At 60.7% G+C, this 54025-nt stretch carries 65 protein-coding genes and 1 tRNA gene (2 of these 66 cut by a window edge); 21 read left to right on the forward strand and 45 right to left on the reverse strand.

From position 1 onward, the window contains the following. From NCS67_RS16740 to NCS67_RS16775, 8 genes are all read right to left on the reverse strand, one after another. Positions 1-61 carry the 5' portion of an N-acetylmuramidase domain-containing protein gene (locus NCS67_RS16740; protein ID WP_250435787.1) on the reverse strand. 746 nt of this gene lie to the left of the window's left edge, so the window shows 61 of its 807 coding nt (coding positions 1-61); it begins with the start codon at positions 59-61; its stop codon lies beyond the left edge, outside the window. Further along, positions 58-330, reverse strand: coding sequence for a phage holin family protein (locus NCS67_RS16745; protein WP_250435788.1), 273 nt, complete (start codon positions 328-330; stop codon positions 58-60). Before NCS67_RS16745 ends, NCS67_RS16740 begins: the two co-directional genes overlap by 4 nt. Before the next feature lies 1 nt (position 331). Further along, on the reverse strand, positions 332-676 hold the full coding sequence (locus NCS67_RS16750) for a putative holin (protein ID WP_250435789.1): 345 nt from the start codon (positions 674-676) through the stop codon (positions 332-334). Between the two features lie 17 nt (positions 677-693). Next, positions 694-900: a tail protein X gene (locus NCS67_RS16755; protein WP_250435790.1), complete on the reverse strand. Its 207-nt coding sequence runs from the start codon at positions 898-900 to the stop codon at positions 694-696. After that, entirely contained in the window at positions 900-1376 is a 477-nt protein-coding gene (locus tag NCS67_RS16760) for a head completion/stabilization protein (protein WP_250435791.1), read from the reverse strand. Before NCS67_RS16760 ends, NCS67_RS16755 begins: the two co-directional genes overlap by 1 nt. Positions 1377-1478: 102 nt before the next feature. Next, positions 1479-2162, reverse strand: a complete 684-nt coding sequence (gene gpM, locus NCS67_RS16765; protein ID WP_250435978.1) for a phage terminase small subunit — start codon at positions 2160-2162, stop codon at positions 1479-1481. After that, positions 2159-3175 (reverse strand): phage major capsid protein, P2 family, encoded by a 1017-nt coding sequence (locus NCS67_RS16770; protein WP_250435792.1) that lies wholly within the window; start codon positions 3173-3175, stop codon positions 2159-2161. The genes gpM and NCS67_RS16770 overlap by 4 nt, the downstream gene beginning before the upstream one ends. A gap of 48 nt (positions 3176-3223) precedes the next feature. Further along, positions 3224-4306: a GPO family capsid scaffolding protein gene (locus tag NCS67_RS16775; protein WP_250435794.1), complete on the reverse strand. Its 1083-nt coding sequence runs from the start codon at positions 4304-4306 to the stop codon at positions 3224-3226. 160 nt (positions 4307-4466) lie between these two features. On the opposite strand from NCS67_RS16775, the gene NCS67_RS16780 reads away from it, so the two are divergent. The 5 genes from NCS67_RS16780 (at position 4467) to NCS67_RS16800 (ending at position 8595) form a co-directional block, all read left to right on the forward strand. Continuing rightward, on the forward strand, positions 4467-6230 hold the full coding sequence (locus NCS67_RS16780) for a terminase ATPase subunit family protein (protein WP_250435796.1): 1764 nt from the start codon (positions 4467-4469) through the stop codon (positions 6228-6230). Then, positions 6230-7282 (forward strand): phage portal protein, encoded by a 1053-nt coding sequence (locus NCS67_RS16785; protein ID WP_250435798.1) that lies wholly within the window; start codon positions 6230-6232, stop codon positions 7280-7282. The genes NCS67_RS16780 and NCS67_RS16785 overlap by 1 nt, the downstream gene beginning before the upstream one ends. 60 nt (positions 7283-7342) lie before the next feature. After that, on the forward strand, positions 7343-7555 hold the full coding sequence (locus NCS67_RS16790) for a hypothetical protein (protein ID WP_250435799.1): 213 nt from the start codon (positions 7343-7345) through the stop codon (positions 7553-7555). Between the two features lie 432 nt (positions 7556-7987). Beyond that, positions 7988-8239 (forward strand): type II toxin-antitoxin system HicA family toxin, encoded by a 252-nt coding sequence (locus NCS67_RS16795; protein WP_250435800.1) that lies wholly within the window; start codon positions 7988-7990, stop codon positions 8237-8239. Further along, positions 8236-8595 carry a type II toxin-antitoxin system HicB family antitoxin gene (locus tag NCS67_RS16800; RefSeq protein ID WP_250435801.1) on the forward strand — a complete coding sequence of 120 codons (360 nt, stop codon included), beginning with the start codon at positions 8236-8238 and terminating at the stop codon, positions 8593-8595. Before NCS67_RS16795 ends, NCS67_RS16800 begins: the two co-directional genes overlap by 4 nt. Before the next feature lie 79 nt (positions 8596-8674). On the opposite strand, the gene NCS67_RS16805 is transcribed toward NCS67_RS16800, so the two are convergent. The 12 genes from NCS67_RS16805 to NCS67_RS16855 form a co-directional block, all read right to left on the reverse strand. Continuing rightward, positions 8675-8920 carry a hypothetical protein gene (locus tag NCS67_RS16805; protein ID WP_250435802.1) on the reverse strand — a complete coding sequence of 82 codons (246 nt, stop codon included), beginning with the start codon at positions 8918-8920 and terminating at the stop codon, positions 8675-8677. Positions 8921-8985: 65 nt separating this feature from the next. After that, a complete protein-coding gene (locus NCS67_RS16810; protein WP_250435803.1) occupies positions 8986-9627 on the reverse strand; it encodes an AAA family ATPase in 642 nt (213 codons plus the stop codon). Between the two features lie 331 nt (positions 9628-9958). Beyond that, positions 9959-10687, reverse strand: a complete 729-nt coding sequence (locus tag NCS67_RS16815; protein ID WP_250435804.1) for a hypothetical protein — start codon at positions 10685-10687, stop codon at positions 9959-9961. 73 nt (positions 10688-10760) lie between these two features. Then, on the reverse strand, positions 10761-10976 hold the full coding sequence (locus NCS67_RS16820; protein ID WP_250435805.1) for a hypothetical protein: 216 nt from the start codon (positions 10974-10976) through the stop codon (positions 10761-10763). Positions 10977-10999: 23 nt separating this feature from the next. Next, entirely contained in the window at positions 11000-11206 is a 207-nt protein-coding gene (locus tag NCS67_RS16825; RefSeq protein ID WP_250497270.1) for an ogr/Delta-like zinc finger family protein, read from the reverse strand. Continuing rightward, positions 11203-11457, reverse strand: coding sequence for an ogr/Delta-like zinc finger family protein (locus NCS67_RS16830; protein WP_250435808.1), 255 nt, complete (start codon positions 11455-11457; stop codon positions 11203-11205). Before NCS67_RS16830 ends, NCS67_RS16825 begins: the two co-directional genes overlap by 4 nt. A gap of 5 nt (positions 11458-11462) precedes the next feature. Further along, positions 11463-13262: a replication endonuclease gene (locus NCS67_RS16835; protein WP_350029137.1), complete on the reverse strand. Its 1800-nt coding sequence runs from the start codon at positions 13260-13262 to the stop codon at positions 11463-11465. A 15-nt stretch (positions 13263-13277) separates the two neighbouring features. After that, entirely contained in the window at positions 13278-13442 is a 165-nt protein-coding gene (locus NCS67_RS16840; RefSeq protein ID WP_250435812.1) for a hypothetical protein, read from the reverse strand. Between the two features lie 32 nt (positions 13443-13474). After that, a complete protein-coding gene (locus NCS67_RS16845) occupies positions 13475-13774 on the reverse strand; it encodes a hypothetical protein (protein WP_250435814.1) in 300 nt (99 codons plus the stop codon). Next, on the reverse strand, positions 13771-13896 hold the full coding sequence (locus tag NCS67_RS31900) for a hypothetical protein (protein ID WP_284504104.1): 126 nt from the start codon (positions 13894-13896) through the stop codon (positions 13771-13773). Before NCS67_RS31900 ends, NCS67_RS16845 begins: the two co-directional genes overlap by 4 nt. Further along, entirely contained in the window at positions 13893-14066 is a 174-nt protein-coding gene (locus tag NCS67_RS16850; protein WP_250435817.1) for a hypothetical protein, read from the reverse strand. Before NCS67_RS16850 ends, NCS67_RS31900 begins: the two co-directional genes overlap by 4 nt. An 82-nt stretch (positions 14067-14148) precedes the next feature. After that, complete coding sequence (locus NCS67_RS16855; RefSeq protein ID WP_250435819.1) at positions 14149-14895, reverse strand: hypothetical protein; 747 nt, start codon at positions 14893-14895, stop codon at positions 14149-14151. A gap of 215 nt (positions 14896-15110) precedes the next feature. Here NCS67_RS16855 and NCS67_RS16860 point away from each other — a divergent pair, with 215 nt between their 5' ends. After that, positions 15111-15500, forward strand: coding sequence for a hypothetical protein (locus NCS67_RS16860; RefSeq protein ID WP_250435821.1), 390 nt, complete (start codon positions 15111-15113; stop codon positions 15498-15500). 111 nt (positions 15501-15611) lie between these two features. Next, positions 15612-15688 (forward strand) — tRNA-Val (locus tag NCS67_RS16865). Between the two features lie 60 nt (positions 15689-15748). On the opposite strand, the gene NCS67_RS16870 is transcribed toward NCS67_RS16865, so the two are convergent. From NCS67_RS16870 to NCS67_RS16920, 11 genes are all read right to left on the reverse strand, one after another. Further along, on the reverse strand, positions 15749-15967 hold the full coding sequence (locus NCS67_RS16870; RefSeq protein WP_033536141.1) for a hypothetical protein: 219 nt from the start codon (positions 15965-15967) through the stop codon (positions 15749-15751). A gap of 101 nt (positions 15968-16068) precedes the next feature. Continuing rightward, positions 16069-16809, reverse strand: coding sequence for a DUF429 domain-containing protein (locus tag NCS67_RS16875; protein ID WP_250435822.1), 741 nt, complete (start codon positions 16807-16809; stop codon positions 16069-16071). Positions 16810-16916: 107 nt separating this feature from the next. Then, positions 16917-18131 (reverse strand): porin, encoded by a 1215-nt coding sequence (locus tag NCS67_RS16880; RefSeq protein ID WP_250435824.1) that lies wholly within the window; start codon positions 18129-18131, stop codon positions 16917-16919. A 10-nt stretch (positions 18132-18141) separates the two neighbouring features. Then, positions 18142-19647 carry an aldehyde dehydrogenase family protein gene (locus NCS67_RS16885; protein WP_250435826.1) on the reverse strand — a complete coding sequence of 502 codons (1506 nt, stop codon included), beginning with the start codon at positions 19645-19647 and terminating at the stop codon, positions 18142-18144. Between the two features lie 11 nt (positions 19648-19658). Then, entirely contained in the window at positions 19659-20117 is a 459-nt protein-coding gene (locus NCS67_RS16890) for a c-type cytochrome (protein WP_008353340.1), read from the reverse strand. Further along, positions 20114-20599 (reverse strand): c-type cytochrome, encoded by a 486-nt coding sequence (locus tag NCS67_RS16895; RefSeq protein WP_250435828.1) that lies wholly within the window; start codon positions 20597-20599, stop codon positions 20114-20116. The genes NCS67_RS16890 and NCS67_RS16895 overlap by 4 nt, the downstream gene beginning before the upstream one ends. Continuing rightward, entirely contained in the window at positions 20596-21117 is a 522-nt protein-coding gene (locus NCS67_RS16900) for a methylamine dehydrogenase light chain (RefSeq protein ID WP_250435831.1), read from the reverse strand. Before NCS67_RS16900 ends, NCS67_RS16895 begins: the two co-directional genes overlap by 4 nt. Before the next feature lie 39 nt (positions 21118-21156). Further along, the gene (gene mauD / locus NCS67_RS16905; RefSeq protein ID WP_250435832.1) at positions 21157-21810 is read right to left on the reverse strand and encodes a methylamine dehydrogenase accessory protein MauD; all 654 of its coding nucleotides are present in this window, start codon (positions 21808-21810) and stop codon (positions 21157-21159) included. Further along, on the reverse strand, positions 21807-22364 hold the full coding sequence (locus NCS67_RS16910; RefSeq protein ID WP_008353336.1) for a MauE/DoxX family redox-associated membrane protein: 558 nt from the start codon (positions 22362-22364) through the stop codon (positions 21807-21809). The genes mauD and NCS67_RS16910 overlap by 4 nt, the downstream gene beginning before the upstream one ends. 9 nt (positions 22365-22373) lie before the next feature. Continuing rightward, positions 22374-23504: an amine dehydrogenase large subunit gene (locus tag NCS67_RS16915; protein WP_250435833.1), complete on the reverse strand. Its 1131-nt coding sequence runs from the start codon at positions 23502-23504 to the stop codon at positions 22374-22376. 241 nt (positions 23505-23745) lie between these two features. Continuing rightward, complete coding sequence (locus NCS67_RS16920) at positions 23746-24687, reverse strand: helix-turn-helix domain-containing protein (RefSeq protein ID WP_008353332.1); 942 nt, start codon at positions 24685-24687, stop codon at positions 23746-23748. A 421-nt stretch (positions 24688-25108) separates the two neighbouring features. Between NCS67_RS16920 and NCS67_RS16925 the strand changes: the two genes are divergently transcribed. Next, complete coding sequence (locus NCS67_RS16925; protein WP_250435834.1) at positions 25109-26518, forward strand: spinster family MFS transporter; 1410 nt, start codon at positions 25109-25111, stop codon at positions 26516-26518. A 32-nt stretch (positions 26519-26550) separates the two neighbouring features. Here the strand turns inward: NCS67_RS16925 and NCS67_RS16930 are convergent, their stop codons facing one another. Beyond that, the gene (locus NCS67_RS16930; protein WP_250435835.1) at positions 26551-28020 is read right to left on the reverse strand and encodes a sensor histidine kinase; all 1470 of its coding nucleotides are present in this window, start codon (positions 28018-28020) and stop codon (positions 26551-26553) included. Between the two features lie 224 nt (positions 28021-28244). On the opposite strand from NCS67_RS16930, the gene NCS67_RS16935 reads away from it, so the two are divergent. The 3 genes from NCS67_RS16935 to NCS67_RS16945 all read left to right on the forward strand — a co-directional run bounded on the left by NCS67_RS16935 (position 28245) and on the right by NCS67_RS16945 (position 30631). Beyond that, positions 28245-29420: an acyl-CoA dehydrogenase family protein gene (locus NCS67_RS16935; protein ID WP_250435836.1), complete on the forward strand. Its 1176-nt coding sequence runs from the start codon at positions 28245-28247 to the stop codon at positions 29418-29420. Positions 29421-29463: 43 nt separating this feature from the next. Continuing rightward, positions 29464-29820: a hypothetical protein gene (locus tag NCS67_RS16940; RefSeq protein ID WP_175979352.1), complete on the forward strand. Its 357-nt coding sequence runs from the start codon at positions 29464-29466 to the stop codon at positions 29818-29820. A 67-nt stretch (positions 29821-29887) separates the two neighbouring features. Then, positions 29888-30631, forward strand: a complete 744-nt coding sequence (locus NCS67_RS16945) for an SDR family NAD(P)-dependent oxidoreductase (RefSeq protein ID WP_250435837.1) — start codon at positions 29888-29890, stop codon at positions 30629-30631. A 10-nt stretch (positions 30632-30641) separates the two neighbouring features. Here NCS67_RS16945 and NCS67_RS16950 read toward each other — a convergent pair whose 3' ends face one another. Continuing rightward, positions 30642-31274, reverse strand: a complete 633-nt coding sequence (locus tag NCS67_RS16950; protein WP_175979354.1) for a response regulator transcription factor — start codon at positions 31272-31274, stop codon at positions 30642-30644. A gap of 289 nt (positions 31275-31563) precedes the next feature. Between NCS67_RS16950 and hpaC the strand changes: the two genes are divergently transcribed. Beyond that, complete coding sequence (hpaC, locus tag NCS67_RS16955; protein ID WP_008353320.1) at positions 31564-32100, forward strand: 4-hydroxyphenylacetate 3-monooxygenase, reductase component; 537 nt, start codon at positions 31564-31566, stop codon at positions 32098-32100. A gap of 43 nt (positions 32101-32143) precedes the next feature. Here hpaC and uraD read toward each other — a convergent pair whose 3' ends face one another. Continuing rightward, positions 32144-32668, reverse strand: a complete 525-nt coding sequence (uraD, locus tag NCS67_RS16960; RefSeq protein ID WP_008353319.1) for a 2-oxo-4-hydroxy-4-carboxy-5-ureidoimidazoline decarboxylase — start codon at positions 32666-32668, stop codon at positions 32144-32146. 110 nt (positions 32669-32778) lie between these two features. Beyond that, positions 32779-33726 carry a LysR family transcriptional regulator gene (locus NCS67_RS16965; protein ID WP_008353318.1) on the reverse strand — a complete coding sequence of 316 codons (948 nt, stop codon included), beginning with the start codon at positions 33724-33726 and terminating at the stop codon, positions 32779-32781. Between the two features lie 288 nt (positions 33727-34014). On the opposite strand from NCS67_RS16965, the gene NCS67_RS16970 reads away from it, so the two are divergent. From NCS67_RS16970 to NCS67_RS16985, 4 genes are all read left to right on the forward strand, one after another. Then, a complete protein-coding gene (locus tag NCS67_RS16970; protein WP_250435839.1) occupies positions 34015-35355 on the forward strand; it encodes an MFS transporter in 1341 nt (446 codons plus the stop codon). Position 35356: 1 nt separating this feature from the next. After that, positions 35357-35875 carry a hydroxyisourate hydrolase gene (locus tag NCS67_RS16975; RefSeq protein WP_175979356.1) on the forward strand — a complete coding sequence of 173 codons (519 nt, stop codon included), beginning with the start codon at positions 35357-35359 and terminating at the stop codon, positions 35873-35875. A gap of 39 nt (positions 35876-35914) precedes the next feature. Continuing rightward, positions 35915-36253 (forward strand): hydroxyisourate hydrolase, encoded by a 339-nt coding sequence (uraH, locus tag NCS67_RS16980; RefSeq protein WP_250435842.1) that lies wholly within the window; start codon positions 35915-35917, stop codon positions 36251-36253. 256 nt (positions 36254-36509) lie between these two features. Then, on the forward strand, positions 36510-37007 hold the full coding sequence (locus NCS67_RS16985) for an H-NS family nucleoid-associated regulatory protein (RefSeq protein WP_008353314.1): 498 nt from the start codon (positions 36510-36512) through the stop codon (positions 37005-37007). Between the two features lie 70 nt (positions 37008-37077). On the opposite strand, the gene NCS67_RS16990 is transcribed toward NCS67_RS16985, so the two are convergent. The 5 genes from NCS67_RS16990 to NCS67_RS17010 form a co-directional block, all read right to left on the reverse strand. Next, complete coding sequence (locus tag NCS67_RS16990; RefSeq protein ID WP_033536174.1) at positions 37078-37479, reverse strand: VOC family protein; 402 nt, start codon at positions 37477-37479, stop codon at positions 37078-37080. Between the two features lie 58 nt (positions 37480-37537). Continuing rightward, entirely contained in the window at positions 37538-37963 is a 426-nt protein-coding gene (locus NCS67_RS16995; protein ID WP_250435844.1) for an organic hydroperoxide resistance protein, read from the reverse strand. 183 nt (positions 37964-38146) lie between these two features. Next, the gene (locus NCS67_RS17000) at positions 38147-39952 is read right to left on the reverse strand and encodes an alpha/beta fold hydrolase (RefSeq protein WP_250435846.1); all 1806 of its coding nucleotides are present in this window, start codon (positions 39950-39952) and stop codon (positions 38147-38149) included. A gap of 312 nt (positions 39953-40264) precedes the next feature. Beyond that, positions 40265-41263 (reverse strand): PDR/VanB family oxidoreductase, encoded by a 999-nt coding sequence (locus tag NCS67_RS17005; RefSeq protein WP_250435848.1) that lies wholly within the window; start codon positions 41261-41263, stop codon positions 40265-40267. A 66-nt stretch (positions 41264-41329) separates the two neighbouring features. After that, the gene (locus NCS67_RS17010) at positions 41330-42874 is read right to left on the reverse strand and encodes a Rieske 2Fe-2S domain-containing protein (protein ID WP_250435849.1); all 1545 of its coding nucleotides are present in this window, start codon (positions 42872-42874) and stop codon (positions 41330-41332) included. A 221-nt stretch (positions 42875-43095) separates the two neighbouring features. Here NCS67_RS17010 and NCS67_RS17015 point away from each other — a divergent pair, with 221 nt between their 5' ends. Next, positions 43096-43788 (forward strand): GntR family transcriptional regulator, encoded by a 693-nt coding sequence (locus NCS67_RS17015; RefSeq protein ID WP_008353303.1) that lies wholly within the window; start codon positions 43096-43098, stop codon positions 43786-43788. A gap of 77 nt (positions 43789-43865) precedes the next feature. On the opposite strand, the gene NCS67_RS17020 is transcribed toward NCS67_RS17015, so the two are convergent. Beyond that, positions 43866-45179, reverse strand: coding sequence for an MFS transporter (locus tag NCS67_RS17020; protein WP_250435851.1), 1314 nt, complete (start codon positions 45177-45179; stop codon positions 43866-43868). 120 nt (positions 45180-45299) lie between these two features. Here NCS67_RS17020 and NCS67_RS17025 point away from each other — a divergent pair, with 120 nt between their 5' ends. Continuing rightward, the gene (locus NCS67_RS17025) at positions 45300-46211 is read left to right on the forward strand and encodes a LysR substrate-binding domain-containing protein (protein ID WP_008353300.1); all 912 of its coding nucleotides are present in this window, start codon (positions 45300-45302) and stop codon (positions 46209-46211) included. A 7-nt stretch (positions 46212-46218) separates the two neighbouring features. Here the strand turns inward: NCS67_RS17025 and NCS67_RS17030 are convergent, their stop codons facing one another. The 3 genes from NCS67_RS17030 to NCS67_RS17040 all read right to left on the reverse strand — a co-directional run bounded on the left by NCS67_RS17030 (position 46219) and on the right by NCS67_RS17040 (position 49845). Then, positions 46219-46614 carry a hypothetical protein gene (locus tag NCS67_RS17030; RefSeq protein ID WP_033536146.1) on the reverse strand — a complete coding sequence of 132 codons (396 nt, stop codon included), beginning with the start codon at positions 46612-46614 and terminating at the stop codon, positions 46219-46221. A 973-nt stretch (positions 46615-47587) separates the two neighbouring features. Next, complete coding sequence (locus NCS67_RS17035) at positions 47588-49117, reverse strand: sensor histidine kinase (RefSeq protein ID WP_250435852.1); 1530 nt, start codon at positions 49115-49117, stop codon at positions 47588-47590. Beyond that, positions 49114-49845 carry a response regulator transcription factor gene (locus tag NCS67_RS17040; protein ID WP_175979363.1) on the reverse strand — a complete coding sequence of 244 codons (732 nt, stop codon included), beginning with the start codon at positions 49843-49845 and terminating at the stop codon, positions 49114-49116. Before NCS67_RS17040 ends, NCS67_RS17035 begins: the two co-directional genes overlap by 4 nt. A gap of 183 nt (positions 49846-50028) precedes the next feature. On the opposite strand from NCS67_RS17040, the gene msrB reads away from it, so the two are divergent. The 3 genes from msrB to msrA are packed head-to-tail and all read left to right on the forward strand — an operon-like array spanning position 50029 to position 53133. Then, positions 50029-50532, forward strand: a complete 504-nt coding sequence (gene msrB, locus NCS67_RS17045; protein WP_250435853.1) for a peptide-methionine (R)-S-oxide reductase MsrB — start codon at positions 50029-50031, stop codon at positions 50530-50532. Positions 50533-50575: 43 nt separating this feature from the next. Further along, positions 50576-52396, forward strand: a complete 1821-nt coding sequence (locus NCS67_RS17050; RefSeq protein ID WP_250435854.1) for a cytochrome c biogenesis protein DipZ — start codon at positions 50576-50578, stop codon at positions 52394-52396. Between the two features lie 41 nt (positions 52397-52437). After that, entirely contained in the window at positions 52438-53133 is a 696-nt protein-coding gene (msrA, locus tag NCS67_RS17055; RefSeq protein ID WP_008353293.1) for a peptide-methionine (S)-S-oxide reductase MsrA, read from the forward strand. Here msrA and NCS67_RS17060 read toward each other — a convergent pair. Then, on the reverse strand, positions 53097-54025 hold the 3' portion of the coding sequence (locus NCS67_RS17060; RefSeq protein WP_250435855.1) for an aminotransferase class I/II-fold pyridoxal phosphate-dependent enzyme. It continues 199 nt past the right edge of the window; the window shows 929 of its 1128 coding nt (coding positions 200-1128); the start codon falls outside the window, past its right edge; the stop codon is at positions 53097-53099. The genes msrA and NCS67_RS17060 overlap by 37 nt on opposite strands.

Consider the following 54025-nt stretch of genomic DNA (forward strand, 5'->3'; position numbering starts at 1 on the left):
TGAGCCGACGCTGCAGCAGGCCGACATCGTCGCCGAAGTCGCCGAGTCGATGCGTTTTCATTGTTCGTTGCTCCACAAGAGCCGCGCGATGTTGCCGCGCGCGGCGTACACGAAGAGCGCCAGTAGGACAGCCGTCGCCGCTTCGAAAAATCCGACGTGCTTCGCGTGCAGTGCGAGCTCGATCGCCGATCCGCCCGACACCGCAACGACCGCCCATGCGACCCACGAAACATGATGGCGGTGTCTGGCGCCGTTGCGCCGATAGAACAGGACACGCAGCATGGCCGCGACGTGAGCCGCGAGCGCGATCACCGCAAACGAGATGTGCATATCAGCCGCCTCGCTTCAGGAATGCCAGTAGATCGATGTTTTTCACGCGCTCGATCAGTTGCAACGTGACAGTTATCACGAGCGCGGCCGCAAAGAAGCCGGCGACGCCCGTCGATCGGATCGGCGTCGCGTTGACGATTTCGGGCGCGGCGAGATAGCCCATCACAAGCGAAATCAGCATGTACGCGATGCGCTGCAAAATGCCGATGTCTTTCGAGGTCACGACGACAAGCGCCGCGCCGGTGAAAGCGCCGATCAGCGCATTGCCGTCGATTCCGGGCGCAAGGCCGGCGAGTCCGATCGCTGCCGACAGCGCTGCGGCGGTTGTGGTGTTCGGTTCGGCCATGTCGCCAGCTCCAAAGATCAGTCAAACAATTGCAATAGCGGCGTCGTGCTCTCGACGGTCGAGAGCGCAGGCATATCGACGACAGTTCCGAGCGGCAGCACGAGGCCCAAATCGGCGAGGCCCGCGTTAGCTTCGAGCACCGCCTCAACGGTGCCATCGGTGCGACCGTAGATGCGCCAGCACAGCGCGTCTACTGTGTCGCCTTGTTGCGTCGTGACCTTCATCAGATCAACTCGACGGTCGATCGCGCGATGCCGCGCAAGTCGTTGAGCGCCCACCTGACGTTACGGCGCGCGCTGCAGATCGTCGCTTCGAGGTCTTCGGCCTTCTGCCCGCCCGACTTTGTCGTGTCCCAATCGCGATAGCGTTCGGTGAGGTCGGCGTGCGTCATGTTGAACACGGCGCGGCGGTATCGCGCGAGCTGCACGCTCTCGCCAGCGACGCGCGGCGCAGGCACATCGGCGAGCGTCGCGAATCCGGCCGCGAGCTTCTCGACGCGCCATGTGTAGAGCTCGGCGTTCACGCTCGCGACCGCGTCGATGGTCGCCTCGCGCAAACGCTCATGTGTCACGGTGCCATCGAGGCGCGTCGATGCGCGCAGCTCGTCGAGCGAGATATCGGGAAAGAAGCCGTCGTTTTCGATCGTCGCCGCGTCGGGCGTCGGCGGATTCGGTTCGGCGGTCGCGATAAAACTGCTCATAGCACGTGACTCGGAATAAGTGGACGGTGAACCGGCGTCGGTATCGCGTAGCGCTCAGCCGTTGCGATCGTCAGCCGGTGCCGTCGATGCCGGGGGGGCTCGTTACGTGCGGCCGGCCGCTTTGGCCGTCGCACTCCTCAACTCGTTTTCGAGTCGAGTGATGTCTTTTTTCACGCCGATCCGATCGTGCAAGTCGACGGCTCGGCGAAACATTTCAAGCGCTCGAACCGGGTCGGACTTCTCCAACGCGTAGCCGAGTGCCTTCTGCAGCTTTGCTCTGATCTGATCGTGCATGTCATACGATCGCGTCAGCTCGTCGACTTCCTGCAGGAAGCCGACCGGGAAAATTTCGCCGGTGCTGAAGGCGCGCAATGCAGCCTCCGCGAATTCTTCTGCGACCGCCGCCGGCAGCGCTCGCTCATAGTGCTCAGGCAATGTCATGGCGTGCCGCAGCGCATAGCGCGCGATATCTAGCGCGCCGGCATAGTCGCCCGCGTCGATACGCCAGATCATGACCGTTGCAATTACATCGTCTTGAGCGCCCCGCCCACCATCAAGCACGCCGGCGACGTAGTCGACGTATTCCGGCAGCACTTCGCGCTTCACATCGATCTTTCGTGCGACCGACTGAATCGACTTCAGTCGACGCTTATCGACCGCGAGCTTTGCGAGCATGAGCTCGTATTGCCGCGTGCCGGCGAGCGTCTTACCGGGCGCGACCGATGCGGCCGCTTGTGCTGCGCGAATGCGCGCTTGGTGTCGGCGAGCAGGGCTAGACATCGTTATGCCGCCTCAATCTCGATGTTTTCCACGACCGCGCCACAGCCGTAGTCTTCGACGACATACGCCTCGTTGCTCGATTCGTAGTTCTCGATCTGATCTCGCTTCGGGTTGTCCACCACCGTGCGACGGCGGCCGCCGTTCTGGTAATAGATCGACAGATTGTCGAGACGCGTGATCGCGAGCGTGTTCGCCGGGAAGAACGGCGCGCTCACGGCCTGTTTGCCGCCGATGCGCTTGCCGCTGATGACCATATCGAGCGCGGCCTGCTCGGTCGCAACGTTCGCCGAGCTCACGAGCGGGAAATACTTGTCATGCAGCAGCGCGCTACCGACCACGACCACCACGGCCGGATCATCGCGATACCACTCGTCGAGCAGTTGCAGCGCGTCGAGCACGAGCGCGTCGAGATTCTTGTAATCGGAGCCGGCGGCCGTGCCGACCTTGACCTTGTTCGAGCCTGCGACGGCTTCGTGCATCACGCGATCGGCGGCGTTTTCGCGCCACTTTTGCAGCCAGCCCTTATTCACGTCCTGCAGCAGCGGATTCGCTGCGCGGTCCGACGATGCGGCGCGCGACGTGCCATTGAAGCCGATGCAAATCCGGTCGAGTGCCGTGCGCTGCACGATCGCGTCGCGAATCAGCGTCTGGAATTCGGGCTTTTGCGCCCACGCATCGAGGCGCGAGTACTTCAGCGCCGTGTCGAAATTGGTCTGCGTGCAGAAGTAGCCGTTGTCGTCGAGCGTCGTCGGATCGACGGGCGTGCGATCTTTCGCGCTCGTGTCGGTCGTGCTGGCGATCGGTGCGCCGATGCCGAGGCCGATTTTCGAACCGGCCTGCTCTTCGACACCAATCATGTTGATGCGCTTCAGGAATTCGCTCGACGCCTGAATTCGGCCTTCGAGTGTTTGCTGCACGGACGGGTCGACCGTGAATTTCACCGACGCATCGGGCACGCCGTTGAGCTGTGCGATCGCGCCGAGATAGGCATTGAACAGCGCGCGGGTATTGTTGCGCATGAACTTCTCCAAACGTTGAGGGGTAAGCCGGGTCAGGTAGCGGAACGATCAGCAGTCGGTCGTTTGCACGCCGCTCGATCCGGTCGCCGGCGCGCGCGGTGCGCTGCTCGGCTGCGTCGACAGCTTTGCGGTGAGCTCTTCGAGTTGCTTCGCGGTCGATGCGTGTGCGCCCTTCTCTGCGTCGAGCTCGGTTCGCAAGGTGTCGAGCTGCGTCGACAGCTCTTCGACACGCGTCGCTTGTTCGTTACTGTGCGTTGCGAGTGCTTCGATTGCCTGCGCCGCATCGGCAAAGCGCTTTTCGTCCGATGCGCCCTTGGTGCGCACGAGGCCGATGATTTCGGCGACACGAGCGAAGAGGCCCGGTGATGTGATGCTCGGCGCGGTCTGCGTCGGCTCGATGCCTTCGAATTCGATCGCGGTTTCTTCCGCGACTGAAAAGACGTTGTCGGGGCTCTGCTTGCGGTGTGCCAGCGGATTCTTTGCGCCGAGGCCGGCCGCGAACTGCAGGATTTCCGTTCCGAGACTCGCCGGGCTATCCGTCACCGCGAGGCCCATGAGATAAGCCTGCTTCGTGTCAGCGAACGAATAGCTGATTTCGATCGACGTATAGATTTTCTGACCGGCATTCACGAGCGCCACGAGCGCCGGCGTCGGCTTGATCTGCGCATACAAAGCGAACTTACCTTTGAGCGGACCATCGGCGAGCGCTTCGGCCTTCAGTGCGATCACGTCGCCGTACGCGCCGAAGGGATTCGTTTCCGACAAGGGGGCATAGCCGCGAATGTGCTCGCAGTTCACGCGTGCGCCGTACTTCTCCGGGTCATACGACGCGGCCATCTGTTCGATCCATTCGCGTTGAATGTTCCGGCCATCGGTTGTCGCACCTTCGACCGCGACTCGAAACCATTTCGAAGTCGTGTCGGCATGTGCGCCTACGCCAGTGATCTGACCGATGCCGAGTGCCGCGAGACTTGCCGCGCCGAACATCGGCGCATGTCCGGTGAGTGCGCCGATCACGTCGACGTGGTTCATAAGCGCGGGCACTACGGCAGCGTGCGCGTACGCCGGCACCATCATGCAGACCACGGCGTAAATCCCGGCCGCGACGGCCAGCATCGTTTTACGTTTCATCGAAAAGCCTCTCAGGTTCAATTTGGGCGTTACCACATGTGACATGTGTAAGTGAATGTTGCACTTGCCGAGTCCGACAAACAACGAAGCGCATCAGTAATTCGTCGGAGTACAAACGACTCTTATGCGCGCGCGCGCGAGTGACCGTTACGCTTTCGGCATGCTAGAAAATGCCCCGACACTCTCGCCCGATATCGATCCGCAACGCGTTGCGCGCGACCTCTACTGGAAGGGGTATCGCGTCAGCGCCATTGCGGATCAGCTCGGCTTGCCACGCTCAACAGTTGAGTCGTGGAAGCAACGCGATAAGTGGGATAAGGCAAGCATTGCTGAGAAGGTTGAGGCTGCACTAGAAACGCGCCTGATCGTGCTCATTTCAAAGGAAGTAAAAGAGCCCGTCGACTTCAAAGAGATTGACTTGCTCACGCGCCAGATCGAACGCATGGCATGCGTGCGCAAGTACGACGACACTGGCAAGGCGTCTGACCTGAATCCGAATCTGAAGGCGCGCAACGAAGGCCCGAAAAAGCGAGCGCCGCGAAACAACATCACGCCCGAGCAGCAGGCCAAGCTACACGATGCTTTCCTCGAATCGGCGTTTCCGTATCAGCGCATCTGGTACGAGGCCGGCAGCAACCGCACGCGAAACCTGCTCAAGTCTCGACAGATCGGCGCGACGTTTTATTTTGCTCGTGAAGCGCTTGACGACGCGCTCGAAACCGGCCGGAATCAAATTTTCCTTTCCGCCAGCAAGGCACAGGTGCATGTGTTCCGGCAGTACATCTGCGCGTTCGCTCGCGAGGTCGCGCAAGTTGAGCTCACCGGCGAAACGATCCTTCTACCGAACGGTGCCGAGCTTTTCTTTCTCAGCACGAACGCGAAAACTGCGCAGAGCTATCACGGCAATTTCTATTTCGACGAATATTTTTGGGTTCATGGTTTCAAGACGCTGAACAAGGTCGCGCAAGCCATGGCGAGCCATAAGCACTGGCGAAAGACCTACTTCTCAACGCCATCGAGCATTGCGCACGAGGCTTATCCGTTCTGGACCGGCGATCACTACAATCGCGGCCGCGCGAAAGCCGATCACGTTCATCTTGACGTTTCGCATAGCGCGCTCGCGAACGGCCTTCTGTGCGACGACCGGCAATGGCGTCAGATTGTCACGGTTGAGGACGCCGCAGCGCGCGGCTGTGATCTGTTCGACCTCGAAGAGCTGCGCCTCGAAAACAGCGCCGAGGAATTCGCGAACCTGTACATGTGTCAGTTCATCGACGACTCGGCGTCGATCTTTCCGCTCGCGGACCTTCAACGCTGCATGGTCGACACATGGGAAGTTTGGGAAGACGTCGAATTTCTCTCCGCTCGACCCTATGGCTATCGTCCGGTTTGGATTGGCTACGACCCTGCGCATACCGGCGATTCCGCTGGCTGTGTCGTCGTTGCGCCCCCAAGTGTTCCAGGCGGAAAGTTTCGCGTGCTCGAAAAATTGCAATGGCGCGGCATGGATTTCGAGGGGCAGGCCGAGAGCATCAAGCAGCTCACCCAACGATACACCGTCACGTACATGGCGATCGACACAACCGGCATCGGCCAAGGTGTCTATCAACTTGTGCGCCAGTTCTTTCCGGCCGCCGTCGCGCTCAACTATTCGCCTGAAGTCAAAAGCCGTCTCGTTCTGAAAGGACTTTCCGTCGTTGGCAAAGCACGACTCGAATTTGATTCCGGCTGGACCGATCTCGCTCAATCGTTCATGCAGATTCGCAAGACGATGACCGCGAGCGGCCGGCAAGTCACGTATCACGCGAGCCGTAGCGAGGAAACCGGACATGCCGACTTGGCGTGGGCGTGCCTGCATGCACTCGGCAATGAGCCGCTCGAAGGCTCGACGACGAATAACCGCAGCTTTATGGAGATTTCCTAATGAAAAAGAATCGCGGCCAATCCGGCGCGAGCGCCGCAGCAGTGCCGGCGATCGCACCCACGGCTGAAGCAAGCGCATTCACGTTCGGCGATCCGATGCCGGTCATGTCGCGCGCCGAGATTCTCGATTACGTCGAGATTTATTCGAATGGCGAGTACTACGAGCCGCCCGTCAGCTTCGGCGGCCTCGCGAAATCGCTGCGCGCCGGCACACACCACGCGTCCGCGCTTTTCTTCAAGCGCAACGTGCTCGCGTCGACGTTCATTCCGCACGCGAAGTTTTCGCGCGAGTCGTTTCGACGCGTTGCGCTCGATTTCCTGACGTTCGGCAATGGCTATATCGAGCGGCAGCTCAACCGGCTCGGCGGTGTCTTGCGCTATGAGTCTGCGCCGGGCAAATACATGCGCCGCAAGCCCGATATGCAAACGTACGTCATGACCGATGGTTTTCGCGTCAAGCACGAATTCGATCCGGGCTCGATCTTTCACTTGCTCGAACCTGACATCAATCAGGAGGTCTACGGCCTGCCCGAATATCTCGGCGCGCTTCACGCCGCATGGCTTAATGAGTCGTCGACGCTCTTCCGCCGCCGCTACTACGAGAACGGCAGTCACGCCGGATTCATCCTGTACATGACCGACGCCGCGCAGCAGCAAGGCGACGTCGATGCGATTCGCGACGCGTTGAAGTCGTCGAAAGGTCCGGGTAATTTCCGCAATCTCTTCGTGTATTCTCCGAACGGCCACAAAGACGGAATCCAACTGATCCCCGTTTCCGAGGTCGCCGCGAAAGATGAATTCTTCAACATCAAGAATGTCACGCGCGACGACCTTCTCGCTGCTCACCGCGTCCCGCCTCAACTACTCGGCATCGTGCCGAGCAACACCGGCGGTTTCGGCGCGGCTGACACCGCCGCTCGCGTCTTCGCCCGCAATGAGATCGCGCCGCTACAGGCGCAATTCCTCGCCTTCAACGATTGGGCGGGCGAGGAAATCATTCGGTTCGACCCGTACGTGATCCCTGCGGCAGACAAGGCCGGGCCGGCGGCCTGATTTTTGCCTGATGAAACCCGCGCCGGCTCTGACCGCCGGCGCGTGACCGATGGATTTAGCATGTCGCCCGACTTCAAGCGCCGCATTCGAACATTGATCACCTTCCCCGCCGAGCGCGCCCTGCTCTCGGACGCCGGCCGCGCGCTGCGCACGCTCGTCGACTGCATCGGCGCGCTCTTGCTCTGGATCATCGCGCTCGCCCTCTTCCCGCTCACCGCCGGCGTCATTTTCGCCACCGATCGCGCCTCACGGCGGCCGAAATCCCGCCGATAACGGGCCGAATTTCGGCCGCCCCGCGCGGCCGGCCTATTTTCAATGTAAACGGTGCATCACGCCCCGCGTTTTCCGCGTCAAATTGCGTCATTTTTACAACCGCGTTTACGGCTCGAACCCGCCAGCCGGCGCGGCTCGACGGTCTACGCGCCCTTGCGTCAAAAGTAGGGAGACAAGAAGCGGGCAGGCGGGGAGGGGGGACCGCGTTTCAGCAGTGCGTTCGTTCGTACGCACGAGGCAACCTGCCGCCCTTCGTCGCCCCGCCGGCCCGGTTTCCCGGCCCGCTGACGGGCTCCCGGACCCTCGTCGCCCCTGCGCGCACCCCGCGAGCAACGGCCGCTTCTGCGCCCTCCTATCGCTCTCCCTTTACGGGCATCCGGTGATATCACTTTTTGATTGCACTCTGATATCATTTTCTGCTATCATTTCAGCATGAAATCCAAACACGCCCGCACCCTTGCCGCGATCAACACGAAGCCGACTTCGGGCAGCATCGTGTTTTCGGATATTGAATCGCTCGTCGTCGCTCTCGGCGGCAGCATCCACGAAGGCGCAGGCTCGCGCATCGCCTTCGAGCTGAACGGCTCGCGCCGCTATCACCATCGCCCGCACCCGGGCAAAGAGGCGAAGCGCTATCAGGTGGAAGACTTGCGCGACTGGTTCAAGGAGCTTGGAATCAAATGAGCAACGCAATGACCTACAAGGGATATATCGCCCGAATCGACTTCGACGGGCGCGATAGCATCTTCGTCGGGCACGTGCTCGGCGTGGACGACAAGATCAGCTTTCACGGTGCGACCGTCGACGAGCTGAAGAGCGATTTTCATGCGGCCGTCGATCATTACCTGACAGACTGCGAGCAGAGCGGCCGCAAACCGCAGAAGCCAGCATCGGGGAAACTGATGCTCCGCATCGATCCGGAAGTGCACGCGCGCGTAAGCATCGCGGCGGCCGTCGCCGGCGAGAGCGTCAATCAATGGTCGGAAGAGGCTCTTGCTCGCGCCGCTAGCGAAGTGTTGGAGCGCACCGCTACCGCCTGACTGCGCCCATCAAACAACAAAGGCCGCCTCGCGCTACAGCGCCGGCGGCCTTTCCTTTTGCGCCCGCAGTCCTGGCGCCCTACTTCTCACCGTCGACGTACTTCGCAAGCGCGATCGCGATCGCGGCCGCACGGCTAACGCCGAGCTCGACGGCCCGCGCGTCGATGCGCGCCAGTAGCACCGGATCGATGCCGACACTGATCGTCTCTTTCTTGCGCCGCGCGACGCGCGCCGGCTCGTCGCCGCTCGCCGCGTCAGGCGCACGGCTGATGAATTCTCGAACGGCGGCCGCGCTTGGCGTTGCCGGCCTCTTCGTGATGCTCATGTGCTGACCCCTTCGATATTGAAACGATATCGCTTTGATATCGGTTTGATGTTTTTTCTATATCGTTATGCCGTGAATACCGCGTGCGCAAGCCGGTCTACTTCTGCACATGCGACTGCATCACGCCGCGTCATTTCTTCGACGTGCAGTCCGGCACCGCTCGCGTTAGAGAACGCCTTGCGCCGGTTAAGCCGGCAGTCGAGCAGCTCGATCGCGGGAAACTCGCGCATCGCTTCGGCCGCGTCTCGATTGTCCGCGCCTTGCGGATCGGCAAGATTCAGGAACGCCAGCGCGCGCAGCTCGTGCACGCTGCGCGCTTCGTCGACGAGCTCGGCGATGTCTTCCATCGCCCATACGTCAAACGAGCGCGGCAGGAACGGTATGAGCGCCGTGTCGGCGACAGTGAGCGCCGCACGCAACGCGCTCGAATCGCGGCCGCCGGCGTCGATGATCACGTGATCGTACGCGCCGGCCTGCGCCGTGACTTGTGCGCGCAGCGTCGGGCCGTGCGCGTAGGCTGACGCGGCTATGATCGAGCGGCCGCTCTCTGCGCGCACGGTCAGCGCGCTAATGCCAGTCTCTTGCCGATCACCGTCGACAAACCAGACGCGTGCGCCGGCGAGCGAGAGCCCGAGCGCGAGCTGCAGAGCGGTCGTCGACTTGCCGACGCCGCCTTTTGTATTGACGACTGCCACAACGTTTTTCATGTGCTCCCCCGAGCGTTGAAACTACATTGAACCGATATCTTTTCGGTATCGGTTCGACATCGATCTGATATCGCAACGCGCCGCGCCATCACCACGGCTTTTTTCGTAACTCAAGCTGCTCGCGCTTCCGAGTCTCTCTGATGAATTGCTGCTCGATATCGCGAGTGCGCGCCAAACGCGCCCGGTACGCGCGCTGCCGCTCGGCGTTCGAGTAGTGCTTTCGGATTCGGCCCATTTTCGTAACGTGAAGTACTCCGCGATCGCGGCGTGATCTGGGTCCGCGAGCTCCGCTGTTTTTCGTAACGCTAGAGCCCGCGATCGCACTCTGCCTCTACTGGCGTACGGCGCTAAGGTCGCCGGGTAGCGGCGGCCCGTCTTGCGGCTCGCGGACATACATCTCGCGGCCGTTGAGGCTCTCATGTCGATACGTCTTGAACTTGCTTCCGTCTGGCTCCCATACACCGGCCTCGCGGAACACGGCGTGCACTTCGTCACGCTGATTGATCAGGTCGCACACGATCTCGACGGGCGAATCGTTCCAGCAATAGCCCGGCATCGCGGTCGCAATCTGATCGAGCAATGCTTTGCCGATGTTCGCCATGTCAGCGATCGCGTACTGCTCGGACGGCTCGAAATCGAGCGCTTCGAGCAGCGCGGCCGCTTCCCGCTGGCTGAACACAAGCGACGTTTCCGCGACCGACGCGCGAGCTCGCTGGCTTGCCTCTTCGTTTTCCAGCTCGCGGATGCGGGCGCGCGCCGCGCTCAGTTCCGCGCATGCCTGCGCGAGCAATCGCTCAGTCTCGTCGCTCGAAGCATCGCTAACAATGCGCGGCGCATCGCCGAACTCGTCAATCGTCCAGCCTTGCGGATGCGGCAGGATATCCATTGCTTTCGTTCGTTGGTTCATGTGCTCCCCCGAGCAGTTGAAACTACGTTGCATCAATTTCGGTTTGATATCGCTTCGGTTTCGATCCGCTATTGCTTCGGCATCCAACGGATCGGGACAAGCCGGCACTTCGGATGGCCGGCGACATAAATCCATTCCGGCAAGTATGCGCAATTGCGAAAGCCGCGACGGTGCATGCGCTCATGTCCCGGCTTTTCGTGAGCGTGTTTGCACGTGCGGCAATTGCTCATGCTGCTGCAGCTCGCGCGATTGCAGCGCGCGCGTAGTCGATGCCCTGCAACTTCTCGACTTGCTGCTGCAGCACATACCGCTCGATAAGCATTGCGGCCGCGTCACGTGGCAGAGACGACCATACCGATACACGCGTGTTCGGATGAGTGACTTCCCACATCAACGCGCGGCCGCCGGGAAGGTATCGAGCGCGTGCTTTCTTCGTCTGCATTTTTTCTCTCGGTTGGTGACTGATCAGAATTCGAGCTCTTGCGTGTCGCGGCGCGGCCGCTTCGGGATAGGCAGTTCCGGCGGAAACATTTCGAGCCGCGTGCGGTACGTGTGGCCACATGTCACGTCATCGCACTGAAAATCGATCTGATATTCGGTGTCAGTGACTTTCTCCATCGCGCGCGCGATTCCGCGGGCACCGCAATGCGGGCATGCGATCGTGAATCTCACGGCCGGGCCTCGCGCATCTGCGTTGTCCTGGCGTTCACTGCACCGCGCAACATCGTCGACGGCCGCACTTCAAGCTCGACGCCAGCACGCGGCCGCGACGATGCGGACAGCGAGTAGAGGATTTCGAAGCCCGCCGGCGTGCGATATCCGCAGTCTTCGCATACGAAGTACATGCGCCGCAGCGTGGTCGACAAACCTTCCGTGTGCCGCGCGTCGATTTCGCCACCGCAGCACGGACATTCAATCTTCATCCCCGTCATTCCGGCCTCCATTCACTCTCGAAGTAGCCGCCCCCGGCCCATTCATCGTTATTGGCGAGCGGCGCACAGTCCGCTCGCGTGCTGGTTTCTCGTGTTTCGGCGTCATCTGCACGCTCGCGCGTACAGTTATTCACACGAGTCCGAGTGCTCGCGGCTGCGCCGCTGCGCTGAACCACCGTCCAAACATGGCGCGTCGCGGGAACGAAAATCTGCGTGTTGACGTGGTATGCGCAGATACCGTCTTGAATGAACGCCGTGCCGTATGCCTCGACGCCGTGCGGCACTTTCACCGGCGCGATGCCGTATCGGCCCTCGCGGTGCTCGGTCGTGTACTTCACGTGAATCAGACGCTTCTCGCCGGCGACACCGCCCATCGCGCGCGCGTATTCAGCCCAGTTCGCGCGGTGCGTCTCCGTCTTCTGTGCGGCCTTCCATGCCGCAATGATTTCCGGCGACTCGTCTGCGTTCGGCAAGTCTTCTTCCTTGATGCGGCGCAGCTCGCGCCACACGCCGACCGGTGCGCCGCCGAATTGCTGAAATTGTCGAATGCCCCATTGAGCCGCCCACGCTTCAATGCGCTGTGAAGGCGTGATTTCGTCATCGCCGATCATGTCGGCTTGCACGACATAGCCCTCTTTCGTCTTGTGTTCGCCGACCGCGTGGCCGTCGATGTTCTTGCTGACGTACTTTGCGATGTAGCCCACCGCCGAGCCCTTCGCATCGTCGATCTGCGTCGTATGAACGCGATGCTCTGCCGCGCCTTTCTCGTCGCCTGAGTCGCGCAGCGCGTGCTTGCGCATGATTGCTTCGAAGCGCTCGATGTCGTTCGAGAAAACAAGGCCATGCCAATGGGGCGTGCCATCATGATTCGGCTCGGCAACGCGCATTCCGAAGTAGGTCACGCCCTCGCGCTTGAGTTGCGCACGAATGCGAGCCCACACCTTGCGCAGATAGACCTGCGCATCACGCGGCGAGGATTGGTCATATTTAGAATTCGGCCGAAACTTTGCGACGCCCGCTTGTTTAACGGCGTGAAACCGGCTCGGACAGGTCAGCGAGAACATGACGCCGCGAAATTTTGCGTCGACAGCCAAGTCTTCGCAGCCGCGCAGGCGCGTCATTAATTCGCCGCGACGCAATGCCTTGTTCGCGACACCGAACGCCGAGAGCTCGGCGAGCGTGAAACGCTGACCGAGCTCGTTCTCCATCGTCACCGATTCGAGCGTCTTCTCATTGCGGCGGTTTTGCGCGATTCGCCGGCGCACTGCGTCGTCGCTCGCATAGGGCTCCGAGCGGTAATGGACATAGTGCAGGCGAATGTTCGAGTGCTCCAACGCGCGGATATGCAGCCGCCGCAAGCGACGACGCCACCACAATTCACACTTCAGGCGGGCCATGATATCGGCGGCTTTGTCGAACTCTGGCAATTCGACGCCATATTCCGCGCACTTCGAGCTCGCGACAACGAGCGCATCGTCGCTCGACAGCCCGAGCGCGCGCAGCGTGACGTCATCGGCGATGCTGCGCGCCTTCATGCAGATTTCGAAGTCTGAGGCGTCCGGACGCACCGGCAGCGTGTCGGGTGCGTGCTCTTCAACGAATGTGCTAATCGACGCTTCGGCGGCGGCCATATCGAACATATGACTCGCACCGACCTGCACCGCGCTCTTTCTTCCGGCCTGCTTCGCTTGCCATAGAGCGCGAGATAGCCATTTCATCGGCAGACGCTTGCGTGCGCGCTGTGCAGCCTGAGTCTGGGGCAATGCTTGTTCTATGTCGCGAGCGTGAATCCACATGGCCGGGTTCTCGTCTTACGCGCTGCGCTTTACGCGCACGAGCTCGTCGGCCGGCACGCGGACGGCATGACTCTCGCCGGCAAGTTGGCACTCGACGAGCACGAGCCAATCGTCGCCATTCGCGACGCGGCCGCGCATTCCATCGGCGCTTGCGGTTTCGGGGCGCTTGGAATCAACCATGACGGGCTCGCCGATCTTGAATCGAGCGCCTTTCATCGCGCGCTGCCTTTCACGTACTTCAAATACCCGGACGCGTCATAGAACGCATGCAGAGCGTTGCGATAGTCCGCCGGCCGAATAACGCGGCCGCGTCGGGTCGTGCTTTGCCCGGCGCGGTTGCTGGCACGGTCGCGGTTGAGTATCCGATTTATCTGCGCGAGCGCTTCACTGCGAGCCCGGTCAAAATCGGCCGTGCGGCGCGGTGCCCACGGCGTGAAGACCGCGCCGGCTGAACCGACTGAGCCCGGCACGACTCGTGCGGAAACGTCTTCGGTCGTGTCGTCATACATCATCGCTCTACGCTCCCGTTGTCGTTGATGCGGACCATCGAGACGAGCAAAACGACCATCGCAATCGCAATCAGCCAGCCGATCAGGCCGCCGCTCGCGAAGCCGAGCCAGTAATCAGCGTTCATTCGGAGCTCCATTCTTTTGCGTGTGCGTAGAGCATTGCGAACGCGCCGGCCACGAGCAGTAGGCCGGCCGCGATCAACAGAGAAAACGAAATCCAGTCGATGTCGACGCTTGCCGCCGTGCGGAGCAGTCCGAATACCGACATCGCCATAGAGAAGAGGACGCGCTTCACTTCGGCCGCCGCGAATAAACGAGGTCCATCAAGATGACGCCGGCGGCGAAGCCCGAGAGAAAGACGACCGTGAGAACTGGCGTCATGCGCGCTCCGCATTGGATTGCGCTTTGGGGAAACGGCGGATTGATGCGACGCGGCCGGCGCGGTATTCCACGCACACGGACACATCGGGAGTCTCGGAACGGTCGTGGGACCAGAACCATACTGGCTTGCCATCGACGATCTCGCGCGCCGGGCGCAGTAGACCGTCGACGAGCACCGGAAGAGTCTCGGACATTTCCGAGCGATTCAGGCGGGCGAATTCTTCGTGCAAACGGCGCACGGATTCCGTGTCGATGTCCGCTTTGAGTTCTGGCGCCGTGCCGCGCTGCTGCGGCCAGAAAGGTGCGTCTTCGAAGGCCTCAGGGGCGGCCGCGCTAGAATCGCCGTCGTCACTACCACCCTCAACAGGACGCACATGACCAAGAAAAAGATGACCAATTCGCCGGCGACGATGAGCGATGTCTTCAACGGCACCGAGGCCGCGCTCGGCTTCGCCGGCGCAGTCATGGCGCGTGTCATTCCGATTTTCCTGAGGCACCAGCCCGTAACCGCGAAGAATTTCAAGGCACTTGAGGAAGACCTTGAAGCGCTTGCCGCTGAGTACGAGAGGATCTCCCCGTACAGCGTCATTGTCATGGATGCGCTTCTGCATACGCTCGAAGTCGACCGCGCGCGCATCATCGGAGAACCGGGAAGCACCGCCTAGCTGGCGACGCTCATACTTGCTGACTTTGGCGTAACCGCCGAACGGCGAGCGACGAATTTGTAACGAATTCCCGCGCATGACGAACCCCCGCGACCCCAAGTTGAAAAAGGTGTCAGACCGCTCTAAAGGGGATCAGCCTTCAAACAGCGGGGTCTTGCTGTCGTTCTGCGGCCTGACGAACGGAAAGTTACGTCAACATCCTGATACAAGTCAACTGGCTGATCCGTTGCGGTCAGTTGACTATTTGCGTAACTTCCGTTTTGACGTAAGCCATTTCGCGCCGGGGGGCGACCATGAAAACCACTGTTGAGTACCTTGACGCCGTGAAAGAACGCCTAGGATTGCCGTCGGATTACGCGGCAGCGAAGGCGCTAAAAGTCACGCGCGCCGCAGTCAGCAAGTACCGATTGGGCAATGCGACGTTCGACGACACCACAGCTCTGCGTGTCGCCGAAATCCTTAATATTCAGGCAATTGAGGTGATCGCGGCCGCGAACGTTGAGCGCGCTCGGGACACTGAAACGCGTTCGCTTTGGGAGAACGCATGGGGAAAAGCGACGGGGGCTATCGCGCTGAACTTGATCGTTGGCGCGGTATTCGTATCGGCGGTAGCCCCCTCTCCGACCCAAGCAGCTACGCGTGGGGATAATCAGACGAATCGCGCAACACTTTGTGTTATGTAAACTGACGAAGTTGCGGTCGAGCGGTCTTCACGTCCGAAAAATCCTCGATCAAAAATTTTCGCCTGAGAATCCCACAACGCGAAACTTTCCCCTATAATTCGCGGCTTCCGTAGGCTCGTAGCTCAGCTGGTTAGAGCACCACCTTGACATGGTGGGGGTCGTTGGTTCGAGTCCAATCGAGCCTACCAACGACATTCAGACGCACCGTCGCGATCGTATCGCCACGGTGCGTTTTCAACTCAGGCGCGTCAGTCCCAGCAGTTGCGGAACGCCACCGCGACGATCACCGGCACCGTCAGCACGAGCGGAATCGCGAAGTACGGCACTTCGAGATGGACGATCCACGTATAGATCAACCAGGCGACGCCCAATGCGAGCGTGGCAAGTCCGATGAGCGCCGTCAGCACGTTGAGCGTGCGTGGCGTCATCCGCTTGCGGGAGGCTTCTTTGCCCGACGGAGTTTCCATGGCAGCGGGCGCATTCGAGCGCGATACGAGTACGTCTCAATTTTATACCGCCGTGCTCGCCGTCGTATTTCGAATTCTTTTGACGAAACCGTCCGCCAACATCAGCAATGAAGGGCCATGGGAAGACTTTCCGAATCGAACTCGATGTCGTCGGGCAGACGGAATGTCGTTGCCGAAACGATTCGGCGCGCGGTCCATAACGCCGCGAATGCGTCGAGCACGTCGTCCAGCGACGCTTGCGCGGGCTTGCGCGCCGCGAGCGCCGTATCGATCGAGCCGCCGAAGCATCGCACGAGCAACGCGCGACGCAATGCGAATCCCGATGCAATCGCCTTGCTTTCGCGCAGGCCGTGCGCCGGACCGCCCTGCTCCATTCGCAGATGCATGAAGCTCAACTCGGGATGCACTTCGAAGACGCGCACATCTTCATCGGCGAGCGTGCGCAGCATGTCATCGACTTCTGCAATCTTGTTGAGAATGTGAAATGCCTGAATGGAGATTCGTTTTCCAGTGACGGCCTGATTGACCGCACACGCTTCTTCATAGCTCGACGAGACTAAAGCCGCGCGAATCGGCGGCGTAAAGACAGAGCTTGCGCGCGGACGTCCGAGTATTTTTCGAGCGAGCGTGTCACACGTCCGAACGCCATTCGATGAAAGACCGATCGGCATATCCACAGCAACGATAGCATTCGCGCGCTTCCATTCGAGCAGATCTTCGAAGCGGCCGATAACTTTCGTCGCGATCGTTCCGGTGCGACCGCATTGCTTCGCGACGAACCAGCCCGCCTTGCAGCCATCGACTCCGTACAGATCGGCATGTACATCGCGCTTAATGTTCATGCTGCGATCGTATCAACGATCATGAAATCATGCGTATCTCTTGAACGCGGGAAAAAAGCCCGGCGGGAAATCGTTCCGGCCGGGTCAAAGCACGCCCCTGGAAATACTTAAAAGTTATGCCGTATGCCGAGCGTCACGGACAACTGGCGATCGCTGTTCGAATTCGGCAGATTGGGAATCTGCGCGTAATTCGCCGGTCCACCCGTCGCCGGATCGATGCCTAGTCCCGCGCCGACCGCCTTCTGCATGATCGCGACGCCATACAGCGCAGTACGCTTGGACAGCGCATAGTTCGCGCCGACGTTCACTTGATGAAAACGCGTCGATGAACCCCCGTCCGGCTTCGCATTGTTATAGATGTAGGCAAGCCCGAGTTGCAGGAACGGCGTCGCAGCATAAGTCAGATTCACTTCGCCGATATCGAACGCGATGTCGCGGCCCTGCGGATTAGCGCTATCGGCAAAGTACTGGCTATGCTCGAGACGACTATGCGTATAAGTCAGCGCGATAGTCGCCGGCCCGATTGCATAAGATGCGCCCGCGCCATACGCCTTCAACGCTTCCGCGTTCTGCAATTGACAATAGAGTGCCGACGGATTCGAACACGCGAAATCGCCGATGTAGCCGTTTGCTCCGCCCAAAGCCGCATCGAGCGGATTGTGCAGGTTCAGATAACCTGCGCTGATCGAGATGGGCAAACGCGTATAAGCCGCGGCGAACGAATATCCGCGCCGTTGCCCGAAGTCGCCTGCAATGCCGCCGAGGCTATAAGTGCCGCCCACCGAAAAGCCGTTCCAGTCCGGGCTCGTGTATTTGATCGCGTTGTTGAAGTTGAACGCTTCGTTAAGGTTATCGACGTCGCCGATATGCGAACCATAAAGCGTCGCCCACGAATTGCTCGATACGTAAGGCCCGAGGAAATCGCTATACGAGTCGTATTGACGTCCGAGGGACAACGTGCCGAACTGTTCGTGCGCGAGGCCCACCCAAGCCTGACGGTTGAATAGCGCCCCGCCCTGCACCAGGCTTCCCGTTCCCGTATAGAAACTGTTCTCCACGTTGAATTTCGCTTGCAAGCCGCCGCCGAGATCTTCCACACCGAGCAAGCCGAAGCGTGAAGGCACGAGATTGCCGCCGGAGAACGCGAAGTTATGCCCCGAACCGACGCTCCCGTCTGCATTGGTGACTTGCTGATTGGTCGTATAAGTCAGCCCTGCATCCACCGTTCCATACAGCGTCACATTGCTTTGCGCCGATGCGCTCGCGCACACGGCGAGCGCCGCTGTCGAGACAAGTTGCCGCGCGATCGTTTTAGTTGTCATGCAAGCGTCCTCACGCGTAGTTGATCAGCACCGACTTGGTCTCTGTGTACATGTCGATCACCGCGCGTCCGAGCTCGCGCCCGAAACCCGACTGCTTGAATCCGCCGAACGGCATCGCGTTATCCAGCAGCGAGTGGCAATTGACCCATACCGTGCCCGCCTTGATGCGCGGCACGAGCTTGTGAATTTCCGAGAGATCGTTCGACCAGATGCTCGCGCCGAGTCCATAAGGCGTGTCGTTTGCCTTGGCGACCACGCTGTCGATATCGTTGAACGGCATCGCGACGAGCACCGGTCCGAAGATCTCTTCGCGCACGACCCTCATCGAATGATCGGTATCGACGAGCACTGTCGGCTTCACGAAGAAACCGGCGCCGTCCTTGCGCGCACCGCCCGCGATAGCACGCGCGCCTTCATCGCGGCCCGCTTCGATATAGCTCAGCACACGATCCATTTGCCGTGCGGAAACCAGCGGGCCGATCTGCGTCGATTCATCGAGGCCCGGTCCCATCGGCAAGGATTGCGCGATCGCCGCGACACGCTCCATCACGCGATCGAATACTTTCTCGTGCACATAGACGCGCGAGCCCGCAGTGCAGACTTGTCCCGAGTTGAAGAAGATCGCATTGGCGACGCCTTCTGCAGCTTTATCGATATCGACATCCGGCAGCACGATAACCGGCGATTTGCCGCCGAGTTCGAGCGACATGCGCGTCATGTTATCGAGCGCCGCGTGACCGATAGCTTTACCCGTCGGCGTGGAACCCGTGAACGCGATCTTGTCGATGCCCGGATGACGCGCGAGCGCCGCGCCCGCCGTGCGGCCGAGGCCGGTGACGACATTCACGACACCCTTCTCGATGCCCGCATCTTCGATCAGCATCGCGAGCCGCAATGCGGAAAGCGGCGTGTCTTCCGCAGGCTTCAGCACGACGGTGCAGCCAGTCGCGAGCGCGGGCGCGAGTTTCCACGATGCCATCAGCAGCGGAAAATTCCACGGAATGATTGCGCCGACGACGCCGACCGCTTCCTTGCGCGTATAGCCGAAGAAATCGTTCGACGGGCTATATGGAATCGATGCTTCCAGCGTGCTGCCTTCGATCTTGGTCGCCCAGCCGGCCATATAGCGGAAGCATTGCGCGGCCATCGACACATCGAGCCCGTGGGCGACCGTGACCGGTTTGCCATTGTCGAGCGATTCGATTTCCGCGAGCTCGCGCGCGTTCGCTTCGATAAGATCGGCAACGCGCAGCAAGAGACGCTCGCGATCGGTCGGTTTCATGCGCGACCATGCGGAGTCGTCGAATGCGCGGCGTGCGGCTTGCACGGCGCGATCGACATCGATTTCGTCGGCGCTCGGCACGCGTGCGAGCAGTTCTCCATCGGCGGGATCGATCACATCGAGTGTCGCGCCGCTCGCGCTATCGATCCATGCGCCATCGATGAGCATTTTTTTCGCCGATGCGAGGAATGCGCGCGTGGAATCGAGCATCGCGGGATGCTGGCTGTTATTCATCGGGTTGTCTCCTAGTAATGTTCCGGGACGGCGTTCACGCCGTTCTCCTGCAATTCCTTGACGAGCTTCATGCGGATACGCGCGACATCGGTGAGCGCGGGTCTGCGATGCGCCGCAATTTCTTCCGCCGTATAAGGCTTGAACGATGCGGGCCGCGATTGCTCGTTCATCGTCGCGAGCAACCAGTTCAAGACGTTCGCGAGCTCTGCGTCGTTCAATGCGGAATTGGCAGCGCCCGGTACTCGCATCACAAACTGACGGCCGTCGGGAAGCGAGACGAAATGACCGAGCGAGTTGCGCAATGCGGGCACCTTGCCGGGAATGCCCGAGCCATCGGCGGTGTGGCATCCCATGCAATTGAGCACCCAGTCCTGTCGCGCGCGCGCCGCGTCGTACGCCTGCGTCTGCGATGCCGCCGTCGTCGACAGCGCGGCCAGCGTCGCAGCGACGAGCATCGCGCGCGGCTTCATAGCCCCAGGCCCTTCACGACTGCTTCGCGACGCTGGTGCACGGCGGTCTGATCGAGCGGGCCCGCGCGCCATGCCTTGACTTCGGCGACGTCGAAAGGCTTCGCTGAACCATGCTGCGCGTTCAGATCGAACACGACGTAGTTCAACACATCCGCGATCTCTTCATCGGAGAGCGATGCGAAGCTCGGCATCTTGAAGTTATAGCTTTTCTCCTTGACCTTGATCGGGCCGAACATGCCATAGAGCACGGTGTGCCCTAATTGCGCGCGGCCATCGGCAGAGCCCGCATATTTGCCGGGATATTCGACGAGCGGCGGCGCAAGTCCGTCCATGCCTTTTCCGCCTGCCTGATGACAGACCGCGCATTTGCCATCGAAGGTCGATTTGCCGCCGGGGTAGTGCACTGTCTGTGCAAAAGCGCCCGAAGCAAAGCTCATTGCGCCGGCGACCAACGCCGCCATCAAAACAGTTGCAGTCTTCATTGCGTTGCCGCTCCCAACAGGACCGATACCGAGCAGTGGTAATTCGAATTGCCGTTCGCCATGCACCAGTTGATATCGTTATTGAGCGATAGCTTGTAAAGCGGCTTTTCGCGTTCATTGCGATTGCAGAAGCAGCGTCCGCAGCTCGTCTTGCCGCAGCAGTCGTTGTACGACACGATGTAATCCGAGCCGTCGTGCGGATTGCGGCACGTTCCGATCCACGTGATCGGAGAAGGCGTCGTGCCCGGCGGGCAACTGCTCGACGTGCCGCCACAGCAGCTACAAAGCCAGCCGTCGATCGCGCAATACTTCCAGTAGTCGCAACTCGTCGGATCATCGCTCGCCGATGAACCCGGCTTCTTCGGCTCCGTTGCATAGGCGGTGCGATCGACCGGCAACAGCGGCACCATTGCCGATCCGACCAGCACTTTCCCGAGCTTCGCCATCGCGCTGCGCCGCGAACTGCGTTGCGCGACGCCGCGCGCCTTTTGTTCGAAGAATGAATCCAGCCATTTCATGGACGCTCACCTGTAGGAATGGAAAAGTTATCGGCGTCTTCAGGCGTGCTGCCCGACTTGCGCTTCGTGGTCGTGATGGCCGTGATGCGCGTGGTCATCGTGCTTGCCGTGCACGAATTCCTGCAGCGACGCGACACCGCGTTCCTTCGCTTCGAAGAGGCTTTCCAGATGTTCACGCGTGTTCACGAGACCTTTCGCGCGGACCTTGCCTTCGTCATCGAGCAGCACGGCATAGGGCAGCTTGCCGATCTGATAAGAAAGGCCGAGTTCCTGCGACAGCACATACGGATATTGCGAAAGACCGGACTTGCGATAGAACGCGGCGTGCTCTTCGAATTCGCCATCGCTGGCGAGCACGATGTCGACCGAACCTTCGCGCGCCTGGATCGACGGAAGCAAAGGCAGCAGCTTCTTGCACACGGGGCACGTCGGCGAAAGGAAGAAGACGAGCGTGTTGCGCTTCGAGTTCGACAGGCCGCCGACCTTCACTGCGCGGCCGGCGATATCGCCGAGTTCGAACACCGGTGCGATCGCGCCGACGGCCGGTCCCTTGTCGATCATGAGCGCGCCCGCGGGCATCATGCGTTCATAGAGAATGCCGACTTGGCGAACAAGTGCGAGACAGATCGCGCCGAGCGCGAGCAAAGCGGCCCACGACAGTGCGGCCGAAATCATCAGGGCGGTTTGCATCATGAATTCCTCAGAGAATCGAGCTTGGGAAGATTGACCAGCAGCACGTCGAGCGTGAACCACGCGGCGACGGCGAAAAGCGTGCAGGCGCCTGCGCTCAGATAGTCGAACCACATCAGCGCGCGGCTCGTAGCGGGAATGAGTGCGGCGGCCGCGAGCGCGGCGAGCATCAGAGCACGCGCGACGTGCCACCATCCGATCGACTTAGGCGTGCGCGTCGATGAGCTTGCTGCGACGAAGCCCGAGCAGCCACAATCGATGTCGGTATGACCGCGCAGCACGTTGATCGCGAGCGCCGCGCCGAAGAGCACGAAAAGCGCGGCCAGCACGATGGCGCTGACCATGCGGGTATCGGCGAACAAGACGCCGATCGCGCCAGCCGCTTCGAGTGCAGGCAACGCGAACGACAACGGCGTCACTGCGAACGACGGCAGCAAGGCGAACGCTTCGAGCGAAGCGCGAAAGCGTGAGGGTTCGCGCCACTTCGGCGCCGTGCCCGCAAGTGCGATGATCGTCGCGCTTGCGATGCACACCATGAGAATGACGGGATCGATCATCGCGTCACCTCAAGGGTTGAGCAGCAACGTCGACGTCGTGCCGAGTTGCTTTTCGACATGCTGGCGCTTGCCGGTCGTCGCGTCCATCACGACGAGATCGGATGTCGGCGTGAGGCCGTAGAAGAGCGGCTTGTCATCGGTGCTGACCTGAATCGCGAGCAGCGGATCGATCTTCTGCTTCGCGAGATCCCAGCGTGCTACGCGCTTCTTGCTCTGCGTGTCGTAGACCCAGATCTCCGTGCCCGGCTCTTTATGCGAACCGTCCGCGCCCTTGTGCATGGCCACGTAAAGACGATGTGTGCCCACATTCAGCGCGGTCTGCTGCAAGCCTCCCGGACGCCAGCCTGCCTTGCGTTCCTGATCGTTCAGCAAGGACCACGACGTTCCGAACACCGGTGCATCGCCGGAGAAATCGGCGGTACGCACGTTGCCGTTGAACGTGGTGAAGAGATACTGGTTGCCGTCGCGCACCGCGTTGATGAAGGCCGGGTCTTTATCGACGTCGATGAACGCGTCGGAGAGCTTGCGGCTCGCTTCCTTGCCGCTTGCATCGAGCTTGATGGTGAGCGCCTTGCCGCTCTCGCACAGTGCCGAGAAGCGGTCATTGCCGCTCGGATACGCGAGCACGCAAGCATCGGTGTCGATCTCTCCGAGAACCTTCTTCGCGGCCGTATCGATGACCGTGACCGATGTCGACGGCGTGATGTTCGACACGAAAAGTCGGCTACCGTCTTCCGAGAGGATCGTGCTGTAAGGCGTCGGCACGGTCTGACCGTGCTTGGCCGGGATCACGATTTCATCGGTCACCTCGAGCGTCGTGTTATCGATGATCTCGACTACATCGGTGCGTACGCCATGGCTGCCGCGCGCGAAATACGTCGTCGCGACATAGCTCGTCTTGTGGTCGGGGGAGATCGTGAAGCCCGGAGCGAAGCCCGCATCGATCTCGCCGAGGAAGCGCTTCGTGTCGCCGTCGAAGACATGAACGCGCGCATCGGTCATGCTCGCAAACGACACATCCGTCACGAACACGCGATGCGGGCCATAGGGCGGGACCTTTGCAACCGTCAGTTCTTCCGGCTTTTCGGCCGCGCCCGCGTGCGGCTGACACGCAAGCAGTCCATACAGTAAGGCCCCCATGGCGGTGGCTAGCCGTCTCATCTCCATCTGTGCGTCTCCTTGTTTATCGTCGAAACGACTCTAAAGACGACAATAAAAAGAAGCACTTCGGAACCGGCAGCGCGTGCGTGCCGAAATGGAGCATTCGAAAGGGAGCCGACAGAGATGAGGCTTTTCGCGCAGATTTTCGAAGCACGAATGCCGATATCAAGCCGCGACAATGCGGCCTGTTATCGGCAACCAGGAATGCGTGAAGCGCTGTTCAGCGGGCGCGCGGCGTTTGAGAGGGAAGTTCGCCGAACAGGCTTTTGTAATCGCTCGCGAAGTGGCCGAGGTTGGAAAATCCCCAGCGCATTGCAGCCTCGCGAACCGGTACTTCGCTTTGCGATGTCGTCGTAAGAAGCCGTCTCACCTGAGCAAGGCGCACGGCTCGCAGATAACTTACAGGGTTCATCTGCGTGACGGATTGAAAGCTGTTTTGAATGGTGCGGCGGCTCACGCGCAGTTTTTCGCATAAATCCAGCACCGATATCGGCTGCTCCGGACGCGCAAGCACGAGATCGTGTGCGCGCCGCACGACGTCGGCGCGGCACGCATAAGTGAGCCGGTCCTCGCGCGTCGGTACATGAAACGTCAGGAGGTCGAGGATGCTTTCCGTGACCGTATGTGTGAAGCGATGCGCGCCATCATCGGACAAAATCGGATTCCGGTCCGCCAGCACGGTCTCGACCGCCGCGATGATGCGCTTACCCGCACGCGCGCCGGCCGCGCCGGGAATGCTCAGCACATGACGGCTGAGGATTTCGTCCTGCACATCGACGCCCGCCGCGTCCGCCGCTGAAGCAAGCAATTGCGCATCGATGGCGACGCCAAGCATCGACATATCGGGCGGCGAATGCAGAAGAAATTCCTTGTCGCCGGGCGCGACGACGAGCGCGTTTTCGTCGACCCGCACGCCCTGAAACGAGAACGGCGCGCCACCGCCGAGCACGAGTCCGAACGTGACGAATCCGGCCGGCAATTGCCCGCGCTGAACGATACGCACGTTCGCAGATTCCTGAAAGACCTGAACGCCCGCTAATGAAACCTGCTTCACCGTGCTGCGGAATGCGCCCTCGCCCACCTGGTCATAGCGCTGCTCCCACCCTGCCAGCGCATGCGCGTGATGGTCGGCGTCCTCGAAGGTTTCGTAGTTGGCGTACATGCCCTCCTCCTGCTGCTTGCGTCGCCTCGACGCGACTGCTTATAGGTTTTCAATTTTTTTGCGTCAAGCTTTTCGATTCTTCTCCTCTAGTGCCTGTTGCGCAATCCTAGGAATGCACGATTGAAAAACACATGCGCTCATGCGTAGGCGATCACGCGCTATCGCGAAGTTCAGTAATTACTTTAACAACTAGTTCGCAAGGATTGCACCCTGATAGTGCGCCCAAGAAGGTTCGCAGATCAGAAGTCTGCGTTTTGACCTCGCGACACGGCAAATCAGTCAAAAGCGCATCTATCGATAAATGCCGCCGATGTCGATTCAAATTTGCCTCACTGATGATCGCATCCCTTTTCGGCGAATTTGACGCCGATATCCTCCGCATCGACACTGCCTCACACCCGAACCTCACTTCCCAACCACCATGAAGCCCAAAAGCAAGCGCTATACATACGAGTGGTATGTCGTCGTGATCTGCATGCTGGCTTATGTGTTCTCGTTCATCGACCGGCAGGTGCTCGCGCTTATGATCGAGCCGATCAAGCGCGATCTGCATCTCAGCGATACGCAGTTCAGTCTCTTGCACGGCTTCGCGTTCTCGCTGTTCTACGCGGTGATGGGCATGCCGATCGCGTACCTCGCGGACCGTTTCGCACGTCCGCGCATCATCGCTGCGGGCATTGCGCTGTGGAGCGTCGCGACCGCGGCATGCGGCCTGAGTCAGAGCTTCGTTCACATGTTCGTCTCGCGCATGAGTGTCGGCGTGGGTGAAGCCGCCCTATCGCCGGGAACCTATTCGATGCTCGCGGATTTTTTTCCCAAGGAAAAGATGGGCCGTGCAATCGGCATCTATTCGCTCGGCTCGTTCATCGGCGGCGGCATTGCATTTCTTGTTGGCGGTTATGTGATTGCATTGCTCAAGCACGCGAGCGTGTTCGCCTTGCCGCTGGTCGGCGAACTACGCGCATGGCAATTGACGTTCTTCATCGTCGGATTGCCGGGTCTTCTCGTCGCCTCCGTCTTCATGCTGACGGTACGCGATCCCGCGCGCAAAGGACTTGCGCAGGACGGGTCGGGCAAGGTCAAGCGAGTCGCGATGGGTGATGCGCTGCGTTTCATCGCCAATCATCGCAAGACCTTTTTCTGCCACTACGTCGGCTTCTCGTTCTATGCGATGGGCCTGTACTGTCTGATGAGCTGGACACCTGCGTTCTATATGCGCCGTTTCGCTCTCTCGCCGGTCGAAACGGGTTATATGCTCGGCATCGTGATGCTCGTCGCCAATACGACGGGCGTCTTCTGCGGCGGCTGGCTCAGCGACTGGCTGCTGCGTCGCGGACACACCGATGCGCCGATGCGCGCAGCGTGGATCGGCGCGGCATGCATGCTCGCTCCTGCGATCCCGTTCACTCAGACGACGAGCCTCGCCGCATCGCTCGCATGGCTCGTCGTGGCGATGTTCTTCGCGTCGTTCCCGTTGCCGACTTCCGCCGCCGCCATGCAGGCACTTGCGCCGAACCAGATGCGCGCACAGATATCCGCGATGTTCCTGCTGGTATCGAATCTCATCGGACTGGGTCTCGGCACGACGCTCGTCGCGCTTATCACCGACAAGGTATTCGGATCGCCGCTCGCGGTTGGTCACTCGATGGCCATCATCAATGCCGTGGCGATCGGGCTTGCTGCCGTGCTGCTTTTCGTCGGATGCAGCCAATACCGATCGAGTCTCGAACGCGAAACGCGTGAAGCGCGCGTGACGATCGATAGCCCGGGCCTGCATGAGAGCATGCCCAGCGGCGCAACGCCGACGCCTCGATATGCCGAGCGCTTGTGATCCATGTTGCTCACTCAACGCGCAACGTCGTGTCAATCCGTATGGTGCAACAAGGGCAACGCGAAGCAGCATTCCAGTCCGCCGCCCGCCGCGCGTTGCGCCCAGATCCGTCCTTCGTGACGCGACACGATGTTCTTGCACAGCGACAGGCCGATGCCGTTGCCGCCCGCCTTCGACGACGAGAAGCCGTCGAACAGGCGTTCGAGCGCATCATCGGGCACGCCTGGTCCGTCGTCGATCACATGCAGTTCGGCTGTCTTTCCGTTCGTCATCGCGGCAAGCGTGACGGTGCCGGCAGACGGTTTCATGCCGCTCATTGCTTCGACTGCGTTGAATGCCAGATTGAGGATCACCTGACCGATAAGCACGCGCTCGCAACGTATCGGCAACGGCTCGTGCGATGGCTCGATCCTGACCGTCACGCCTTCGTCTCGCGCGCGCAACTGGATGAAGTAAGCGACATCCGCGAGCACGTCGCGAAGATCGGTCTGAGCTTCGGCAGGCTCCCGCTTCACGATGAACTCGCGCACGCTCTTGATGATATGCGCCGCGTGCTCTGCTTGCCGGTCCGCTGCACGCAGGCCCCAGATCGCGCTGTCGATGGAATCTGGCTGCGCGAGCCGCTGAATCGCGCCTTCGATGAAGTTGCGCACGGCAGCGAGCGGCTGGCTCAACTCGTGTGCGATCGCGGTCGCCATTTCGCCCATAGCGTTATAACGTCCCGCGTATTCGAGCATCCGCGCTTCGCTTCGCCGGGCTTCCTCGATCGCCACTTCATCGCTGATGTCGCGGAAATGAACCAGTGTGCCGTCTTCGATATCGATGCGCCTGCACGTTATGCGCAGCCATCGTTTCGCGCCGTCACGACGCGTGATCGCATAGCGTTGCGCGGGCGTCGAATGTTGGCGCGTCGCACTGCGCAACTGGGTGACGAGCCGGTCGCGATCGGATCTCGTGCAATAGTCGAGCGCGACGCCGAGCGGCGCATCGTTCGCGACACCGAGCACGCGTCGTCCCGATTCGCTGATGAAACTCACCTTGCCGCGCGGCGTCAGCACTGCAACGCCCTCACCCAGATCCTGCATGTATTCGCGCAAGCGTGTTTCATAGCGGCGCAATTTCTGCCGCATTGCATCTTCGGCGCTGATGTCGCGAAACTGCACCATCACAACTTCGCGTCCCGTGAGCGGTACGTATGTCGCGATTGCCTCGGACAGCATGTCGACGCCCGCGCGCGAGCGATAACACCACTCATAACTTTGCGGACCTTCCGTGATGGAGCGATCCATCGCATTCACGGCAATTTCGCGACGATACCTGATGTCGTCGCGCGTCATATCGTGCGCCTTGAGCGGAAGCAATTCTTCCACCGAAAAACCCAGCGCGATGCATGCTGCGCGATTGGCCCACACGATGGCCTTCGTTTCGGCGTCGTGTAGCAGCACGCATTGCGTCAGCGCATCGAGCAGGCGGTGGAAATCGTCTTCGGTGGGGAAGTTCATGTCGTGGCGCATGGGATACATGGTTGCAACGCTAACCATAGCATCGGCGCGTCCCGCACGTCGCTAAAGATTTCTTTAGCCGGACGGGAGGCTTCACTGAATCGCACGCTCGCCTTCCCAATTGTTTCAGCCTTTTTGCATTCCTAGACTGGCATTACTGCGTGTGGCTCGAAAGCACTTCAACTCAATCTCATGCGCCATACGAACGAAAAGGAGATGTCCCCATGTCAGCATCCGCGATTGCAGCCGCCCTTCGCGACGATCTGTCCAGTCAACGCGACGCGATAGCGCTCGACGATGTGATCGCCGAAATCGCCCGGCGTCGCGATGAATTCGACCGCGTGTCGCACGTACCGCGCGATGTCATCGACAAACTCAAGCGCGCAGGTATCTATCGTGCGGCCACGCCAAAACGATTCGGCGGTGACGCGCGCGCACCGGGAGAATTTCTGCAGATGATCGAGCGCATCGCTGTCGCTGACGGCTCCGCCGCATGGGTCGCGAGTTTTGGATCAGCGAATCTCTATCTCGCCGCGTTGTCGCTTGCGACGCAAGCTGCAATCTACGCCGACGGTCCCGACCAGGTGTTTGCGGGCGGCCTCTTCCCCGTTCAGAACGCACAGCCAGCATCGGGCGGCTATCGCGTGAGCGGCACATGGAAGTTCGCGAGCGGCTGCAAGGGCGCGGACTGGCTCGGCGTCGGCATCAGCACCAGCAAGCCGGGTGAAGCACCAGGCAAGCCGCGTACGGCCGTGTTTCGCCCCGCGCAAGTCGAGATCGTCGAGAACTGGAACGTCGTCGGCATGCAGGGCACCGGGAGTCACGATTTGCGCGTGACGGATCAGTTCGTTGCTGAAGACTGGACCTTCGTTCGCGGTGGCCCATCAACGGTCGATGAACCGCTCTATCGCTATCCGACCATCGCTTATGCGGCGCAAGTGCTCGCCGTCGTGAATCTCGGTCTGGCGCGCGCAGCGCTCGATGTCGCGAATCATATGGCCGGAGGCCGCAAGACAACGACAGGCGCGCCGCAACTCGCCGACCGCGCCTATTACCGGATCGAGCTTGCAAAAGCGGAAGCACAACTGCGCAGCGCACGGTCCTTCTTCTACGAATCGACCGACAGCGTATGGCAATCGATTCTCGCGGGCAATGAAGTTATGCCGGAACAAGTGAGCCTGCTACGCCTCTGCGCAACGCAGATTGCGCGTGAGGGCGCCGATGTCGTGAATCGCGCCTATCGACTAGGCGGCACGATGGCGATCTATCGCACGCATCCATTGCAACGCCTGATGCGCGACGCCATGGTCGTCACGCAACACGCATTTCTCGGCGAAGGGAACTACGACGGCGCGGGTGCCGTGTTCGTCGGTGTGCCGCCCATTCCCGGCTATCTTTGATCCCCATTCATCGCATAACGCATAACATCAGGAGTAACGCTTCATGACCGATAACCGAAACCTGCCTTTGCGCGTGCTCTTTTGCTGCGGCGTAACGCAAAACTTTTTTGATTTGCCGCGCGAGAAGATCGGCGAAGTATGGCAAGCCTACGGCAAGATGCTCGCTGCTGTTGAAGCGATGGAGAACGTGCGCGTGCTGGGCGTGATGGACGACGATCGTCTCGTCGTCGGCCAATCCGATGGCGCGCCGTGGACCTTCTACATCATGGCCGACGTAGCAGACTTCGATACGGCCGCCGCGGTATGCAATCTCTATCGCACGACGCCCGTCGGCGAATACAACCTGTGGCGTTATGGAAAGATCGAGGCGCGTGTCGGACGTGCATTGTCGGTGCCGTAACGCAACGCTCTGCACCGTCGCCGCATACATTGCGGCCGCTCTCGCTCATTAGAAAGGGAACTCGAACATGTCCAACAGAATCGCGCTCATCACGGGTGCCGCGCGCGGCCTCGGCGCCGTGGTCGCGCGCCGCTTTCATGCCGCAGGCTATAGGGTTGCGCTGGCCGATATCGCAATCGAAGCAACGCAATCGCTCGCATGCGAGCTGAGTGCGGACCAGAGCAGCGCATTCGCCATCAGGCTGGATGTGGCATCGAAGACGGACTTCGAACACGCACGCGATGCCGTGCATGAACGCTGGGGCCGAATCGATGCGCTCGTCAACAACGCGGGTGCATCGAAAGTCGTGCCCGTGATGGAGATTACCGCAGAGCAGTTCGATCAGGTCATCGATATCAATCTGCGCAGCGTGCTCTTCGGCTGTCAGGTATTCGGCCTCTATTTCGCGGATCGCGGCGCGGGTCGCATCGTCAATATCGCATCGCTGGCGGGACAGAACGGCGGTTCGGCGACCGGCGCGCATTACGCGGCCGCCAAAGGCGGTGCGATTACATTGACCAAGGTTTTTGCGCGCGATCTGGCCGCGCGCGGCGTGACCGTCAACGCGATCTCACCTGGTCCGCTTGACCTTCCGATCGTGCATGAGAGCCTGCCTGCCGACAAACTCGACAAGGTTATCGCCGGCATTCCCGTGGGACGTCTCGGCTCGGCCGATTACATCGCCGATGTGGCCGTGCTGCTCGCATCACCGGATGCGTATTTCGCCAACGGCGCATGTTGGGACGTGAACGGCGGCCTTTACATGCGTTAGCGAGTTCGAATCATGCGCGCTCGTCGCCGGACGGGCTCCATACTTCGAGCACATCGCGCACGAGCGTCGCGATGGACGCAGCTCCGAGCTTGTCCTTGATGCTCGCGCGATGCACGTCGACGGTTTTGACGCTGATCTGCAGATCGGCGGCGATGCGCTTGCTCGCTTTGCCCTCGATCACGCCGCGCAAGACCTCCTTCTCGCGCCCGGTCAGCGAGTCGACGCGCTCGCGCAACTCGCGTTGCCGCTGGTCTTTCGCGTGACGCTGCATCGCGAGCTTCATCGCGCGCTGCACGCGATCGAGCATTTGCTGGGAGTTATAGGGCTTCTCGACGAAATCGATCGCGCCATGCTGAAGCGCGCGAACGGACATCGGAATGTCGCCGTGACCGCTCACGAAGATGATCGGCAAAGTCGCACCGCGGCGGTTGAGTTCGGCTTGCACGTCGAATCCGCTCGCCTCCGGCATCCGTACATCGAGCACGAGACAAGCGGGACGACTCACATCGAATGCGCGCAGAAAATCGGCGGCATTGGCGAACCCTTCCGACTTCACGCCGACTGAATCGAGCAGCCATGCAAGCGAGGTACGCATGCCGTTGTCGTCATCGACGATATAGACCATGGGAGCGGAAGAATTCATTGCGATTGCTCTTTCGATGCGCGCATCAGGGACCAGGCGCGCCGGAGGATTCGGCTGTCTCATCGCAGGGTCTGTTTTTTGATGCGCCAATGATAACCAGCCGAAATTCGCCGCGAAAGTCCTTTCTTTACCTCGATGACGCGAGATAGGTAAAAGCTTTAGTGCGTTCGGTAACTACGCCGGGCGAGCGGGCGGGACGTGCCGATTTTATTTGTGCGGTTCAGCGCGTACGCTTGATTGACCATTTGCTATACACAACCTGAACATGAAACGAACAGGAGACGCTCCCATGTCCGCGCTGCCCCGTCCCGACCTTTCCGATATCGATCAGGTGCGCAAGCTGTTCCGCCAGGCCATGGCTCATCTGGGCGCAGCAGTGAATGTCATCACGACGACAGGCACGCATGGCCGTTGCGGCATTACCGCGAGCGCGGTGTGCTCGGTCACGGATGCGCCGCCTACGCTGCTCGTCTGCATCAACAGGTCGAGCGCCATGCATGCCGCATTCGTGAACAATCGCAATGTGTGCGTGAACGTGTTGCCGGGTCATCTCGAACAGATCGCGCGACACTTCGCCGGTCTCACGCAATTGTCGATGGACGAGCGCTTTTCGTTACCGGTGTGGGACGAAGGCGCGAACGGCGTGCCGGTGTTGCGCGATGCGCTCGCCAGCCTGCAAGGGACGATCGTCGAGGCGAAGGAAGTAGGATCGCACTCGGTGATGTTCGTGCAAACCACCGCGATCCGCGTGCGCGACGACGGCGATAGCCTGATTTATTTCGATCGAAACTTTCATCGCGTGCCGCGTGCATGTGATGCGCGGTAGTGTGTGCGCGAGCCTGATTCGTTTTCAGGCTCGCGCACACTGATCAATTCAACGCCGAAAGACGCGTATTCAGCCGCGCACGCGTGATCGCTGCGATTTGCGCGAGCGCCTCATCGAGTTCCTGCTGCGTGCTGCGTCCAATGCGACGTTCGAGCGCGCTGAAGATGCCTTCGCGCGTGTAGTGCCGCACGCAGATGATGAACGGAAAGCCATGCCGCTCGAGATAAGCTCTGTTGAGACGATCGAGCGACGCTTCCTGTTCCATCGACATGGCATCGAGCCCGGCGCTCTTTTGTTCGGCATCGGAATCGGCCGTCATCGTTCCCGAGCGAATGTTTGCGCCCGATAACAACGGATGCAGGTTCAGAAATGCGCGCTGGCTTTTATCGTCCAGATTGCGGATGACATCCATCATCGCGTCATGCAAGGCATTGGCGGATGCGAACGGCCGCACGCTCCACGCGCCCTCCGCCGCTTGCGGAAAATGCTCGAACACGCTTGCGAATGCACCAATGAATGCCGCGCGGTCCAGCGAATTGACCGGCTCCAGGTTGATCGACTGTGACATGCTCGCGTCTCCTATGGCGTGTCGATGGCAATTCGTGCCGAGTATAGGAACCGCGCGAGCGGGCGGCGAGACAGCCGATCCTATTGACCGCATAACAGAACACGATAGCGCTATGCGCGATGCATGTCGCGCAGCGCGCGCAATTCCTGAGCGGCCGCCGTCAGCATGCCGCGCAGCCAGACGTGCGATGCCGAGCGATGCCGCGACGGATGCCACAACTGATAAAAGCGCATGAATGGAAATTCAATCGGGGCGTCGAGCACAACGAGCGGAAGATGCTGCGCGTGATAATTCGCGAAATGCCTGCCGGTCGTGAGAATAAGATCGGTGCCCGGAATCAGGCTCGGCGCGAGATTGAAGTACGGGCAGCTCACGCGGTTATCGCGATGCACGCGCATGGTGCTGAGTCCCGTATCGACGACGCCGCGCTGATCGCGCGAATATGGCGTGGGCACGATATGCGATGCACTCAGATAGTCCTGGGCATCGAACTTGCCTGATTGCGCATAGACGCTATCGCGCGCGACCACGCACACGACATCGTCCTCCAGCAATACCGACAAATGAAGATGCTCGGGCGGATTGGGCCAGTTGCCGATTACGATATCGGGCGAGCCTTCGGAAAGCCCCTGTTCGTAATTGAATGAAGCCGAAAGCGGCACCGCAATGAGGCGCGCGCGTGGTGCAGCGTGCCTGAATTCGCGCACGACATGCGCAAAAAACGGGGGCGCCAGGTAATCGGGCATTCCGACGGTAAAGCTTTGCTCGGTTGTCGCGGGATCGAAATGATCGTCGGATACGAGCAGGTTATCGAGCGCACTCAATGCGGCCTGTGCGCTCTGCGCGAGCTGAATCGCGCGTTCGGTCGGCACCATCGCGTTCTTTTCGCGCGTAAGCAGCGGATCGTTGAAGATGGCGCGCAGACGCTTGAGCGCCGAGCTGATGGCCGGCTGCGACTGGTTCATACGAATGGCCGTGCGTGACACGCTGCGTTCCCCGATCAGCGTGCACAGCACGCGCAGCAGATAGGTATCGAATGGATCGTCGGTGCGATTCATGATGATTTCGGTGTCTCTATTGTTCGCGTGGCTGCGCCGCTATTTTGCCAGCCGGCACTGCGGGAACCGCTTCATGCGAGGCGCGCTAGGGTAATCCATAAGGCGTGAAAAGTGCGGCGAAAAACCGTGCAAAGCCCTATCGCACAAGGCTTTCGAACCCATATACATGTTGCTATGGGGCCTATTGGCTCGTCCCCCGTTCCCGATTTTTTGGCCGTTTCTATACTTGCTTCCAACCGAGCGCACGGCCGTGTCCGCGCGACGCAAACCGACTGGAAAGGAGAAACCATGTCGCTCATCAAACAGGAGATGCCGGTTTTCGCGAGCGCGGTAGAAAGCGCCGAAGCAAGCGTCTATCGCAAGGTTTCATGGCGCCTGCTGCCGTTCCTCGGCGTGCTGTGGGTGCTCGCATGGCTGGATCGCGTCAACATCGGCTTCGCGAAGCTGCAGATGCTCGACTCGCTGCATTTCAGCGAAGCCGTATACGGTCTCGGCGCGGGCATCTTCTTCATCGGCTACTTTCTCTTCGAAGTGCCGTCGAACATGCTGCTGCAGAAGATCGGCGCGAAAAAGACCATCATGCGTATCACGATATGCTGGGGCGTCATCTGCATGTTGCAAACGCATGTCACCACGCCCACGCAGTTTTATGTCCTGCGTTTCCTGCTCGGCGCATTCGAAGCAGGGTTTTATCCGGGCGTCATTCTTTACCTCACTTACTGGTATCCGTCGCAGCGGCGTGCGCGCGCCTTCGGCACGTTCATGTCGGCTTCTGCGATCGCGGGCGTGCTCGGCGGTCCCCTCGCCGGCTGGATCATGACGTCGATGGGCGGCGTGCACGGCATGCACGGATGGCAGTGGCTCTTCATCATCGAAGGTATTCCGTCGGTGCTGGCCGGTGTGTTCGCGTACTTCTACATGACCGACAAGCCCGAGCAGGCGCGCTGGCTTTCCGATGATGAAAAGCGCGTCGTGCTCGATGCCCTGCAACGCGACAACGCAGCGATGGGCGAACGCGGTCACGACTGGCGCTCGCTCTTCAAGAACCGCAAGGTGTGGCTGCTGATCGCGATCTTCTTCTGCCTGCTGTGTGCGAACTCGACGCTCACTTTCTGGATTCCCACCGTCATCAAGGACGTTGGCATCAGCACGCCGATGGCGGTCGGCTGGATCGCGGCGGTCGCCTATTTGTGCGGTGCTGCGGGCATGATCATCAACGGCGCGCACTCGGATCGCAGCAATGAAGTGCGCTGGCACTTCAGCGGTGCGGCAATCGTCGGAGGCATATCGATGGCCGCGCTCGCGGTGCTGATGGGTTTCGACAAGATCTCGCCGGTGATCGCGCTGCTCGCGATGACCGCATCGCTCATCGGCACCATGAGCGCGATTCCCGTTTTCTGGCAATTGCCCAACCGCTATCTCGCTGGCAGTGCGGCCGCAATCGGCGTGGCGCTCATCAATTCCGTCTCCAATCTCGCAGGCTTCGGCGCGCCCTATGTGATGGGACTCATCAAGAACGCGACGGGCAAGGTGACGACCGGCCTGTACCTCGTGGCCGTAATCGAAGTGCTGGCCGCGGTGCTCGTGATCGTCGGCATCCGCAAGCTCGGCAACAAACAAGGGGCCTGACATGCGCGACAAGAACACATCATCCCCTGCATTCGACGTGAGTCGCCGTCGCTTTGCTCTGCAATCCGTGGCACTTGGCGGCAGCATGCTGATCGCGAAGACGGCGCTGTCCGCCGATGCACCCGCGCCGAATCAGACGACCGGCCCGGTGCAACAGGATGGCCTGAGCCCACGCCTCACGATGCACGGCCTGGACACATGGCATGGCACGCCCGCTTCGGGTATGCGCGTGGAGCTGTTTGCGATCGACGACGGGCGTTCGAAGTTCCTTCAGACGATCACGCTGGCTGCAAGCGGACGCAGCGAGCCTCCCCTCCTGATCGGCGATACCTATCGCGCGGGGACTTATGAGTTGTTGCTGCATGTGGACGAATACTTCGCCGCACGCAAGGCGGATCTTCCGCAGCCGATGTTTCTCTCGAAGATCCCGCTGCGCTTTCGCATCACGGACGTCAATCAGCGCATTCATTTGCCGGTGCTGTTCGGACCGTGGAGCTACAACTACTACCGCGGCAGTTGAGCCGGAAAGTACTCGAACGCGAGATCAGGAGAAAACATCATGGCCGCAGGCATTACCACGCACGTACTCGACGTCGCACTCGGCAAACCCGCCGCCGGGATGCAGATCGAATTGTTCGATATCGGCAGCAAGCCGCCCACGCTGCTCGCGCGCACGCGCACCAATCGCGACGGACGCACCGACTCGCCGATCCTGCCGGCGGCGCAAGCGCGAGCGGGGAATTTCGAGTTGCGCTTCTGGGTCGCCGATTACTTCAAGACGCCCGATGTATTCGCGGACGTCGTGCCGGTTCGCTTCACGCTCGCCGATGCGACGCAGCACTATCACGTCCCGCTGCTTTGTTCGCCTTGGAGTTTCGGCACCTATCGCGGAAGTTGAATCAGCGCTTACTGCAATTGACGATTGATGTTTCGCAACGTGGAGACGCGCACGAACGGATAAGAAAATGTCTAAAGCAACTTTTCATTTCTTATTCGAACCGGAGTGAAATCTGGATTTGCAATGTGCGTCTCACCACTTACCGTCCTGGAGCGATATTCTAGACTTTCCACTGCTACGCATTTACACGAATCTCCTCTAGCGCATTGCGGATGTGCATGGCATAGTGCGATCGACGATCTATTAGAGGTAACTCATGTCAACGCTAGAAAGTATTCAGGCGCGTATCGAAGCACTTCAAGCGAAAGCGGATGCGCTCGTTGCAAAACAATCCGAGAATGCGCTGCAAAAGATTCATCACCTGATGTCGAGCCATGGATTGACCATCTCGGACATCGAAAGCTATTCCGGTTCACGCAAGAAGGCGGGCAGTTCGGCTTCCGCGAAGAAGCCCGGCGCAGTCGCCTATCGGGATCCAAAGACCGGTGCGACCTGGAGCGGCCGCGGACGCGCGCCGGGCTGGATCGCCAATGCAAAGGACCGTAGCAAGTTTGCGGTTGGAGCAAGCGCGCAGGGAACCAAGGCTAAAGGAAAAACGCGCGCTGCTGTCAAGCGCAAAGCAAAGGGACAACCGCGCGGTCCTCAACCCGCGCTCTATCGCGATCCGGAAAGCGGCGCAACGTGGAGCGGTCGTGGCCGCGCACCCGCATGGCTCGCATCGGTTAAAGATCGGACGCCGTTTCTGATTGCCTGACACTGTATTCACACAAACGGCGGAGTTCGTGCACGACTCCGCCGTTTTCTTTGCGGTCCGGAGTTTCAATCTATACACGCGGATCGAAATCGAATTCGATCCTGATGCCGCCCGGTTCGTAAATCATCATGTGGCGCTTTGGACCGGCTCCTAGCAGTTCCGGCGCGAATTCCACTGCCACTCCCGGCCATGTCGACACGCGCTCGAGAATCGTCGCGAGTGCGGCTTCATCCGTTGCGCGCAATGCGAGATGATGAAGCCCGATATTCTTTCGCCGATCGAATGCTATAGGCGCCGATTCATCCTTCACCTGCCATAACGTAACCAGCAGCTTTCCGTCCGATACGAATACGGCGGGATACTCGGACCGCTCGCCGACGATCTGCCAGCCGAGACATTGAACGAAAAAGTCACGCGTTGCGTCGAGATTGCGCACGGTGAGACCTACGTGATCGATTCCAGATGTCAGCATCGCTTCCTCCGCGTGCATTCGAGCGTTCAGGAGAAAGGCCCCCGAACATTCGACATGCTTATGCCAGCGTCAATTTGACGTCGATATTATTGCGCGTTGCATTCGAATAAGGACAGACGATATGCGCCTTGTCTACAAGCGCCTGTGCCTCGCTGCGATCCATTCCCGGTAGCGAGATCTTCAATTCGACCTCGATGCCGAAACCGTTCGGGATTTGACCGATGCCCACGCTGCCATCCACCGCGACATCTTTCGGCAGCGTGATCTTGTCGCGAGCGGCGACGAATTTGATCGCGCCGATAAAGCACGCGCTATACCCTGCGGCGAAGAGTTGCTCGGGATTGGTGCCATCGCCACCACCGCCGCCGAGTTCTTTCGGGGGTGTCAGCTTGAGATCCAGATTGCTTTCGGGCACGGTCGCGCGGCCGTCGCGCCCGCCAGTGACATGAGCATGTGCACGGTATAGAACTTTTTCAATCGACATCGCCAGACTCCTGTGCGTTGTGTTGAGCGGATCTCGCGGCGCGCATGTGCCGGACGAAGTCCGCCGACATGAGTTCCCCACTGGACGCTGCCCGATATAGGCACGTTCCAATAGCGAAGGATACTCAAGTCACGGCGAGCTCGCCTGACGCATGACCGACGCGCCGAAGCAAGCTCGCTTCAATCACAAGACGACGGGTTCTCTGCCTGAAAAGACCGGATCTGCAACGGGCGATGTGTTTTCCTTCGCGATACGTTCGCACACCGCGACCACATGCGCCGAACCGGTCGTCATGAAGAGGGCGTGATCGAGGTCCGAAAAGATCGCCATTCGCACGGATGGATAGCGCGACAGTCGCGCGCCCTGCTTGCCGAAATGCGCGGCGATCAGATCCATGCCCGCATCGTACGCGCCATAGACGAGCGCTGTCTTTACGCCTTTGGCATCGAGCGCACGAATGATCGGTCCCGGTTCGGTCGCGAGCTCCGGCGCCGTGCTGCTCAGGCGGTCGAGCCTCAACACATCGACGATACGCGAACGCGCGCGCGTCGCCATATAGCCGAGCACGAAGCGCAATACGCGCATCAACTGCTTTTCGCCGCGCAGGATCGCTTTCCATTTCTGCGGATCGAGCATCGAGAATGCATAACCCGCCATGGAATTGCGCGTCGATTGACGCAAGCCGTCGGGCGCGACGTCCGCCGGTCTTTTAAACGTCGGCAGATTGACTGTGACGACACCGTTGATCGCATTCTCGTCGACCGCCGCCTTGAGCGCGTGATAAGCGCCCGAGCACACGCCGAATGCAAAGATCGACTTGTAGCCCTGCCGCGCGAGCCAGCGTGCGGCGGCCGCGGTGTCGTCAGTCGCGATCTGGTTATAGATTCGGCCGAACGCCGTATCCGATTGCACTGCGCCGGGCGCGGCCGGACTGTCGCCTCGGCCTCGCGCATCGAAACGCAATGATGCGATGCCGCGCCGCGCAAGCTCGCGTGCAATGCGAACGGATAGCCGGCTGTCGCCGACGCGCGCACTCGCCGATGTATTCGCAATGAGAAACACCGGACCTCGCGCGGCCCCCGTGCGCGGCTCGCACAAAATGCCGAAAAGCTTTTCGTCGCCGATGCGTACTGGGCGTTCGATAGCTTCGGGTGTGTCTATCTTTAGAGCGGACCAGTCAAAGGCATCGGCCGACGACGGCGCTTGCCTGTTTGATGAATCCTTGCCAGCGATCCATTCCACGACTTGGGCGAACGCTGCGCGCGGCAATGCGTTGAATGCAGTTTCCTGAAGAAAGCCAGTGAGATCTTCGAACGGACGCGCCTGTGCTTCCACGCCCTTTTCGATGAGCGCGTCGCACAATGGATCCGTGCCGCCCGCCTTCATATTCATGACCAACGCGCGACGCGTTGGTGCCGCCGCAGCGTCTCTTACGCTCGCGACGAGATCGATCGCCTGCAATGAGCCTTTGAATTCATCGCTATAAACCTGGCCGAGGACGTTGAGCCGCGCGTCGTCCTTTTGCATCTCACGCAAAGGCGGTGCAAGCAGTTCGAGCCATGTCTTGCGCACGATGCTCAACTCGCGCATATACACGCGGCCACTCGCAACGGGTGCGAGCAGTACGAGGTCATCGACCGGTTGACGCAATGCGGCCTCGAGCGCGAACGCGGCGCCCACGCGAAAGCCGCATAACGTGACGTGCTCTATGCCTGTCGATGTCTTCAGCCATTCGACGGCCGCGTCGACGTCATCGACCGACGATTGGAATTGATCCGGTGCGAGATCGGCGCCCGCCGAGTCGCCCGTGCCTCGATAGTCGAAACGCAGCACCCATATGCCTCGCGCGGACAGCGCTTCGGCGAGATGCCGCATGCCGCTATATGTCCACACGTATTCGTGCCCATAGGTATTGCAGAGCACTACGCCGCGCGTGCCGCTTCCGGCGTGCAGCCATCCGAATCGGTTCCCGAATACAACCGGTCTCATATCGATCTCGTCCTCGTCTTTGGTGGCGCGCAAGGATCGATGACTCGTCGTCCCGTTCTTGCAATGCCTGGCCGTCAACGTCCCGCCGAATGCGGGATCGCGAGGTATTGAGACGATTATATTAAGCGTCCTCTTCGTAACACGGCTTGCACCGGCGAATAGGTGCGAATGAGCTACCTATTGGCGCATAAGACATAGCTTGTGTGAGCTACCGCTCATTTCTTTATGCAAGGTTCGTCGGCATAACGTCAGATTGGCCGCAGACGAGTCCCCTCGCCTGCCTATATGACTTTTTGGAAGATCGATTCTCTATCAGAGATCCAATACGAGTACCTTGCTCGTCGCACGCGACACGCACGCGGTCAGAAAGTCGGTCTTTTCTTCTTCGCTCATGATGCAGTCGTTGTGCTCGACGTCTCCTTCGAGATAGCGCACCTTGCACGTACCGCACAAGCCCGCGCAGCATGATGTCTCGATGAACACGCCCGCTCCCGCCAGTGCATCGGCAATGCTCTCGTCCTTCGTCACTTCGATTTCCTGTCCTGTGCTCGCGATACGCACGATGAAGCTGTCGTTCGCATCGTTGGCGGCCTGCTCGCCAGCGTTGCGCTCAGGTGCCTTGAAGTGCTCGAAATGCACCGTTCCGGACGGCCAGTGCCGCGCCGCATCCGCGCACGCTTGCATGAAGCCGCCTGGACCGCAGTAATAGACGTGCTCGCCTTCGCCGGGCGCATTCAGCAAGTCCCCGATATCGAGGCCCGCCGATGGATCGCCGCCATCGAAATGAAAATGCAGACGCCCGCTTGCGCGCATGAGCTCGAATTCCTCGGCGAACGCTGCGCTGCCCGCATCTTTCGCGCAGTAATGCATTTCGTATTCGATACCGGCATCGTCGAGTTCATGCGCCATCGCCTTCAATGGTGTGATGCCTATCCCGCCCGCGATCAGCAACACGCGGCGCGCGCCGTCGACGAGATGAAAGTTATTGCGCGGCCGGCTTACACGCACGATGTCCTGCACGCGCAATTGCTCGTGAAGCGCCTTCGAACCGCCGCGCCCGCGTTCATCGCGCAATACGGCGATCACATAGCGATGCCGCTCGCGTGGCGCATTGCTGATCGAATACTGCCGCACGACGCCGCCCGCGAGATGAATGTCGATATGCGCGCCCGCCGTGAAAGGCGGCAATGGCGCACCGTCGGGATCGACGAGTTCGTATGAATTGATGCCTCGGCCTTCGAAGCGGACCTGACGCACGAGCAGATTCAAGGTCTGACTCTGCGCGTCGGTCGAGATGGATTGTGTTGACATGGTCGACATTCCTCGAATCGATGATCCCGCATCGCGAGAGCGCCGTGCGCCCTCGCGTCGGCCGGCTTATTGCTTCATCGCGAGTTCGAGTTCCTCGAAGCGTTCGCGTACGAATGCGGTACGTGCATCACCCTTCAGCTTTTCGCTTTCCGCAAGGATCGCAACGATCTGCTTCGTCACCTTGCGACGGCGCGTGACTTCTTCTTCGACGGTTTCGCCTTCGGGAATCTCGAACACATTGCCCGAGCAGAAGCTATTCGGCGCGCCCGCGTTCTCACGAAACCATTCCGCGAAGTTTTGCGCCGACGCGGCCGGATTCGAACCGCGCAATGCGTCGCGCAGCATCTTGCGGAACAGGAACAGGCCCGCGTCGAACTTGGTCGGATTCTCGAGCGCATGCACCGCGATTGGCCGTTGGCTGATGATGGCTTCGTAGTCGCCGGGCGCGTATTGCGCCAGCTTGTAGTTCGCACGCTCGCGATGGTTGGGCGGAATCGGCACGATGTCCTCGATCGTGTATTCGGCGAAGCGCTCGGGACGACGCATCGCGACCTGGCCGTCGAGGAAGTCGATCGACTCATAGCCCACCAGTTCCTTCTTGCCGATACCGCGCGTATCGATGCCGGGGCCCATGACGCGCCAGCCGATCATCTTGCTGTTTTGGTCGTCGACCGGAACCGTCCATCGGATGATATGAAAGCGGCTGAAGAGCTTCTTCTTCGAACCATCTTCCGATGTATAGGCATGCAGGCTCAGATTTGGCAGCACTTGATGCTGCACGCGCACGAACAAGCGGTCCTTGTTCACGCGGCGCGCGCCCGCGCACGCGAGACTGCGGCCTTGTTGGACCGGCTGAAAATGCATGTCGGGCGCGACTTCCATCGACGCTGCGCCGACTTCGTCGAACGTCGTGCCCTGGAACTGTCCTTTCACCACGTTCTTCGCGGCATGCAATGCGGTCGGATGAAAGTTATCGGCGGCGTTGTCCTGAACCTGCAACCAGTTGCAATGCTGGAAGTTGCTATAGGGCACGAGTTCGTCCCCGGGCATCACGGTGTAGTCGCCTTCCCACTCTGGAAACGGCGGCTCGTTTTCCGGCGGTCCCATGTAAGCGAACACGAGACCGTGACGCTCGACTGCTTTATACGCACCCTGCCGAATAGAACACGCGTACTTTTCGGCCTCTTTCTCTTCGCCCTTCGGAAACGGCACATGCAGGCACGCGCCGTCCACGTCGAACACCATGCCGTGATAACAGCACATGATGCCGCGCTCTTGAATCGCGCCGTATTCGAGCGATGCGCCGCGATGCGCGCAATGCGCGTGCAGCAGACCCACACGCCCGCTGCCGTCGCGGAATGCCACCAGTTCTTCGCTGAGGATCTTCAGAAAGCGCGGCGTGTCGGTCAGCTCCATCGACATGCAGACCGGATGCCAGAAGGCGCGCATGTATTCACCCATCGGCGTCCCGGGGCCCGTCTCCGTCAGTTCCGGATCGTGGCCCGGCACCTTGTTCACGTAGTAACCGCCGTAGGGCACGAGCTTCTTGACTGTCGCGGCCGCGCCGCCGCTGCTCTGATGCCCTTCCAGCTTGTCCGATTTGATGGTCATGGGAAATCCTGTTTCGAGTGGGGTTGAATCGATCGATGCGTGAGACCTGAATTCTGACTTCCGAACTCCGAACTCTGTATACAAAGATTAGCGATGTGGAACGGCATTGTCTCTATGGGTAAACGTGAATGAAAACAAGCACGCGATAACGTTGCGTTGACGCGTAAGGCCGGCCCGCTGTACCCTTGCCGTATTCTGTATCCAGAACTTACGCTCGAATCATGCCCGCCAAACTTCTCAAGCTCCAGGCCCGCACCGACTATGTCGACGAGGTCTACAAAGTTCTGCTCGACGCCATCAGTTCGGGTTCGCTCGCGCCCGGCACGCGCATCACGCAGGAAGAGATCGCCGAACAGCTTGCGGTTTCGCGCTCACCCGTCCTGCAGGCGCTGCGTCTGCTGAAGAAAGACGGTCTTGTCGTCGATGCGCCCGGACGCGGTCTCCTCGTCACGCCGCTCGACCCCGCATGGATCAGTCATCTCTATGAGATTCGCGGCGCGCTGGATTCGCTCGCTGCGCGTCTCGCCGCCGAACGCGGCGCGAAGATCGACAAGGCGATCATCACCAATGGCAGGCGCGCGTCGAAGAGCGACGATGTCAAGGCGATGATCGATGCCGACATGGCCTTTCATAACGCGATCTACGTGGCATCGGGCAATCCGTTGATCGCCGAGACCGCGCAGACGCACTGGGTTCATCTGCGCCGCGTGATGGGCGCCGTGCTGCAGGCATCGGGACAACGCAAATCGATCTGGGACGAACATGCTGCCATCGCGGCGGCCATCGCGGAGGGCAACGGCCACCGTGCCGCCGAACTTACCGATCTGCATACCGCCAACGCGCGAAGAAACCTCGTCGAACGGCTCGGCGTCGTGCTGAGCGAGCAACGCGAACGGGAATCGGAAGCAACGTGATCTCACGCACGGGTTGCGAGTTGCATCGACGGCGAAAGCCCCTGTTTCAAGGGGCCGTTTCGCTTGGCGTGCGCGAGTCAGTCGCTGCGACGGCGGCTGTTCACGAGCGCGGCGGGCACCGCGAACACGAGCAGGCTGCCGATCACGCAACTCGCCGCGAGACCGAGCGCGCCGCTGCCCGTCGAACCCGACTGCGTCTGGATCACGCCGATGAGCCAGGGACTCACGACGCCCGAGATGCTGCCCACGGAATTCGCAAGCGCAAGGCCCGCGGCCGCAGCGCCGCCGCTGAGAATCGCGGGCGGCAGAACCCAGAACTGCGAGATGGTCGTGACTACGCCCATCGTCGCGAGCGTGAGACCGATCATGCCGAAGAACGTGGAGTGCGCGTACATCACGCTCATAAAAAGGCCGAGCGCGCCGACGAAACCCGCGCCCGCAAGATGCCAGCGTCGCTCGCCACGCTTGTCCGAGCTATGGCCGACCGCGAGCATTGCAATGGCGCCCGCGGCATAGGGAATCGCCGAGAGCAGGCCGATATCGAGCGGATCGGTCACGCCGCTCGCCTTGACGAGCGTCGGCAGCCAGAAGCTCACGCCGTAGAGCCCCATCGTGAAGAAAAAGTACGTCACGGACAGCAGCAGTACTTTCGGATGCAACAATCCATCCTTTACCGAATGCAGCGCATGCGCCGGCTCTTCGTCGCGCAGATTGGCTTCGAGCATTGCTTTTTGCGAGTCGTTGAGCCACTTCGCATCGGCGACCTTGTCGTCGAGATAGAAGTACGCGACCACGCCCAGAACGGCCGTCGGAAGGCCTTCGAGCAGGAAGAGCCATTGCCATCCCGCGATGCCGTGCGCGCCGCCCATATGCGTCATGATCCAGCCGGACAGCGGCCCGCCAACGACGCCGGACATCGGAATGCCCGTCATGAAGAGCGCGGTTACTTTGCTTCGGCGCGAAGCGGGAAACCAGTACGTGAGATACAGCAGGATCGCCGGAATGAAGCCTGCTTCGGCCACGCCGAGCATGAAGCGCATGATGTAGAAGCTCGTCGGCGTCGTGACGAACATCATGCCGGCAGAGATCACGCCCCACGTCACCATGATGCGCGCGATCCAGCGACGTGCGCCCACGCGCAACAGAATGAGATTGCTCGGCACCTCGAACAGCAGATAGCCGACGAAAAACACGCCCGCGCCCGCACCGTAGACGGCGTCGCTGAAATGCAGATCATTGAGCATCTGCAACTTCGCGAAGCTCACGTTGATGCGATCGAGATACGCGCACAGATAGCACACGAAGAGAAATGGCAGCAGACGCCATGTCACCTTCGCATACGTCGACGATTCATCGCCTGTCAGATACGCAACCGGACTGTGGGAACTCATGCTTTGTCTCCTGGTTATGTCATGCGTCTGGATCGCTCACATGTTCGTCACCTCAAACCAGAAAGACAAACGATGCCTGTTCATCCATCCATGACAGGCTCTCATGCATAAGGTGTTTCCATGAGGCGCATTCCGAACTTCGTACTCCTGCGCGCATTCGAAGCAGCCGCGCGTCTGGAAAGCTTCACGCTTGCCGCAAGCGAGCTTCATCTCACGCAATCGGCGATCAGTCATCAGGTCAAGGAACTCGAGCAGTATTTCGGCAGGCCGCTCTTTCATCGGCGCAACCGGCGCGTGGAGACGACGTCCGAAGGCCGTCGCCTGCATGAAAGTCTCGGACGCGTGTTCGATGTCATCGAAGCCGCATGCGCCGAAGTCACGCTCGATCCGCTCGCGCAAGTGCTCGCCGTTCATTGCGCGCCGAGCTTCGCCGTGAAATGGCTCGGGCCGCGTCTGCCCGAATTCATGCAGGCCCATCCGAACGTGACGATACGTCTGTCGTCGGACGCTGAGCCCGCCGATCTCGCACGCGCGCGCGAAGTCGACGTTGCCATTTCATATGGCTTCGCACACGAACGTGCCGGTGTCGTCTCGCGCGCACTGGGCACGGAGCGCATCATCCCGATGTGTTCTCCGTCCTTGTTGCAGGAAGGCGTGCCAGCGCCGGAGCACATTGCGAGGATGACGCTGATCGACTCGCAACTCAGCCGTGTGACGTGGCCCGGCTGGTTCGAGCTCAATGGGCTCGACATGCCACGCGGGCCGCGGCCTTCGTTCGACCGTGCGGCGCTCGCGATATCCGCGGCGGTGGATGGCATGGGCGTCGCGCTGGAAACGACGCGCCTCGCCGAGCGCGAGCTTGCGCGCGGCGATCTGATCGAGTTGGGCGCGGGTGTGTTCGCGCCGCTCGCAAGGGAGACGCACTTTCTCTCTTATCGCGCCAACGAACGTGATGTCGAAAAAGTGAAATGTTTCTGTGACTGGGTGCTGGCGAAGGCTGGCCTCGAAGACGCGAAAGAAGTCGAAGCGTGAGGCGAAATCATGCCGCCTGTCTCGCCCGCTCCTCCTCGACCATCCGGGCGTGTGCATACACGCGATCGCGTTCGCGCGCGACGAGCGTGCGCTTGCGTGCAAGCGTCTGTCGATGATATTTCGGGTCGCCCATCTGCATCACGTATTCACCGTGACGATGACGCAGGTAGCGCTGGAAAAACTCGGCGCCCGGCAAGCCGCTGTCGAGCGCCATGAGCACGCCGTAGTCGATGTCGTGCACATCCCCGAGTGCCTTGATTGCGGATTCGAGCGCGGCATAACGCTGCGGCAGTGGCACCCCCTTGTCGCATAGCGCATGAAAGCGCTGATAAGTCAGCACTTGTCCGTGCGATGCACACCGCCATAACACTTTCGCAAGCCGTTGACTGAGTTCCGTTTCCACGTTTCCTCCCGCAAGGTGCGCGGATCGTATGAGTGTGACATTCCACCGTCATTCGGATTTCGAAGACGGCATGCGGTTGCCTGGAAAATCACCTGCAACGCCAGAAGATGTGCGCAACGCTCGCCATTGCGCCAAATCGCCTTGCGCGCATCGCCGAAAGCGTCATGCAATGCGGCCAGGTCGAAGAAACCTGTCTATGAAGATTCAGTTGAGCACGTTTTAATAATTCGCATGTTTCTATTTCCCACGCTGAAAGAAAGAACTCATATAGCGAAGAACACGAAATGCGATAAACGTCTATGCTTATTAGACCTTTCACAATGCACATATAGCATTGCGCACGAATCCGCACCGCTGCATGATGCAGCAGTGGACTCGCGGGAACCTTCTGACACGAGCGACTCGGCGCGACTTGTGTGCGCTTTCGCTTAATATTGACCTCGGCGGGTCTTATTGATTGCCACGCCACAGCGCCGTAACTTTTGACCAGCAACCATGCGCGGCGGCTGCGACTCGATTACATGCTAGCAAACATATTGCAGGAAACCAAGGAAAGATTCCACATGAAAGAACGTTCCGCGCTTTCGCGCGGCTGTCGTTCGGCATTTTTTTCCATCGTCGCCTGCGGCCATATCGGCCGATCAATTCGCAATGCAATGAAGAGGAGCCTCTAAAGAAACCATATAACTTGCTTAAGCAAAGACGCCACGCAGATTACGCGCCGTTTCACCTGCGCCGCTCGACGCGCACTTCACACGCGGCACACTTCTTAAGATTGGTTTAAGTCTGAGAGACTAAAACGTCATCAAACGCGGGCAAGATAGTGCCCCTTGCAATTTGCTTCGTATCGGTTTTCACGAAAACGTCCACGCGGATGGTCAGGCCGGGCAACGCCGCACGCGCAATCCAACAGCGCGATCAGGCGCAGGCGACGACCATCCCATTCAGCCCGGCAGAAATGCCGGGCTTCTTTTTAACCGCGCCCTCCGCGCACTTGCGGCGCGCCATTGCCGGTCTGCGTAATGGCGACGGGCAGATCGAAGTGAAACGTGGTGCCCGTGTCTTTCGAATCGATCAGGCGAATCTGGCTGCCGTGCAATTGCAGCATGCGTTGTACGATGAGCAGCCCTAGCCCGCCGCGATGCGCGCCGCCCGAAGCGAACGGACGCATGAAAAGCGCCTTGCGCATTTCCGGCGGAATGCCCGTACCCGTATCGCTGATCGTGACTTCCACTCTGTCAGATTGTTCGCGCGCAAGTGCAAGTGTCACGTCGACGACGCCTTGCGCAGGCGTATGACGGATCGCGTTATCGAGCAGATTCGTGAACACGCGCTCGATCATGCCGAGATCCGCCGTTACGTTCGGCAAGCGTGGCGCGATCTGGGCATTCAGGCGCACGCCCCGCGATTGCGCGGGCAGTTCGAACTTTTCGAATACGTCCTGCACCAGATCGGCGAGAGAGAACGCCTCGGCTTCGGGCGCGACCATGCCGTGTTCGAGTTTCGCCAGTTCGAACAATGACTGCGCGAGATGACCCACCTTCGCGCTCTGTGCAAGCGCGATCGACAGATAACGACGCCGATCGGTATCCGGCAGCGTGTCGGACTTGAGCGACAGCGTCTCGAGATAACCATGCAGCGATGACAGCGGCGTGCGCAAATCGTGCGAGATGTTCGCGACCATCTCGCGACGCTCGCGATCCTGCTGACCCAGCGCGCGCCACTGCTCGCCGATGCGTTCCGCCATCTGCGCGAACGCGCTTTCGAGCACGACGATCTCGTCGCGTTCGTTCGCCCGCGCATCGGGCGTGTCGATGCGCGCGAGCGCCGGCGGTTCTGCTGGCGCGCCACGCGCGTCGAACTTGCGCATTGCTTCGGTGAGGCGGCGCAGCGGCCGCGTAACGAGCCCGAATGCAACCAGGCCCGCGACGAGCCCGAGCAATGTGACGAGGCCCATCGACGCGAGCGTGGTGCGCAACACCGCGCTCGCCGATGCCTTCGCAGCCAGCGCATCGTGCTCCTCGCCGAGCAGCACGACATAGACATAGCCGAACGGCGGCTTGCCGGGCGCGGCGAGCGGCGCTGCGCTGAAGACTTTGCGCTTGCCCTCGCTGCGCGGATCGTCACCGAGAATCGGCAACACGGCGCCGTCGAGGAACTGCCGCACCGGCGCGAGATCGACATGATCGCGCTTGAGATGTCCGGGCGGCGCATCGTCGGCACGCACGCGCCCCGTGTTATCGAGCAGATAGACTTCGACGCTCGGGTTCACCACCATCAACTGACTGAAGAGCCGGCGCACGGCGGGCGCATCGATGTCGTTGGCATCGGCGAGCGCGCCGTCACGCGCGATATGCGCCGCAAGCCCGCGCGAAAGACTCTGAATGACTTCCTTCTCGCGCAGATCGCTCGCGCGAATCTGCAGCCACGCCGATGCGCCGCAGCACGCGAGCAACAGCACGCAGAACACCGCGAAGAGCCGTTGCGATAAGGTGAGCTTCACGGCGCGCCATCCTTGCCGTCAGGCGATTGCGCCGCGAGCTTATAGCCGTGGCCCCATACCGTGAGAATGCGCTTCGGATCGGCTGCATCTTTCTCTACTTTCGCGCGCAAACGATTGATATGCGTATTGACCGTGTGCTCATAACCTTCATGCCGATAACCCCACACCGCATTGAGCAGGTCCATGCGCGAGAACACCTTGCCCGGATGACGCGCGAAGTGATAAAGCAGATCGAACTCGCGCGGCGTGAGTTCGATGCGCGCGCCATCCACCCATGCTTCGCGCGCGAGCGGATCGATCGCGATGCCCGCCACTTCGATGCGCCCCGTCTCCAGCCGCGAGTCCTTCGCGACCGCATCGACGCGGCGCAGCAGCGCCTTCACGCGCGCGACGAGTTCGAGCACCGAGAACGGCTTCGCAAGATAGTCGTCCGCGCCGAGTTCGAGGCCGAGAATGCGATGCACCTCGCTCGAACGCGCGCTCGTGATGATGATCGGCGTATAGCGTGTCATCGCGCGCGCACGCCGGCAGATTTCGAGGCCGTCGACGCCGGGCAGCATCAGATCCAGAATCAGCGCATCCCATCCGCCCTGTTCGAGCAGGCGCAGCCCTTCGGCGCCATCGGCGCTATGCACGACTTCGTAGCGTTCGTCGCGCAGGTTGAGACTCAGCACATCGGCGATATGCATGTCGTCTTCGACAATCAGAATGCGTTTCGGATGATCCATGAGGAATGTTATCGGCAGAGAAAAACACGCGCGCCCAATCCGCAGAACAATGGACGAGCGTCTGTGCCATTGTGCAGAAAAGCGCGCGGCCAAGTATCACATTTAATTTAACTTTCGGTGAGGACTCGGGGATGCGCGCGCGAATACGATGCCGCTACACCACTCGAACCCGAGGCACGCATCATGCAAACCCGCCGCCGCTTTCTCCTCACAGGCACCGCGGCCGCCGCCGCAGCGTTCGCACTGGGCGGACGCTTTCGCGCGCTCGCGGCCGATCCGAAGACGCAGGAAAGCTTCGAAATCGTCCATAGCGACGATGAATGGCATCGTCTACTCGATCCGGTGCAATTCGACGTATTACGCCGCGAAGGCACCGAACGCCCTTATACGAGCCCGCTCAACGACGAGCATCGCGGAGGCACGTTCAGTTGCGCGGGTTGCAAGCTGGCGGTGTTCTCCTCGCGCACCAAGTTCGACAGTCATACCGGCTGGCCCCGTTTCTGGGCGCCGCTCGATCATGCGGTCGCGACGCGCATCGACGGCTCGTTCGGCGTCGTGCGTACCGAAGTGCATTGCCGGCGCTGCGGCGGTCATCTGGGCCACGTCTTCGACGACGGTCCGAAGCCCACGGGCCTGCGCTACTGCATGAACGGCGTCGCGATGAACTTCACGCCCGGCGCAGCCTGAATCGCGCCAGCACTCCGATCAACCTCGACCACCCGATACCATCATGCTGCTCATCGTTCTTGCCTATCTCGGCGGCGCGCTGACGATTCTCAGTCCGTGCATCCTGCCGGTGCTTCCCTTCGTGTTCGCGCGCGCGGATCAGCCGTTCGTGAAAAGCGGCTTGCCGTTGCTCGCGGGCATGGGCCTGACTTTCGCCGTCGTCGCGACGCTCGCGGCCGTCGGTGGCGGCTGGGTCACGCAGGCCAATCAATACGGTCGCTGGGCGGCCATCGTCCTGCTCGCAGTGTTCGGCCTCACACTGCTGTTGCCGAGTCTCGCCGAGCGCGTGATGCATCCGCTCGTGAGCGCGGGCAATCGTCTTACCGCATTCGCGCAACGCGGCGACGGCAAGCCGAGCTTCGGCGGATCGTTCATGCTCGGCATCGCGACCGGTCTTCTGTGGGCGCCCTGCGCAGGCCCGATCCTCGGACTCGTGTTGACGGGCGCGGCGCTCAACGGCGCGAGCGTCGGCACGACTCTGCTCCTGCTCGCGTATGCAGCGGGCGCGGCGACCTCGCTCGCGGTTGCCTTGCTGATCGGCGGACGCGTGTTCGCCGCGATGAAGCGCTCGCTCGGCGCAGGCGAATGGGTGCGGCGCGGCATCGGCGGGGCGATGCTGCTCGGCGTTGTCGCGATCGGGCTCGGGCTGGACACCGGCGTGCTCGCTCGTGTATCGACGGTCGCCACCTCGGGCATCGAACAACAGCTCGTCGACAAGCTCTCGAACAAGAACCAGGGCGCGATGATGATGTCCGCGAACGCGGCGAACGTCGATAACAACGGACCCGCGATGATGCGCGCGAGCACCGAGCCGCCGAAGTCGCCGAACCCCGCGCCGCTGCCCGTGGAAGGCACGCTGCCTTCGCTCGATGGCGCGGTGCAATGGCTCAACTCGCCGCCGCTTACAAAGGAAGCGTTGCGTGGCAAGGTCGTGCTCGTCGATGTATGGACGTACTCGTGCATCAACTGCCTGCGCACGTTGCCGTATGTGAAGACGTGGGCGCAGAAGTATCGCGATCAGGGGCTTGTCGTGATCGGCGTGCATGCACCGGAGTTCGCATTCGAGCGCAACGTCGATAACGTGAAGAAGGCGGTTCACGATCTCGGTATCGATTATCCCGTTGCGATCGACAACAACTTCGCGATCTGGCGCGCGTTGAATAATCAGTACTGGCCGGCGCATTATTTCATCGACGCCAAGGGGGATATCCGCTATCACCACTTCGGCGAAGGCGATTATGCGCACTCCGAGCAGGTGATTCAGCAACTGCTTGCCGAAGCGGGTCACGGCGCCGCGCCTGCCATGGCGATGAGCGCGAAGCATGACGATAACGACATCGGTCAGGGCGCGATGATGCAGGCCGACAACGCGGACATGCGTTCGCCTGAAACGTATATCGGTTACGAACGCGCGCAGCAGTTCATGTCGCCGGGCGGCGAAACGCAGGATCGCATTCACGACTATGCCGCGCCCAACGCCCTCGACGTCAACGACTGGGGACTCGCGGGCGCGTGGAAGGTCGGCGCCGAGCACGCGACGCTCGAAGGCGCGACGGGGCGCATCGTGTATCGCTTTCATGCGCGCGATCTGCATCTCGTGCTCGGGCCGTCGAAAGATGGCAAGCCGGTGCGCTTTCGCGTGAGCATCGATGGCGCGGCGCCGGGCGCATCGCATGGCAGCGACATTCAGGCGGACGGAAGCGGCACCGTGACCGAACAGCGCCTCTATCAGTTGGTGCGGCAGGCGGGCCCCGTCGCCGACCGCACGTTCACCATCGAATTTCTCGACCCCGGCGTCGAAGCGTATGCCTTCACGTTCGGTTGAATGCGACTTCTTGAGGAGCAGACATGTTCAGGACCAACAGCATGACATTCAAGGCCGTCAGCGTGGCCGTATTGTTCGCGGGCGCGTTCGCACTGCAGCGCGTCGCGCATTCGAGCGAGGAAGCCGTGAAGATTCCGCCGCCCGTGCATGACGAAAGCGCGACGGCCGTGCATACGGAAACGGCCGTATTCGCGGGCGGCTGCTTCTGGGGCGTGCAAGGCGTGTTTCAGCACGTTCGCGGCGTGAAGGAAGCGCTGTCGGGCTATGCGGGCGGCGCGGCCGGCACGGCGCAATACGATCGCGTGAGCGAAGGCGATACCGGTCATGCGGAATCGGTGCGGATCACGTATGACCCGGCGCAGGTGTCGTACGGCAAGCTGCTGCAGATCTTCTTTTCGGTCGCGCACAATCCGACGCAACTGAACTATCAAGGCCCCGATCACGGCACGCAATATCGCTCGGCCGTATTCCCGACGAACGCAGCGCAGCGCGAGATCGCCAATGCGTATATCGCGCAGCTCGACAAGGCGCATGTGTATGGCGGCAAGATCGTCACGAAGATCGAAGACTACAAGGGCTTCTATCCGGCCGAAGGCTATCACCAGAACTATCTGACGGAGCATCCGGAAAGCCCTTATATCGCGATCAACGATCTGCCGAAAGTGGCGAACCTGAAGCAGATGTTTCCGGACGCCTATCGTCAGGACGCGGTGCTCGTGACGGTCGCATCCAAATAGGCATCGACGATCGCGAGCACATCGGGCATGTTGCGCCTGCCGAAACCGAGGCGCACATGCTCGTCGCCGTGATCGACCAGCGTCGAGGGCAAGAGGAGCACGCCCGTGCGTTCGAGCAGTTCTGCGCAGAACCGCTCGGCGCCTTCGCGCTTCAACCGCACGAAACCGATCGTGCCCGCGCGCGGACGATGCCACTCGAAACGATCCGCATGGCGCGCGAAGAAGGCGTCTAGCACGCCCAGATTCGCGCGGATGATCGAAACATTGCGTTCGATAAGCGCATCAGTGTGGCGCACTGCAATCGCCGACAGATACTCGCTCGGCGCGCTGTTGCTGATGGTGAGATAGTCCTTGAACGTGCTCATGCGTTCGAGCACTTGCGCGCTCTTCGTCGCGATCCAGCCGAGGCGCAGGCCGGCGAGCCCGTGCGTCTTCGAGAGCGCACCGAGTGAAATCGCGCGCTCGTACACATCGCATGCGGCGGGCAGACGATCCGCGCGATCATGTTCGAGCCCGCGATACACCTCGTCGCTGAATAGCCATAGTCCATGCTTGCGCGCGAACGCGACGATCGCATCGAACACGTCGCGCGACGGCAGATAACCGGTCGGATTGTGCGGCACGCACATCACGAGCGCGCGTGTGGCCGGCGTGACGAGCGTTTCGAGCTCCGCCGGATCGAGCGACCAGCCCGCTTCTTCGCGCGCCTTCCACGGCGCAACGCTCACGCCCAGCGCCTCGGCCACCGTGTAATGCGACTGATAGCCCGGCATATGCACGATCATGTGATCGCCTGGCGCGAGCATCGTGTTCATGAACGAATAGATCGCTTCCTGAGCGCCCGTGTGCACGATGATCTCGTCAGCACCGATGTTCTCGTACAGCGTCGCCA

Origin of the sequence: Caballeronia sp. ATUFL_F2_KS9A (genome assembly GCF_023630765.1) — a bacterium.
GTDB lineage: Bacteria > Pseudomonadota > Gammaproteobacteria > Burkholderiales > Burkholderiaceae > Caballeronia > Caballeronia zhejiangensis.

Coding starts and splice junctions, on each gene's coding strand:
- NCS67_RS16745 (WP_250435788.1), bottom strand. CDS start 330: ATGCACATCTCGTTTGCGGTGATCGCGCTCGCGGCTCACGTCGCGGCC.
- NCS67_RS16750 (WP_250435789.1), bottom strand. CDS start 676: ATGGCCGAACCGAACACCACAACCGCCGCAGCGCTGTCGGCAGCGATC.
- NCS67_RS16755 (WP_250435790.1), bottom strand. CDS start 900: ATGAAGGTCACGACGCAACAAGGCGACACAGTAGACGCGCTGTGCTGG.
- NCS67_RS16760 (WP_250435791.1), bottom strand. CDS start 1,376: ATGAGCAGTTTTATCGCGACCGCCGAACCGAATCCGCCGACGCCCGAC.
- NCS67_RS16770 (WP_250435792.1), bottom strand. CDS start 3,175: ATGCGCAACAATACCCGCGCGCTGTTCAATGCCTATCTCGGCGCGATC.
- NCS67_RS16775 (WP_250435794.1), bottom strand. CDS start 4,306: ATGAAACGTAAAACGATGCTGGCCGTCGCGGCCGGGATTTACGCCGTG.
- NCS67_RS16780 (WP_250435796.1), top strand. CDS start 4,467: ATGCTAGAAAATGCCCCGACACTCTCGCCCGATATCGATCCGCAACGC.
- NCS67_RS16785 (WP_250435798.1), top strand. CDS start 6,230: ATGAAAAAGAATCGCGGCCAATCCGGCGCGAGCGCCGCAGCAGTGCCG.
- NCS67_RS16790 (WP_250435799.1), top strand. CDS start 7,343: ATGTCGCCCGACTTCAAGCGCCGCATTCGAACATTGATCACCTTCCCC.
- NCS67_RS16795 (WP_250435800.1), top strand. CDS start 7,988: ATGAAATCCAAACACGCCCGCACCCTTGCCGCGATCAACACGAAGCCG.
- NCS67_RS16800 (WP_250435801.1), top strand. CDS start 8,236: ATGAGCAACGCAATGACCTACAAGGGATATATCGCCCGAATCGACTTC.
- NCS67_RS16805 (WP_250435802.1), bottom strand. CDS start 8,920: ATGAGCATCACGAAGAGGCCGGCAACGCCAAGCGCGGCCGCCGTTCGA.
- NCS67_RS16810 (WP_250435803.1), bottom strand. CDS start 9,627: ATGAAAAACGTTGTGGCAGTCGTCAATACAAAAGGCGGCGTCGGCAAG.
- NCS67_RS16820 (WP_250435805.1), bottom strand. CDS start 10,976: ATGCAGACGAAGAAAGCACGCGCTCGATACCTTCCCGGCGGCCGCGCG.
- NCS67_RS16830 (WP_250435808.1), bottom strand. CDS start 11,457: ATGAAGATTGAATGTCCGTGCTGCGGTGGCGAAATCGACGCGCGGCAC.
- NCS67_RS16835 (WP_350029137.1), bottom strand. CDS start 13,262: ATGTGGATTCACGCTCGCGACATAGAACAAGCATTGCCCCAGACTCAG.
- NCS67_RS16840 (WP_250435812.1), bottom strand. CDS start 13,442: ATGGTTGATTCCAAGCGCCCCGAAACCGCAAGCGCCGATGGAATGCGC.
- NCS67_RS16845 (WP_250435814.1), bottom strand. CDS start 13,774: ATGATGTATGACGACACGACCGAAGACGTTTCCGCACGAGTCGTGCCG.
- NCS67_RS31900 (WP_284504104.1), bottom strand. CDS start 13,896: ATGAACGCTGATTACTGGCTCGGCTTCGCGAGCGGCGGCCTGATCGGC.
- NCS67_RS16855 (WP_250435819.1), bottom strand. CDS start 14,895: ATGCGCGGGAATTCGTTACAAATTCGTCGCTCGCCGTTCGGCGGTTAC.
- NCS67_RS16860 (WP_250435821.1), top strand. CDS start 15,111: ATGAAAACCACTGTTGAGTACCTTGACGCCGTGAAAGAACGCCTAGGA.
- NCS67_RS16870 (WP_033536141.1), bottom strand. CDS start 15,967: ATGGAAACTCCGTCGGGCAAAGAAGCCTCCCGCAAGCGGATGACGCCA.
- NCS67_RS16875 (WP_250435822.1), bottom strand. CDS start 16,809: ATGAACATTAAGCGCGATGTACATGCCGATCTGTACGGAGTCGATGGC.
- NCS67_RS16880 (WP_250435824.1), bottom strand. CDS start 18,131: ATGACAACTAAAACGATCGCGCGGCAACTTGTCTCGACAGCGGCGCTC.
- NCS67_RS16885 (WP_250435826.1), bottom strand. CDS start 19,647: ATGAATAACAGCCAGCATCCCGCGATGCTCGATTCCACGCGCGCATTC.
- NCS67_RS16890 (WP_008353340.1), bottom strand. CDS start 20,117: ATGAAGCCGCGCGCGATGCTCGTCGCTGCGACGCTGGCCGCGCTGTCG.
- NCS67_RS16895 (WP_250435828.1), bottom strand. CDS start 20,599: ATGAAGACTGCAACTGTTTTGATGGCGGCGTTGGTCGCCGGCGCAATG.
- NCS67_RS16900 (WP_250435831.1), bottom strand. CDS start 21,117: ATGAAATGGCTGGATTCATTCTTCGAACAAAAGGCGCGCGGCGTCGCG.
- mauD (WP_250435832.1), bottom strand. CDS start 21,810: ATGATGCAAACCGCCCTGATGATTTCGGCCGCACTGTCGTGGGCCGCT.
- NCS67_RS16910 (WP_008353336.1), bottom strand. CDS start 22,364: ATGATCGATCCCGTCATTCTCATGGTGTGCATCGCAAGCGCGACGATC.
- NCS67_RS16915 (WP_250435833.1), bottom strand. CDS start 23,504: ATGGGGGCCTTACTGTATGGACTGCTTGCGTGTCAGCCGCACGCGGGC.
- NCS67_RS16920 (WP_008353332.1), bottom strand. CDS start 24,687: ATGTACGCCAACTACGAAACCTTCGAGGACGCCGACCATCACGCGCAT.
- NCS67_RS16925 (WP_250435834.1), top strand. CDS start 25,109: ATGAAGCCCAAAAGCAAGCGCTATACATACGAGTGGTATGTCGTCGTG.
- NCS67_RS16930 (WP_250435835.1), bottom strand. CDS start 28,020: ATGAACTTCCCCACCGAAGACGATTTCCACCGCCTGCTCGATGCGCTG.
- NCS67_RS16935 (WP_250435836.1), top strand. CDS start 28,245: ATGTCAGCATCCGCGATTGCAGCCGCCCTTCGCGACGATCTGTCCAGT.
- NCS67_RS16940 (WP_175979352.1), top strand. CDS start 29,464: ATGACCGATAACCGAAACCTGCCTTTGCGCGTGCTCTTTTGCTGCGGC.
- NCS67_RS16945 (WP_250435837.1), top strand. CDS start 29,888: ATGTCCAACAGAATCGCGCTCATCACGGGTGCCGCGCGCGGCCTCGGC.
- NCS67_RS16950 (WP_175979354.1), bottom strand. CDS start 31,274: ATGAATTCTTCCGCTCCCATGGTCTATATCGTCGATGACGACAACGGC.
- hpaC (WP_008353320.1), top strand. CDS start 31,564: ATGTCCGCGCTGCCCCGTCCCGACCTTTCCGATATCGATCAGGTGCGC.
- uraD (WP_008353319.1), bottom strand. CDS start 32,668: ATGTCACAGTCGATCAACCTGGAGCCGGTCAATTCGCTGGACCGCGCG.
- NCS67_RS16965 (WP_008353318.1), bottom strand. CDS start 33,726: ATGAATCGCACCGACGATCCATTCGATACCTATCTGCTGCGCGTGCTG.
- NCS67_RS16970 (WP_250435839.1), top strand. CDS start 34,015: ATGTCGCTCATCAAACAGGAGATGCCGGTTTTCGCGAGCGCGGTAGAA.
- NCS67_RS16975 (WP_175979356.1), top strand. CDS start 35,357: ATGCGCGACAAGAACACATCATCCCCTGCATTCGACGTGAGTCGCCGT.
- uraH (WP_250435842.1), top strand. CDS start 35,915: ATGGCCGCAGGCATTACCACGCACGTACTCGACGTCGCACTCGGCAAA.
- NCS67_RS16985 (WP_008353314.1), top strand. CDS start 36,510: ATGTCAACGCTAGAAAGTATTCAGGCGCGTATCGAAGCACTTCAAGCG.
- NCS67_RS16990 (WP_033536174.1), bottom strand. CDS start 37,479: ATGCTGACATCTGGAATCGATCACGTAGGTCTCACCGTGCGCAATCTC.
- NCS67_RS16995 (WP_250435844.1), bottom strand. CDS start 37,963: ATGTCGATTGAAAAAGTTCTATACCGTGCACATGCTCATGTCACTGGC.
- NCS67_RS17000 (WP_250435846.1), bottom strand. CDS start 39,952: ATGAGACCGGTTGTATTCGGGAACCGATTCGGATGGCTGCACGCCGGA.
- NCS67_RS17005 (WP_250435848.1), bottom strand. CDS start 41,263: ATGTCAACACAATCCATCTCGACCGACGCGCAGAGTCAGACCTTGAAT.
- NCS67_RS17010 (WP_250435849.1), bottom strand. CDS start 42,874: ATGACCATCAAATCGGACAAGCTGGAAGGGCATCAGAGCAGCGGCGGC.
- NCS67_RS17015 (WP_008353303.1), top strand. CDS start 43,096: ATGCCCGCCAAACTTCTCAAGCTCCAGGCCCGCACCGACTATGTCGAC.
- NCS67_RS17020 (WP_250435851.1), bottom strand. CDS start 45,179: ATGAGTTCCCACAGTCCGGTTGCGTATCTGACAGGCGATGAATCGTCG.
- NCS67_RS17025 (WP_008353300.1), top strand. CDS start 45,300: ATGAGGCGCATTCCGAACTTCGTACTCCTGCGCGCATTCGAAGCAGCC.
- NCS67_RS17040 (WP_175979363.1), bottom strand. CDS start 49,845: ATGGATCATCCGAAACGCATTCTGATTGTCGAAGACGACATGCATATC.
- msrB (WP_250435853.1), top strand. CDS start 50,029: ATGCAAACCCGCCGCCGCTTTCTCCTCACAGGCACCGCGGCCGCCGCC.
- NCS67_RS17050 (WP_250435854.1), top strand. CDS start 50,576: ATGCTGCTCATCGTTCTTGCCTATCTCGGCGGCGCGCTGACGATTCTC.
- msrA (WP_008353293.1), top strand. CDS start 52,438: ATGACATTCAAGGCCGTCAGCGTGGCCGTATTGTTCGCGGGCGCGTTC.